The sequence below is a fragment of the Spirilliplanes yamanashiensis genome, assembly GCF_016863475.1.
Classification (GTDB): Bacteria; Actinomycetota; Actinomycetes; order Mycobacteriales; family Micromonosporaceae; genus Spirilliplanes; species Spirilliplanes yamanashiensis.
Genome location: NZ_BOOY01000038.1, coordinates 1 through 55,011, shown reverse-complemented (window position 1 = coordinate 55,011; position 55,011 = coordinate 1). Strand labels below are relative to the sequence as shown.

61 protein-coding genes, 1 pseudogene and 1 riboswitch (1 of these 63 only partly in view) are annotated in these 55,011 nt (G+C 74.6%); of the genes and pseudogenes, 25 read left to right on the top strand and 37 right to left on the bottom strand.

Annotated features, from left to right (window positions below):
- From Sya03_RS27220 to Sya03_RS27200, 5 genes are all read right to left on the bottom strand, one after another.
- Positions 1 to 1,511, bottom strand: partial view of a sugar ABC transporter ATP-binding protein gene (locus Sya03_RS27220; RefSeq protein WP_203941283.1) — the 5' portion only. The gene continues 19 nt to the left of window position 1, outside the view; the window shows 1,511 of its 1,530 coding nt (coding positions 1-1,511); its start codon is at positions 1,509 to 1,511; its stop codon lies beyond the left edge, outside the window.
- A complete protein-coding gene (locus Sya03_RS27215) occupies positions 1,508 to 2,710 on the bottom strand; it encodes an ROK family transcriptional regulator (RefSeq protein WP_203941282.1) in 1,203 nt (400 codons plus the stop codon). Before Sya03_RS27215 ends, Sya03_RS27220 begins: the two co-directional genes overlap by 4 nt.
- 208 nt (positions 2,711 to 2,918) lie before the next feature.
- Positions 2,919 to 4,031 carry a YihY/virulence factor BrkB family protein gene (locus tag Sya03_RS27210; RefSeq protein ID WP_203941281.1) on the bottom strand — a complete coding sequence of 371 codons (1,113 nt, stop codon included), beginning with the start codon at positions 4,029 to 4,031 and terminating at the stop codon, positions 2,919 to 2,921.
- 124 nt (positions 4,032 to 4,155) lie between these two features.
- Positions 4,156 to 4,965 carry an ABC transporter permease gene (locus tag Sya03_RS27205; RefSeq protein WP_203941280.1) on the bottom strand — a complete coding sequence of 270 codons (810 nt, stop codon included), beginning with the start codon at positions 4,963 to 4,965 and terminating at the stop codon, positions 4,156 to 4,158.
- A gap of 11 nt (positions 4,966 to 4,976) precedes the next feature.
- On the bottom strand, positions 4,977 to 5,738 hold the full coding sequence (locus Sya03_RS27200; protein ID WP_203941279.1) for an ABC transporter permease: 762 nt from the start codon (positions 5,736 to 5,738) through the stop codon (positions 4,977 to 4,979).
- Positions 5,739 to 5,831: 93 nt separating this feature from the next.
- On the opposite strand from Sya03_RS27200, the gene Sya03_RS27195 reads away from it, so the two are divergent.
- Positions 5,832 to 6,980, top strand: a complete 1,149-nt coding sequence (locus Sya03_RS27195; protein WP_203941278.1) for an MFS transporter — start codon at positions 5,832 to 5,834, stop codon at positions 6,978 to 6,980.
- Here Sya03_RS27195 and Sya03_RS27190 read toward each other — a convergent pair.
- The 6 genes from Sya03_RS27190 to Sya03_RS27165 are packed head-to-tail and all read right to left on the bottom strand — an operon-like array spanning position 6,977 to position 13,080.
- The gene (locus tag Sya03_RS27190) at positions 6,977 to 7,903 is read right to left on the bottom strand and encodes an ABC transporter ATP-binding protein (RefSeq protein ID WP_203941277.1); all 927 of its coding nucleotides are present in this window, start codon (positions 7,901 to 7,903) and stop codon (positions 6,977 to 6,979) included. The genes Sya03_RS27195 and Sya03_RS27190 overlap by 4 nt on opposite strands.
- A gap of 35 nt (positions 7,904 to 7,938) precedes the next feature.
- Positions 7,939 to 9,027: an ADP-ribosylglycohydrolase family protein gene (locus Sya03_RS27185; RefSeq protein ID WP_203941276.1), complete on the bottom strand. Its 1,089-nt coding sequence runs from the start codon at positions 9,025 to 9,027 to the stop codon at positions 7,939 to 7,941.
- Entirely contained in the window at positions 9,027 to 9,551 is a 525-nt protein-coding gene (locus Sya03_RS27180; protein WP_203941275.1) for a hypothetical protein, read from the bottom strand. Before Sya03_RS27180 ends, Sya03_RS27185 begins: the two co-directional genes overlap by 1 nt.
- Positions 9,552 to 11,453, bottom strand: coding sequence for a DNA primase (gene dnaG / locus Sya03_RS27175; protein WP_203941274.1), 1,902 nt, complete (start codon positions 11,451 to 11,453; stop codon positions 9,552 to 9,554).
- Positions 11,454 to 11,487: 34 nt separating this feature from the next.
- Entirely contained in the window at positions 11,488 to 12,693 is a 1,206-nt protein-coding gene (locus Sya03_RS27170) for a deoxyguanosinetriphosphate triphosphohydrolase (RefSeq protein ID WP_203941273.1), read from the bottom strand.
- A gap of 30 nt (positions 12,694 to 12,723) precedes the next feature.
- The gene (locus Sya03_RS27165) at positions 12,724 to 13,080 is read right to left on the bottom strand and encodes a VOC family protein (RefSeq protein ID WP_203941272.1); all 357 of its coding nucleotides are present in this window, start codon (positions 13,078 to 13,080) and stop codon (positions 12,724 to 12,726) included.
- 363 nt (positions 13,081 to 13,443) lie between these two features.
- Between Sya03_RS27165 and Sya03_RS27160 the strand changes: the two genes are divergently transcribed.
- The 5 genes from Sya03_RS27160 (at position 13,444) to Sya03_RS27140 (ending at position 16,870) form a co-directional block, all read left to right on the top strand.
- A complete protein-coding gene (locus Sya03_RS27160) occupies positions 13,444 to 14,310 on the top strand; it encodes a hypothetical protein (protein WP_203941271.1) in 867 nt (288 codons plus the stop codon).
- Between the two features lie 262 nt (positions 14,311 to 14,572).
- Positions 14,573 to 14,917 carry a hypothetical protein gene (locus tag Sya03_RS27155; protein ID WP_239107887.1) on the top strand — a complete coding sequence of 115 codons (345 nt, stop codon included), beginning with the start codon at positions 14,573 to 14,575 and terminating at the stop codon, positions 14,915 to 14,917.
- 20 nt (positions 14,918 to 14,937) lie between these two features.
- Positions 14,938 to 15,924, top strand: a complete 987-nt coding sequence (locus Sya03_RS27150) for a DUF4388 domain-containing protein (protein ID WP_203941269.1) — start codon at positions 14,938 to 14,940, stop codon at positions 15,922 to 15,924.
- A gap of 49 nt (positions 15,925 to 15,973) precedes the next feature.
- Complete coding sequence (locus Sya03_RS27145) at positions 15,974 to 16,465, top strand: roadblock/LC7 domain-containing protein (RefSeq protein ID WP_203941268.1); 492 nt, start codon at positions 15,974 to 15,976, stop codon at positions 16,463 to 16,465.
- 33 nt (positions 16,466 to 16,498) lie between these two features.
- A complete protein-coding gene (locus Sya03_RS27140; protein WP_203941267.1) occupies positions 16,499 to 16,870 on the top strand; it encodes a hypothetical protein in 372 nt (123 codons plus the stop codon).
- A gap of 53 nt (positions 16,871 to 16,923) precedes the next feature.
- On the opposite strand, the gene dusB is transcribed toward Sya03_RS27140, so the two are convergent.
- From dusB to Sya03_RS27120, 4 genes are all read right to left on the bottom strand, one after another.
- On the bottom strand, positions 16,924 to 18,072 hold the full coding sequence (dusB, locus tag Sya03_RS27135) for a tRNA dihydrouridine synthase DusB (protein ID WP_203941266.1): 1,149 nt from the start codon (positions 18,070 to 18,072) through the stop codon (positions 16,924 to 16,926).
- A gap of 178 nt (positions 18,073 to 18,250) precedes the next feature.
- Entirely contained in the window at positions 18,251 to 19,630 is a 1,380-nt protein-coding gene (locus tag Sya03_RS27130) for a glycine--tRNA ligase (protein ID WP_203941265.1), read from the bottom strand.
- Positions 19,631 to 19,740: 110 nt separating this feature from the next.
- Positions 19,741 to 20,244 (bottom strand): hypothetical protein, encoded by a 504-nt coding sequence (locus Sya03_RS27125; protein WP_203941264.1) that lies wholly within the window; start codon positions 20,242 to 20,244, stop codon positions 19,741 to 19,743.
- A gap of 9 nt (positions 20,245 to 20,253) precedes the next feature.
- The gene (locus tag Sya03_RS27120) at positions 20,254 to 20,625 is read right to left on the bottom strand and encodes an antibiotic biosynthesis monooxygenase family protein (protein WP_203941263.1); all 372 of its coding nucleotides are present in this window, start codon (positions 20,623 to 20,625) and stop codon (positions 20,254 to 20,256) included.
- Here Sya03_RS27120 and Sya03_RS27115 point away from each other — a divergent pair.
- From Sya03_RS27115 to Sya03_RS27080, 8 genes are read left to right on the top strand one after another with little or no spacing between them, the layout of a single operon-like run.
- Complete coding sequence (locus Sya03_RS27115; RefSeq protein WP_306891003.1) at positions 20,560 to 20,910, top strand: DUF6703 family protein; 351 nt, start codon at positions 20,560 to 20,562, stop codon at positions 20,908 to 20,910. The genes Sya03_RS27120 and Sya03_RS27115 overlap by 66 nt on opposite strands.
- Positions 20,911 to 20,962: 52 nt before the next feature.
- Positions 20,963 to 21,898, top strand: coding sequence for a metal ABC transporter substrate-binding protein (locus Sya03_RS27110; protein WP_203941261.1), 936 nt, complete (start codon positions 20,963 to 20,965; stop codon positions 21,896 to 21,898).
- On the top strand, positions 21,895 to 22,665 hold the full coding sequence (locus Sya03_RS27105; protein WP_203941260.1) for a metal ABC transporter ATP-binding protein: 771 nt from the start codon (positions 21,895 to 21,897) through the stop codon (positions 22,663 to 22,665). Before Sya03_RS27110 ends, Sya03_RS27105 begins: the two co-directional genes overlap by 4 nt.
- Positions 22,666 to 22,670: 5 nt before the next feature.
- Positions 22,671 to 23,531, top strand: coding sequence for a metal ABC transporter permease (locus Sya03_RS27100; protein WP_203941352.1), 861 nt, complete (start codon positions 22,671 to 22,673; stop codon positions 23,529 to 23,531).
- 23 nt (positions 23,532 to 23,554) lie between these two features.
- Positions 23,555 to 23,854, top strand: a complete 300-nt coding sequence (locus Sya03_RS27095) for an ArsR/SmtB family transcription factor (RefSeq protein ID WP_203941259.1) — start codon at positions 23,555 to 23,557, stop codon at positions 23,852 to 23,854.
- Positions 23,851 to 24,258, top strand: a complete 408-nt coding sequence (locus Sya03_RS27090; protein WP_203941258.1) for a Fur family transcriptional regulator — start codon at positions 23,851 to 23,853, stop codon at positions 24,256 to 24,258. The genes Sya03_RS27095 and Sya03_RS27090 overlap by 4 nt, the downstream gene beginning before the upstream one ends.
- A 21-nt stretch (positions 24,259 to 24,279) precedes the next feature.
- On the top strand, positions 24,280 to 24,888 hold the full coding sequence (locus Sya03_RS27085; protein ID WP_203941257.1) for a hypothetical protein: 609 nt from the start codon (positions 24,280 to 24,282) through the stop codon (positions 24,886 to 24,888).
- Positions 24,889 to 24,936: 48 nt separating this feature from the next.
- Positions 24,937 to 25,362 (top strand): ATP-binding protein, encoded by a 426-nt coding sequence (locus Sya03_RS27080; RefSeq protein ID WP_203941256.1) that lies wholly within the window; start codon positions 24,937 to 24,939, stop codon positions 25,360 to 25,362.
- Positions 25,363 to 25,366: 4 nt separating this feature from the next.
- Here the strand turns inward: Sya03_RS27080 and Sya03_RS27075 are convergent, their stop codons facing one another.
- From Sya03_RS27075 to Sya03_RS27055, 5 genes are all read right to left on the bottom strand, one after another.
- The gene (locus Sya03_RS27075) at positions 25,367 to 27,274 is read right to left on the bottom strand and encodes an acyl-CoA dehydrogenase family protein (protein ID WP_203941255.1); all 1,908 of its coding nucleotides are present in this window, start codon (positions 27,272 to 27,274) and stop codon (positions 25,367 to 25,369) included.
- A gap of 22 nt (positions 27,275 to 27,296) precedes the next feature.
- Positions 27,297 to 27,845, bottom strand: a complete 549-nt coding sequence (locus Sya03_RS27070) for a DUF6328 family protein (protein WP_203941351.1) — start codon at positions 27,843 to 27,845, stop codon at positions 27,297 to 27,299.
- Positions 27,846 to 27,907: 62 nt separating this feature from the next.
- Positions 27,908 to 28,711: an alpha/beta fold hydrolase gene (locus Sya03_RS27065; RefSeq protein ID WP_203941254.1), complete on the bottom strand. Its 804-nt coding sequence runs from the start codon at positions 28,709 to 28,711 to the stop codon at positions 27,908 to 27,910.
- A complete protein-coding gene (locus Sya03_RS27060) occupies positions 28,708 to 29,454 on the bottom strand; it encodes a TIGR03943 family putative permease subunit (RefSeq protein WP_203941253.1) in 747 nt (248 codons plus the stop codon). Before Sya03_RS27060 ends, Sya03_RS27065 begins: the two co-directional genes overlap by 4 nt.
- On the bottom strand, positions 29,451 to 30,494 hold the full coding sequence (locus Sya03_RS27055; RefSeq protein ID WP_203941252.1) for a permease: 1,044 nt from the start codon (positions 30,492 to 30,494) through the stop codon (positions 29,451 to 29,453). The genes Sya03_RS27060 and Sya03_RS27055 overlap by 4 nt, the downstream gene beginning before the upstream one ends.
- A gap of 95 nt (positions 30,495 to 30,589) precedes the next feature.
- Positions 30,590 to 30,694: riboswitch (TPP riboswitch) on the top strand.
- A 56-nt stretch (positions 30,695 to 30,750) separates the two neighbouring features.
- On the opposite strand from Sya03_RS27055, the gene Sya03_RS27050 reads away from it, so the two are divergent.
- The 5 genes from Sya03_RS27050 (at position 30,751) to Sya03_RS27030 (ending at position 35,750) form a co-directional block, all read left to right on the top strand.
- On the top strand, positions 30,751 to 31,335 hold the full coding sequence (locus Sya03_RS27050; protein WP_370872149.1) for an ECF transporter S component: 585 nt from the start codon (positions 30,751 to 30,753) through the stop codon (positions 31,333 to 31,335).
- Positions 31,335 to 32,726, top strand: a complete 1,392-nt coding sequence (locus Sya03_RS27045; protein ID WP_203941250.1) for an ABC transporter ATP-binding protein — start codon at positions 31,335 to 31,337, stop codon at positions 32,724 to 32,726. Before Sya03_RS27050 ends, Sya03_RS27045 begins: the two co-directional genes overlap by 1 nt.
- Positions 32,723 to 33,526 carry an energy-coupling factor transporter transmembrane component T family protein gene (locus Sya03_RS27040; RefSeq protein WP_203941249.1) on the top strand — a complete coding sequence of 268 codons (804 nt, stop codon included), beginning with the start codon at positions 32,723 to 32,725 and terminating at the stop codon, positions 33,524 to 33,526. Before Sya03_RS27045 ends, Sya03_RS27040 begins: the two co-directional genes overlap by 4 nt.
- 68 nt (positions 33,527 to 33,594) lie before the next feature.
- A complete protein-coding gene (locus tag Sya03_RS27035; RefSeq protein WP_203941248.1) occupies positions 33,595 to 35,283 on the top strand; it encodes a histidinol-phosphatase in 1,689 nt (562 codons plus the stop codon).
- On the top strand, positions 35,280 to 35,750 hold the full coding sequence (locus tag Sya03_RS27030; protein ID WP_239107886.1) for a hypothetical protein: 471 nt from the start codon (positions 35,280 to 35,282) through the stop codon (positions 35,748 to 35,750). The genes Sya03_RS27035 and Sya03_RS27030 overlap by 4 nt, the downstream gene beginning before the upstream one ends.
- Here Sya03_RS27030 and Sya03_RS27025 read toward each other — a convergent pair whose 3' ends face one another.
- Positions 35,751 to 36,176 (bottom strand): PIN domain nuclease, encoded by a 426-nt coding sequence (locus Sya03_RS27025; protein WP_203941246.1) that lies wholly within the window; start codon positions 36,174 to 36,176, stop codon positions 35,751 to 35,753.
- Positions 36,173 to 36,382, bottom strand: coding sequence for a type II toxin-antitoxin system VapB family antitoxin (locus tag Sya03_RS27020; protein WP_203941245.1), 210 nt, complete (start codon positions 36,380 to 36,382; stop codon positions 36,173 to 36,175). Before Sya03_RS27020 ends, Sya03_RS27025 begins: the two co-directional genes overlap by 4 nt.
- A gap of 56 nt (positions 36,383 to 36,438) precedes the next feature.
- Between Sya03_RS27020 and Sya03_RS27015 the strand changes: the two genes are divergently transcribed.
- Both Sya03_RS27015 and Sya03_RS27010 read left to right on the top strand, forming a co-directional pair.
- Positions 36,439 to 36,729, top strand: a complete 291-nt coding sequence (locus Sya03_RS27015; RefSeq protein ID WP_203941244.1) for an MTH1187 family thiamine-binding protein — start codon at positions 36,439 to 36,441, stop codon at positions 36,727 to 36,729.
- Complete coding sequence (locus Sya03_RS27010) at positions 36,726 to 37,415, top strand: HAD family hydrolase (RefSeq protein WP_239107885.1); 690 nt, start codon at positions 36,726 to 36,728, stop codon at positions 37,413 to 37,415. Before Sya03_RS27015 ends, Sya03_RS27010 begins: the two co-directional genes overlap by 4 nt.
- On the opposite strand, the gene Sya03_RS27005 is transcribed toward Sya03_RS27010, so the two are convergent.
- Both Sya03_RS27005 and recO read right to left on the bottom strand, forming a co-directional pair.
- Entirely contained in the window at positions 37,374 to 38,168 is a 795-nt protein-coding gene (locus Sya03_RS27005; RefSeq protein ID WP_203941243.1) for an isoprenyl transferase, read from the bottom strand. The genes Sya03_RS27010 and Sya03_RS27005 overlap by 42 nt on opposite strands.
- A gap of 46 nt (positions 38,169 to 38,214) precedes the next feature.
- The gene (gene recO / locus Sya03_RS27000; RefSeq protein ID WP_203941242.1) at positions 38,215 to 38,988 is read right to left on the bottom strand and encodes a DNA repair protein RecO; all 774 of its coding nucleotides are present in this window, start codon (positions 38,986 to 38,988) and stop codon (positions 38,215 to 38,217) included.
- Positions 38,989 to 39,086: 98 nt separating this feature from the next.
- Between recO and Sya03_RS26995 the strand changes: the two genes are divergently transcribed.
- On the top strand, positions 39,087 to 39,857 hold the full coding sequence (locus Sya03_RS26995; RefSeq protein ID WP_203941241.1) for a DUF4097 family beta strand repeat-containing protein: 771 nt from the start codon (positions 39,087 to 39,089) through the stop codon (positions 39,855 to 39,857).
- Positions 39,858 to 39,861: 4 nt separating this feature from the next.
- Here Sya03_RS26995 and Sya03_RS26990 read toward each other — a convergent pair whose 3' ends face one another.
- From Sya03_RS26990 to Sya03_RS26945, 10 genes and pseudogenes are all read right to left on the bottom strand, one after another.
- Positions 39,862 to 41,124 carry an MFS transporter gene (locus tag Sya03_RS26990; RefSeq protein WP_203941240.1) on the bottom strand — a complete coding sequence of 421 codons (1,263 nt, stop codon included), beginning with the start codon at positions 41,122 to 41,124 and terminating at the stop codon, positions 39,862 to 39,864.
- A 484-nt stretch (positions 41,125 to 41,608) separates the two neighbouring features.
- A pseudogene (locus Sya03_RS26985) lies at positions 41,609 to 42,718 on the bottom strand (acyltransferase family protein); the annotation flags it as partial.
- 48 nt (positions 42,719 to 42,766) lie between these two features.
- Positions 42,767 to 43,600 (bottom strand): NAD-dependent epimerase/dehydratase family protein, encoded by an 834-nt coding sequence (locus Sya03_RS26980; protein WP_203941238.1) that lies wholly within the window; start codon positions 43,598 to 43,600, stop codon positions 42,767 to 42,769.
- Between the two features lie 29 nt (positions 43,601 to 43,629).
- Positions 43,630 to 44,508, bottom strand: a complete 879-nt coding sequence (gene era / locus Sya03_RS26975) for a GTPase Era (RefSeq protein WP_203941237.1) — start codon at positions 44,506 to 44,508, stop codon at positions 43,630 to 43,632.
- The gene (locus Sya03_RS26970; RefSeq protein ID WP_203941236.1) at positions 44,505 to 44,870 is read right to left on the bottom strand and encodes a cytidine deaminase-like protein; all 366 of its coding nucleotides are present in this window, start codon (positions 44,868 to 44,870) and stop codon (positions 44,505 to 44,507) included. The genes era and Sya03_RS26970 overlap by 4 nt, the downstream gene beginning before the upstream one ends.
- Positions 44,863 to 46,215: a hemolysin family protein gene (locus Sya03_RS26965; RefSeq protein ID WP_203941349.1), complete on the bottom strand. Its 1,353-nt coding sequence runs from the start codon at positions 46,213 to 46,215 to the stop codon at positions 44,863 to 44,865. The genes Sya03_RS26970 and Sya03_RS26965 overlap by 8 nt, the downstream gene beginning before the upstream one ends.
- Positions 46,216 to 46,220: 5 nt before the next feature.
- Positions 46,221 to 46,691 (bottom strand): rRNA maturation RNase YbeY, encoded by a 471-nt coding sequence (gene ybeY, locus Sya03_RS26960; protein ID WP_203941235.1) that lies wholly within the window; start codon positions 46,689 to 46,691, stop codon positions 46,221 to 46,223.
- 23 nt (positions 46,692 to 46,714) lie between these two features.
- On the bottom strand, positions 46,715 to 47,770 hold the full coding sequence (locus Sya03_RS26955; RefSeq protein WP_203941234.1) for a PhoH family protein: 1,056 nt from the start codon (positions 47,768 to 47,770) through the stop codon (positions 46,715 to 46,717).
- A gap of 127 nt (positions 47,771 to 47,897) precedes the next feature.
- Complete coding sequence (locus Sya03_RS26950) at positions 47,898 to 49,271, bottom strand: serine hydrolase domain-containing protein (protein WP_203941233.1); 1,374 nt, start codon at positions 49,269 to 49,271, stop codon at positions 47,898 to 47,900.
- A complete protein-coding gene (locus Sya03_RS26945; protein ID WP_203941232.1) occupies positions 49,268 to 49,615 on the bottom strand; it encodes an HIT domain-containing protein in 348 nt (115 codons plus the stop codon). Before Sya03_RS26945 ends, Sya03_RS26950 begins: the two co-directional genes overlap by 4 nt.
- 52 nt (positions 49,616 to 49,667) lie before the next feature.
- On the opposite strand from Sya03_RS26945, the gene Sya03_RS26940 reads away from it, so the two are divergent.
- Both Sya03_RS26940 and Sya03_RS26935 read left to right on the top strand, forming a co-directional pair.
- Positions 49,668 to 50,414 (top strand): hypothetical protein, encoded by a 747-nt coding sequence (locus Sya03_RS26940; protein ID WP_203941231.1) that lies wholly within the window; start codon positions 49,668 to 49,670, stop codon positions 50,412 to 50,414.
- Complete coding sequence (locus Sya03_RS26935) at positions 50,411 to 51,169, top strand: SDR family NAD(P)-dependent oxidoreductase (protein WP_203941230.1); 759 nt, start codon at positions 50,411 to 50,413, stop codon at positions 51,167 to 51,169. Before Sya03_RS26940 ends, Sya03_RS26935 begins: the two co-directional genes overlap by 4 nt.
- Before the next feature lies 1 nt (position 51,170).
- Here the strand turns inward: Sya03_RS26935 and Sya03_RS26930 are convergent, their stop codons facing one another.
- The 3 genes from Sya03_RS26930 to hrcA are packed head-to-tail and all read right to left on the bottom strand — an operon-like array spanning position 51,171 to position 54,119.
- Positions 51,171 to 51,905 carry a 16S rRNA (uracil(1498)-N(3))-methyltransferase gene (locus tag Sya03_RS26930; protein WP_203941229.1) on the bottom strand — a complete coding sequence of 245 codons (735 nt, stop codon included), beginning with the start codon at positions 51,903 to 51,905 and terminating at the stop codon, positions 51,171 to 51,173.
- A 17-nt stretch (positions 51,906 to 51,922) separates the two neighbouring features.
- Complete coding sequence (gene dnaJ / locus Sya03_RS26925; protein WP_203941348.1) at positions 51,923 to 53,059, bottom strand: molecular chaperone DnaJ; 1,137 nt, start codon at positions 53,057 to 53,059, stop codon at positions 51,923 to 51,925.
- A 37-nt stretch (positions 53,060 to 53,096) separates the two neighbouring features.
- On the bottom strand, positions 53,097 to 54,119 hold the full coding sequence (gene hrcA / locus Sya03_RS26920) for a heat-inducible transcriptional repressor HrcA (protein WP_203941228.1): 1,023 nt from the start codon (positions 54,117 to 54,119) through the stop codon (positions 53,097 to 53,099).
- Positions 54,120 to 54,276: 157 nt separating this feature from the next.
- Between hrcA and Sya03_RS26915 the strand changes: the two genes are divergently transcribed.
- Entirely contained in the window at positions 54,277 to 54,987 is a 711-nt protein-coding gene (locus Sya03_RS26915; protein ID WP_203941227.1) for a DUF4870 domain-containing protein, read from the top strand.
- The last annotated feature ends 24 nt before the right edge of the window (positions 54,988 to 55,011 follow it).

Here is a 55,011-nt window from a genome sequence, read left to right as displayed (position 1 = left end):
TCGAGTAGCGACCCGGCCATCACCAGGTCGAGCACAGCCGATTCGTCCAGGTCGTCGGCGGCGGCCTCCCGCACGACGTGGCCCTCACGCATGACCAGCACCCGGTCGGCCAGCCCGAGCACCTCCGGCACCTCGCTGGAGACCAGCAGCACGCCGACGCCGCGCTCGGCGAGCCCGCGGATCAGCTGGTACAGCTCGGCCCGGGCGCCGACGTCCACGCCGCGGGTCGGCTCGTCGAGGAGCAGCAGTTTCGTGTCGCCCAGCAGCCACCGGCCGACCACGACCTTCTGCTGGTTGCCACCGGACAGCGTGCGCACCGCCCGGTTGACGTCGCGCGGGTGCAGGTGCAGCCGGTCGGCCGTCTCCTGCGCCTTGGCCCGCTCGGTGGCGACGTCGGTGAAGCCGCCGCGGGCGTAGCCGGTGAAGGTGCTCAGCGTCATGTTGCGGTGGATCGGCTCGCCCAGCAGCAGCGCCTGGCTCTTGCGCTCCTCCGGGGCCATGCCGAGCCCGGCCTTGACCGCGGCGATGACGTCGCCGGGGCGCAGCCGCTTGCCGCGCATCTCGACGGTGCCGGCGTCGGCGCGGCGCGCGCCGTAGATCGTCTCCAGCAGCTCCGAGCGGCCCGAGCCGACCAGGCCCGCGATGCCGACGATCTCGCCCTCGCGGACGGTCAGGTCGACGTTCGCGAACTCGCCGTCGCGGCTCAGGCCGCGCACGGCCAGCAGCTCCGGGCCCGGCTCCCGGCCGGCGCGCGGCGGGAAGACGTACTCGATGCTGCGGCCCGTCATGCGCGAGACCAGGTCCTTGGTGGGGGTGGTGCGGGCCGGCAGGTTCGCCGCGGTGGTCCGGCCGTCCTTGAGGACGGTGACCCGGTCGCCGATCTCACGGATCTCGTCGAGCCGGTGGCTGATGTAGACCACGGCGATGCCCTGCGCGGTCAGCTCCCGGATGATCCGGAACAGGTTGCCGACCTCGTCATGGGCGAGCACGGCGCTGGGCTCGTCCATGACGATCAGCCGGGCGTCGTGCGAGAGTGCACGGGCCATGCTGACGATCTGCTTGCCGGCGGCGGGCAGGCTGCGCACCAGCCGCCGGGGCGGGATCTCCGGGTGGCCGAGCCGGCCGAGGATCTCCCGGGTCCGCTGGGCGCTGTCGGCGCGCCGGACGAACCCGGCGCGGTGCGGCTCGTGGCCGAGGAATGCGTTCTCCGCCACCGACAGGTCGTCGACGAGGTCGAGCTCCTGGTAGATGGTGGCGATGCCGGCGCGCATCGCGGCCTGCGGGGTGGCCGGGTGGAAGTCCTCGCCGAGCCACGTGATGCTGCCCTCGTCGGGGCGGTGCACCCCGGCCAGCACCTTGATGAGCGTCGACTTGCCGGCGCCGTTCTGGCCGAGCAGGCAGTGCACCTCGCCGGCCCGCACCTCCAGCTCGACGCCGTCGAGGGCGCGCACGCCGGGGAACGTCTTGACCACGCCGCTGAGCGCGAGGACGACCTCGCCGGGGGCGGTCATGATCCGGCCTGCTCGAACGCGAGGTCGCTGGCCAGCACGGCCGCGCCGGTGACGCCGGCCCGGGAGCCCAGCTCGGACAGCACCACCGGCAGGTTGCCCGTGGCGAGCGGCAGCGAGCGCCGGTAGACGACGCTGCGGATCTCGGCCAGCAGGACGTGGCCGAGCTGGGCGAGCCCGCCGCCGATCACGATCATCGACGGGTTGGAGAAGCTGACCAGGGTCGCCAGGACGGAACCGACGCGGCGGCCGCCGTCGCGGATGAGCCGGATGCAGACCACGTCGCCCTCGGCGGCGCCCTCGCCGACGTCCCGGGCCGTGATCGGTGGGCTCTGGCCCGACCGGACCGCCGCCGCGAGGCGCTCGGCCAGGGCCGGACTGGCGCCGCTGCGGGCCGCGGACAGCGCGTCGCGGGCCAGCGCGCCGCCGCTGAACAGCGCCTCCAGGCAGCCGGTGTTGCCGCACGAGCAGACCGGGCCGTGCGCGTCGACCTGGATGTGGCCGATGTCGCCGGCGCAGCCGTCGACGCCGCGGTAGACGTCGCCGCCGAGGTGGATGCCGCAGCCGATGCCGGTGCCGACCTTGACGAACAGGAAGTCGTCGACGCTGTGCGCGACCCCGCCGTGCCGCTCCCCCACCGCCATGATGTTGACGTCGTTGTCGACGACGGCCGGGCAGCCGTGCTCGCGGGCCAGCAGCTCGCGCACCGGGTAGCGGTCCCAGCCGGGCATGATCGGCGGCGACACCGGCACCCCGTCGCGGAAGCTGACCGGGCCGGGCACGCCGATGCCGATCGCGTCGAGCCGGTCGAAGGCGCCGTCGGCGCGCGCCTTGGCGAGCAGCTCGTTGACGCGCTGCAGGGTGCTCTTGGGGCCGTTGCGGATGTCGGCCGGCTCGGCGTAGCGGGCGACCGGCTCCAGGCGGCCGTTCACCACCTCGATGTCGACGCTGCTGGCGCCGAGGTCGATGGCGGCGAACCGCAGCCGGGGATGCAGCTCGACGAGGGTGGACCGGCGGCCGCCGCGGGAGGCGGCGATGCCGGCCTCGGCGACGTTCTCCGCGGCGACCTGGCGGTCGAGCTCGGCGAGCAGCCGCGGGCGGGGCAGCTCCAGCCGGTCGGCCAGTTCGGCACGCGACAGGGGGCCCTCGTCCCGCAGCAGCCGCAGGAGCCGCACATGCGGGGCTTCGGTGTGCGCGCGCATCAGGGCGCCTCCGGGGGTCTGATCTGGTTCACGCAGCCGCAACAGTCGCGTGTTGTGCCCGTCACAGTAGGAGCCCCGGAGCACCCGTGTCCATAGCTTTGGTCGAGCCGTTACCAACTTTTGTTCGAGCCAGCAAAAGTGGCACACCGAAACGCGGCGACGGCCGCACCCCGCAGGGTACGGCCGTCGTCGGTCGGCAGTGGCGGCGTCAGGACCGCGACTTCGTCGGCTCCGGTTCGCTCAGCCCCTGCTCGCTGCCCTTCTTGATCTTGCGGTCGTCGCGGAGCTGCAGGAACGGCTCGTCGTTGGGGTCGTGGCCCGCGGCGATCGCCCGGCCCCGCTCCAGCTCGGCGTCCAGCTCGGCGCCCAGCATGATCGCCATGTTCGAGATCCACAGCCAGACCAGGAAGGCGATGACACCACCGAGCGTGCCGTACGTCTTGTTGTAGTTGGCGAAGTTCGCCAGGTAGATCGCGAACGCGGCCGACGCGAGCACCCACAGCAGCACCGCGAAGATGCCGCCCGGGCTGACCCAGCGGAAACCGCCGGTCTTGGCGTTCGGCGAGGCCCAGTACAGGATCGCGAACATCAGGCTGACCAGCATGATCAGCACCGGCCACTTGGCGATGTTCCAGACCAGCACGGCCGTGTCGCCCAGCCCGATCGCGTCGCCCACCACCTGGGCCAGGTCACCGGTGAAGACCACGATGACCGCCGACAGGATCAGCATGATGCCGATGACCGCGGTGACGCCCACCCGGATCGGCAGCGTCTTCCAGATCGGCCGGCCCTCCGGCACGTCGTAGATGGCGTTCGAGGCCCGCATGAAGGCGCCGATGTAGCCCGACGCCGACCAGAACGCGGCGAGCAGACCGAAGATCGCGGCGAAGCCGGCCGCGCCCGAGTCCTGCACCTGGTCCAGCACCTGGCCGACCAGGCTCTGCAGCTGCGGCGACGGCGCCACCTCGTTGAGGGTGTCGCGCACCGTGGCCTGGCCGTCCGCGCCCACCAGGCCCAGGATCGACACCAGCACCAGCACGCCGGGGAAGATCGACAGCACGCCGTAGTACGTCAGCGCCGCCGCCCAGTCGGAGACGTTGTCCTCGCCGAACTGCTTGAAGGTGCGCTTCAGCGCGCCCATGATGCCCTTGCCGCGCAGCTCCTTCGGGCTGTCCGGCCCGGCGTCCGGGCTCGGCGCCGACAGGTCGCCGTCGGTGGTGTCCGGCGTCTCGCCGGTGGCGACAGCATCGCGCTTCCTGGTGCGGAACTGCTCCTCCGTCGCGTCGCGGGCCGCATCTTCGGCCTTCTTGCGGCTGCTCATAGCCGAAACCTCCGGGGCACTCGCCGGTCGCTCACTGCCGGTGACGAGACTGTGAGTGCCCTGGACGCGGGGGCTCTAATCCCACCGAGTGCCGGTCCGTGCCGATCCCGGCACGGAGGGCGGTTCAGGGGCAGAGCAGGCGGCCCATCCGGCGGCCCGCCACCGTGATGCCGGCCGCCATCACGGCCAGCAGGTACAGCACGTCCAGCAGCTGCACCCAGCCCACCGTGCCCGTGGTGATGCCGCGGATCAGGTCGACCGACCGGTACAGCGGAGTCACCTCCACCAGCCAGCGCAGCACCGCCGGGTACGCCTGGGCCGGCACGAACGTGCCCGAGAACAGGAACAGCGTGAACTGCACCGAGGCCATCAGGTCGAAGTCCTGCCACGAGCGCATGAACGTCGACAGGCCCATGCCCAGCCCGCCGAACGCGAACCCGACCAGCACCGTCGCCGGCAACGCGGCCAGCGCCCGCAGCGGCGTGGTCAGGTCCATCGCGACCATCAGCACCAGGAACGCCGCCGCGTACAGGTTGCCGCGCGCCATCGCCCACGCCAGCTCGCCCAGCGCGATCTCCATCGGCTTCACCGGGGTGGCCAGGATGCCGTCGTAGAGCTTGACGAACTTCATCTTGCCGAAGAAGTTGAACGTCGTCTCCGACAGCGCCCCCGCCATGGCCGACGACGCCAGCATGGCCGGGGCCACGAACACCGCGTACTCGATGACCCGGCCGTCGGGCAGCGTCAGGTCGCCGATGAGGCCACCCACCCCGACGCCGATCGACAGCAGGTAGAGCACCGGCTCGACGAAGCCGGACAGCAGCACCAGCCAGTACGCCGACTTCAGCGCGGCGACGTTGCGCTCGGCGACCGAGGCGGACCGGCGCGCCGCGCCGCGCACCGCCAGCAGGCGCGGCAGGGCCAGGGTGACCATCGCTCTCCCCCTCAGATCACGAGCCGGCGGCGGAACCGGGCGTGCGCCAGCCAGCAGCCGCCCGCCGCCCACAGCGCCAGGTAGGCCAGGTGGCCGGCGGCGGACCACTGCGGGGCGACGCCGAGCGTGGCCGCGCGCGACAGGTCGACGCCGTGCCACAGCGGCAGCGCGTACGCCAGCGCCCGCAGCACCCCCGGCAGCGACTCGACCGGGAAGAACACCCCCGAGAACAGCGACATCGGCACCAGCGCGAAACGCATCAGCAGCGCCAGGTAGCTGTCGGTGGAGATCGACGCCGAGTAGGCGAACACCGGCGCCGCCACGGCCAGGCCCAGCAGGGCCGCCAGCGGCAGCGTGACCAGCGCCCACGCCGAGTGCAGGGCCCCGAACGCGGCCGCCACCAGCAGGAACGCCGCCGTGCTGAGCACCGCGCGGAACAGCACGAACGCCAGGTGCCCGGCCAGGATGTCGGCGACCCGCAGCGGCGCGGCGGCCTGGGCGAAGTAGACCTTCATCCACTCGAAGTTCGACAGCACCGGCCACGTGGAGTCGCCGAACGCCACCTGCAGCGCCGTGGACGCCAGCAGGCCGGGCACCACCCAGTCGAGGTAAGGCACCCCGCCCACCCCGCCCTCCACGTACGCCCCCACGCCGACGCCGAAGCCCAACATGGTGAGCAGCGGCAGCAGGAACGACGAGAACACGCTGCCGCGCCAGGTGCGGCGGTAGCCCACGAGGTTGTACTCGAGGACCGAGAGCGCCGGGGTCGTCACGGGAGCACCCTATGCCGGGGCCCCGACAAAACCGGTGTCCGCCCGGCGACCTCCGGGCCTAGCATCCGGGGCATGCGATGTTGACGCCCTTCGGTGTATCCGCCCGCGGCCCGGATCCTCGTCCGGCGCCTGCTCGCCTGGACCCTGCTGGCCCAGGCCGTGCCGCTGTACCCGCTGTACGCCCTGCTGTTCGCCGACGCCGGCATGTCGGCGGCGCAGATCTCCGCGCTGCTGGCCGTCTGGTCGGTGACCGGCATCGCGGCGGAGGTGCCGGCCGGCGCGCTCGCCGACCGCTGGTCGCGCCGCGGCTGCCTGGTCGCGTCCACCGTCCTGCAGGCCGCCGGCTACACGGTCTGGCTGCTGCTGCCCGGCTTCGCGGGCTTCGCCGCCGGCTTCGTGCTGTGGGGGCTCGGCGGCGCGCTGGCCTCGGGCGCGCAGGAGGCCCTGCTGTACGACGGCCTGGCCGCCGCCGGGGCGGGCGACCGCTACGCCCGCGCCCAGGGCCGGGTGACCGCCGCCGAGCAGCTCGCCCAGGCGCCCGGCGCGGTGGCCGCGGCGCTGCTGGTCGGCACGGGCGGCTACCCGCTGGTCGGCTGGGCCAGCGTGGCGGCCTGCCTGGCCGCCGCCGCGGTCGCCGCCCGCCTGCCCGAGCCGCCCCGCGCCTCCGGCGCCCCCGACGACCCCGGCGATGCCGACGCCGGGCCGCTGCGCGTGGCGCTGCGGGAGGTCGCCGCGGTGCCCGCCGTGCGCGGCGCCGCGCTCGCCGCCGCGCTGGTCGGCGGCGTCGACGCCATCGAGGAGTACGACGGGCTGCTCGCCGCCGACTGGGGGCTGCGGCCCGCCGCCGTGCCGCTCGCCGTGGTCGGCGTCGCGCTGGCCGGGGCGGCGGGCGCCGCGCTGGCCGGGCGGGCCGCCGCGCTCGGCGGGCGCGCCCAGGCCGCCCTGCTCGGCGCCGCCGTGGCCGCGCTCGCCGCGGCCGGGCTGCTGGCCGCCCCGCCCGCGCTGCTGCTGCTCGCCGGGTTCTACGGCACCTACCAGGCCGTGCTCGTCGCGGTGGACGCCCGGCTGCAGGACCGCATCACCGGCCGCGCCCGGGCCACCGTCACCTCGGTGGCGAGCCTCGGGGTGGAGGTGGCCGGGCTGGCCCTGTTCGCCGCGTGGGCGCTCGGCGGGCTGCCGCTGGTGACCGCGCTGATCGGCGTGCTGGCCGTGGCGCTGCCCCGGCTGCTGCGCGCGGCCTAGTCGACCAGGGTGCGGCCGGTGAGGTGCAGGAACACGTCCTCCAGGCTGCTGCGCCGGACCAGCACGCTGGCCGGCTGCAGCGCCCGGCGGCCGACCTCGGCGACCGCCTCGTCGCCGTCGGCCACGTAGAGCAGGACCCGGTCGGGCAGGACCTCGGTGCGCGAGCCGATGCCGGCCAGCTTCGACGCGAACGGCTCCTGCGACTCCGCGGCGAACCGCAGCTCGACCACCTCGCGCGTCGAGTACCGCTCGATCAGCTCGCGCGGCGAGCCCTCCGCGGCGATGCGGCCGCCGTCCATGACGACCAGCCGGTCGCACAGCTGCTCGGCCTCGTCCATGTAGTGCGTGGTCAGGACCAGGGTGACGCCCTGCTGCTTCAGCCGGAACAGCCGCTCCCACACCAGGTGCCTCGCCTGCGGGTCGAGCCCGGTGGTGGGCTCGTCGAGCAGCACCAGCTCCGGCTCGTTGACCAGGGCGCGGGCGATCGTCAGGCGGCGCTTCATGCCGCCCGACAGCGGCTCGACCTTGCTGTTGGCGCGCTCGGTGAGCTGCACGAAGTCCAGCAGCTCGTCGGCGCGCTCGCGGGCGACCCGGCGCGGGATGCCGAAGAACCGGGCGTACGTCGTCAGGTTCTCCCGGACGGTCAGCTCGGTGTCGAGGTTGTCCAGCTGCGGGCAGACGCCCAGCCGGGCGCGGATCGCCGGGCCGTCGCGCAGCGGGTCCATGCCCAGGATGCGCAGGTGGCCGCCGCTGGGCGGCGACACGCAGCCGATCATGCGCATGGTGGAGCTCTTGCCGGCGCCGTTGGGCCCCAGGAACCCGAAGCACTCGCCCGCGCCGGTCACCGAGACGTCGATGCCGTCGACCGCGGTGAAGTCGCCGAACCGCTTGACCAGGCCGCGGGCCTCGATGAGTGCGCTCACGCCGCGACCCTAGCCGGGCCCACCGACAAACGCGCTCAGCCGCCGGGGTAGCGGCGCTTCCAGCGGGTGTGCGGGCCCCAGTCGCCGTGCAGCTGGCCGCTCTGGGTGAACTCGGCCGCCAGGTCGTCCGCCACCTGCAGGATCACGCCCCGGCCCTCGATCTCCGCCACCCAGTCCGGCGGCAGCGCGGTCTCGCCGTGCTCCGCGCCGAGCAGATTGCCGCAGATCGAGCCCGTCGAGTCGCTGTCGCCCGAGTGGTTCACCGACAGCAGCAGCGCCGCCCGCGGCGGCGCCGCCAGCGCCGCGTACACGCCGATCGCCAGGGCCTCCTCCGCCACCCAGCCGCCGCCGAGCGCCTCCACCGCCTCCGCCGACGGCGGGCGCTCCGCCGCCGCCAGCGCGGCGCGCAGCGCGGCCGTCGTCTCCTCGTGGCCCGGGCGCGCGGCCAGCACCGGCAGCGTCGCCGCGACCGCGCCCGCCAGGTCGTGCCCGTCCAGCAGGAACCGCACGATCGCCGCGAACACGCCCGCCGCGAGATAACCCGTCGGGTGCCCGTGGGTCTGCACCGCGCACTCGGCCGCCAGGTCGAACGCCTGCTCCGGCGACCGCCACGGGATCAGCCCGAACGGCGCCGAGCGCATCACCGCCCCGCAGCCCTTCGAGTCCGGGTTCCGCGGCGCCTCCGGCGTGCCCATCGTCCCGCCCGCCAGCCCCGACAGGCAGGCGTTGCCGGGCGCGCGCCGCGCGTACAGGAACGCCTGGCCGGCCAGCCAGCCGCTCGGCTGCTCCGGCGGCCCGGGCAGCTCCTGCGTCGCCAGCCAGCGCAGGTACGCCTGGTGCACCACGGACGGCGGGTGGCAGATCCCCCGGTCCGCGCGCACCCCCGCCCGGATCAGGCCCTCCGCCGTGAACAGCGTCATCTGCGTGTCGTCCGTGACCACGGCGACGCCGTCCGCACCCGGGATCAGGTCCCGCACGCCGTCCGGGCCGTGCTCCGCCCGGATCGCGGCCAGCGACCGGAACTCGACCGGCGCGCCCAGGGCGTCGCCCACCGCGCCGCCCACCAGGCAGCCGCGCACCCGCGACCGGTACGCCTCCTGACCGGCCCGCCCCTCGACGCCCATCAGAGCGCCGGACTGGCCGCGGCGCGGGCCTGCGTCACCAGCTCGTCGGTGCGCCGCACCACCGCCGGCGCGTCCGGCGGCACGCCGCCGTCGTACCGCACCGCCCACGACAGGCCGTCGACGCCGGGCACCCGCCGGGCCACGACCCGCACGCCCGCGCCGCCCTGGGCGAGCGGGTGGTGCATCGTGTACGCCACCGAGCGCGTCACCCGGGTACGGACCTGGTTCGGCAGCTCACCGGGGTCGAGCAGCAGGCAGGTGAGGGCCGGCCGGTCGCCGACCACCTGGTAGCCGTCGCGCTCCTGCACCACCTCGGCGGCGGTCACCTGCAGCTCGCGCCCCGACCACGCCGCCTTGTGGATCTCGTGCCAGCCCAGCCGCTCCCGCCCGGGCAGGAACAGCCCGTGGTTGGTGGCGACGACGACCTGCTCGTCGGCGGCCTCCGCCCACGCCACCAGGCGCTCCTCGGGGCCGAGCGCGGGACGGCGGTTCGCCGGCAGCTTCGGCTTGCGGCGGAAGAACACTCAGAGACCTCCGACGGATTGTTCCTTCAGCGCCCGCGCGTGCTGCTCCAGGCTGAACAGCTCACCGGCCAGCGCCAGGTACTCGTCCTTGTTGGCGACCGGGTTGACCCGCTGCACCTTCGACTTCAGGTCGCGGATGCGGCTGGTCACCGCGCCCCACTGCAGCCGGGCCAGCGTCACCGACACGTACCGCGGGTCGGCCTCGCCGTCGATGCGCAACGGCTCCACCGCCAGCTCGCCGACCAGCGCGGCCGCCCCCAGGTCGTCGCACGCCCCGCGCACCGCCTCGATCCACACCGCTCCCCCGGTGGCCGACGCGGTGCCGCCGGCCGCCGCGATCGCGTGCCGCACCGCCACGTGCACCGGGTGGTGGTACGCGTCCGCGGCCAGCGCGTCGAACATCGGCCCCGCCAGCACCGGCACCTGCAACGCCAGCTTCAGCGCCTCCCGCTCCACCATGGACGTCGGGCTGTCCAGCACCGGCGGGCGCGGGCCGGGCGCCGGGGCGGCCGGGGCCCCCGCGGCGCCAGGACGCGCCGGGGCGGCGGACGCCTGCGCGGTGCGCGACGCGGCCAGCACCGCCTGCTGCACCGGCTCCATGTCCATGCCGAGGTCGCCGGCGAGCTTGCGGGCGTACTCGGGCCGCTTCTCCCGGTCCTTGATCTTCGCCACCAGCGGCGCCGCCTTGCGCATCGCGTCCACCCGGCCCTCGACCGTGTCCAGGTCGAAGCGCGACAGGATCTGCCGCAGCGCGAAGTCGACCAGCGGCTCCCGCCGGGCGACCAGGTCGCGCACCGCCAGGTCACCCTTGGCCAGCCGCAGGTCGCACGGGTCCATGTTGTCCGGGCTGACCGCGATGAACGTGCGCCCGACGAAGCGCTGGTCGTCCTCGAACGCGCGCAGCGCCGCCTTCTGCCCGGCCGCGTCCCCGTCGAACGTGAAGATGATCTCGCCCGCGATGTCGTCGGTGTCCATCAGCAACCGCCGCAGCACCCCGATGTGGTCGCCGCCGAACGCCGTGCCGCACGTCGCGACCGCGATCGGCACGCCCGCCTCGTGGCACGCCATCACGTCGGTGTACCCCTCGACGATGACCGCCCGGCCCTGCCGCGCGATCTCCTTCTTGGCGTGCTCGATCCCGTAGAGCACGTGCGACTTCTTGTAGATCGGCGTCTCGGGGGTGTTCAGGTACTTCGGCCCGTCGTCGTCCTCGAAGAGCCGCCGCGCGCCGAACCCGATCACGTCGTTCGTCAGGTCCCGGATCGGCCACATCAGCCGCCGCCGGAACCGGTCGATCAGCGACCCGGACCGGGCCGGCTTGGCGAGCCCCGCCGTGACGATCTCCGAGTCGGAGAACCCGCGCTGCCGCAGGAACTTCGTCAGGTGGTCCCAGCCGTCCGGGGCGAACCCGCAGCCGAACCGCTCCGCGGTGTCGCGCCCGAAGCCGCGCTGGGCGAGGAACTCCCGGGCCAGCCGCGCACCCGGCGTGGTGAGCTGGCCGGTGTAGAACTCGACGGCGGCGTGGTGCGCCTCGACGAGCCGCTTCTTCTGGCCGGCGGGCTGGCGCGGGACGGGCGCGGACCCGGTCTCCTTGTAGCGCAGCTGCACACCGGCCCGGCCGGCCAGCCGCTCGACCGACTCCAGGAACGTCAGGTGGTCGGCGTCCATGAGGAACTTGATCGCGTCGCCACCCGCCCCGCACCCGTGGCAGAAATACACATTTCGGGCAGGCGACACCGTGAACGACGGGGTCTTCTCGTCGTGGAACGGGCACAGGCCCTTCAGGTTGCCGCCGCCCGCCGACCGGAGCGTGACGTGCTCGTTGATGACGTCCGCGATTGCCGTCCGCTCCCGGACGAGGGCGATGTCCTCGTCGTAGATCCTGCCCGCCACGTCGTACATCCTGCCCCGCGCCGCCGGGTCGCGGCCACCAGGGTCAGGCGGTGGTGAGCCGGTGGTGCCAGCGCACCGCCGCCGGGTCGGTGAGGGACGCCACCTGGTCGACGACGACGCGCAGCCGGGCCGTGTCGTCGGCGGCCGTGCGCCACCAGGAGGCGAACACCGGGTCGAGGAAGTCGGGGGCGCGGCGGCACAGCAGCTCGACCAGCTCGGTGAGGATCTGGCGCTGGCGGGCGTACCAGTCCTCGGCGGCGCGGGGGCGCATCACGTAGCGCAGCGCCATGCCCTTGAGCAGGGCGCACTGGTGGCGTTCGCGGGCGGGCACGACCAGGTCGGCGTCGTAGCGGCGCACCGGCCGGCCGGCCTTCGTGGCGGCGACGGCGGCGGCGACGAAGCGGCCGGTCAGCGCGCTGGTCATGCGCTTGAGGGCGGCCTGGGCGCGGTGGCTGCCGTCGTAGCCGCAGGCCGGGGCGACGGCGTCGTCGGCGAGCAGGTGGGCCAGCGCCTCCTGGAGGACGTCGGCGGGCTGGTCGGAGTAGGTGCGGGCCACGTCGGCGCAGAGTTCGGCGCGCTCGTCGGCGTCGGCCAGCAGGGTCTCCAGCAGGATGTAGCCGCCGTGCACGCCGTCCTCGACGTCGTGCACCGAGTAGGCCACGTCGTCGGCCCAGTCCATGACCTGCGCCTCCAGGCAGGTGCGGCGCTCGCCCGGCGCGCCGCGGCGCAGCCACTCGAAGACGGGCAGGTCGTCGTCGTAGACGCCGAACTTGCGCTGCCCGGCGGTGCGCGGCCACGGGTACTTCGAGGCCGCGTCGAGGGAGGCGCGGGTCAGGTTGAGGCCCGCGCCGTCGACCTTGGCCTCCAGCCGGGTGAGGACGCGCAGGGTCTGCGCGTTGCCCTCGAAGCCGCCGCAGGCGCGGGCGGCCTCGTCGAGGGCGACCTCGCCGTTGTGCCCGAACGGGGGGTGGCCGAGGTCGTGCGCCAGCCCGGCCACGTCGACCACGTCGGGGTCGCAGCCGAGGCGGGCGCCCATCTCCCGGGAGATCTGGGCGACCTCCAGGGAGTGGGTGAGCCGGGTGCGCAGGAAGTCGTCGGAGCCCGCGGTGTGCACCTGCGTCTTGGCGGCGAGCCGGCGGAAACCGGCGGAGTGCAGGACGCGGGCGCGGTCGCGCTGGTAGGGGGTGCGGCCGTACCCGGTGTCCTTGGCGGGCTCGGGCACCCAGCGCTCGGCGTCGGATTCGATCACACCTGTGACCCTACGGCGGCCCCCCGACGATCAGGCGCGCTTCCGGTCGGCCAGCACGCAGAACTCGTTGCCCTCCGGGTCGGCGAGCACCACCCAGCTGACGTCGTGCTGGCCGACGTCGGTGTGGCGGGCGCCCATGTCGACCAGGCGTTCGACCTCGGCCTCCTGGTCGTCGGGGCGCAGGTCGATGTGGAGGCGGTTCTTCGTCGTCTTGTCGTCCTGCCCCGGCACGAAGACCAGGCCGGGCACCTCGTCGTCGGAGCGGCGGATCTCGATCTCGTCGGGCGCCTCCGCGACGACCTTCCAGCCGAGCGCCTCGGCCCACCAGCGGGCGAGGCGCGCGGGGTCGTGCGCGTCCACGACGACCTGCTCCCACGTGACAGCCATGCGGAAACCTCCCGAGGGGTACGACGGCGGGGCGGATGCCGTCGCGGGTGACGATCACCCTACGCGTTCACGCCCGCGCCGCCACCCGTTCGGCGGGCGGATGCGCGGGCGTCGCGGGGCCCGCCGCGTACACGCCGGGGGGTCATCGCCGGGCCGGCCTGTGCGGCGACGCACCCGCGGTGCGACAGCCCTGCGCAGACCGACGCAGGATGGCGAAAAGTGACGGGACGGTTATCGGGCGTCGACGAGCGGTCGACGCGCGGGCGTCCCTTCGGCCACACCGTCCATCCGCGACACCCCTCCCCCCGGGCCGTCCCCCCGGCCCCCGATCGAACCGCCCGATCGACCTTCCGAGGAGTAGCCGTGACCGCTGGCCCGCCGAATCCCGAACCGCTGCGCCCCGCCCTGACCCGCCTCACCGCCGAGCGCGCCACCGGCGCGCTGCGCGTGGGCGGCGCGACGGGCGGCACCATCTGGCTCGTCGACGGGACGATCCGGTACGCCGACACGCCGGTCATGCCCGGTGTGGGCGAGCGCCTGACCGCGTCCGGCCGGCTGACCGAGCGCACCTGGCAGCAGGCGTACCGCGACGCCCGGCACGGCGGGGACGTGACCGACGCCCTCGTCGGGGCCGGGCACCTGGCGCACGGCGAGCTGGCCGCCCGGGTGCTGGCCACCGTGTACGACGCCGCGTACCTGATGCTGGCCGACGAGGCGGCGCCCGCCCGCTTCCACCCGGGGCTGCGGCACTGGCTGGGCGACATCACCGCGGTGGGGGCGGCCGAGCTGGACGCCGAGCTGGACCGGCGCCGGGCGCTGCTGGCCGACGACCTGTCCGGCGGGACGGCGCCGCTCGTGCCGTCGGTGCCGCGGGCCGCCGCCCGCCCGGTGGCCGTGGCGTCGGCGGGCCCGGACGGCCCGGCCGTGCCGGTGGTGCCGGGCGACGGGGTGGACGCCGCGATCTCCGAGGCGGAGGAGATCACCTCGCCGACGGGACCGGTCACCGCCGTGTACGTGGTCGCCGGCGTCGCCGACGAGCCGACCGGCGAGCTGCCGATGGTGGGCAGCGGGACCGCACCGGCGCCGGCGCAGCAGCCGCCGGGCCGCAACGGGCGGGCCGCCCTGCCGAAGCGGCAGGCGGGGGCGGTGCGCGGCAACGCGGGCCAGAACGCGGGCCTGGACTACGCGACGCTGCGGCGCATCCGGATGGCGCTGAAGTCCATCACGTGACGCCGGCCCCCATACGGCATGCCAGGTCCGTCACAGTGCCCGACACGACGGACAGCACGTGCGACACCCCGGCCGAAGGTCACCGAATGATGGCAACCAGTGACGATGTGATTCGTCCTCGCAATGCTGCGGGGCGGGTCACCCTTGGTCGGCGTCCTGACGAACTGCCGCCCGGTCACCGCGTCCCGAGGCCGAAGTGGACGCGGTGAGGCCGGGCCGAGGAGTGGATGTGCCCGGTGTTGAGGCGTGCCTCGATCAAGCGATGGCGATCCCCGGTGCGATCGGGGCGAGCGTCGTGGACTGCACCACCGGCGTGGCGCTCGGCACCGCCGGGGCGGCGCCGGAGGACCACGAGGCCGCCGCGGCCGGAGCCGCCGAGGTCGTGACGGCGGTGACCGCCCGCGGGCCGTTCACCTCCGCCCTGCCGGAGGACGGCCTCGAGGACCTGATCATCACCACGGCAGGCGGCTACCACCTGATCCGCCGCCTGCCGACGGACTTCGACGGCCGGCTCGTGCTGTACCTGTGGCTCGACCGGGAGCGCGGCAACCTCGCCGTCGCCCGCCGGGGCCTGCAGGACCTCGGCGTCGACCTGCTCACCCACTGACCCCCCGTTGAAGGAGCACCGTGAAGCTGGGCGCCCCCGCGAAGCCGCGCCAGGTCCTCGAGGACCTGGCGGGCACCGAGGCGACCGGCGCGCTGCACATCGGCGGCGCGTCGCCCGGCCTGCTGCACCTCGTCGGCGGGCGGGTCGAGCACGCGTCGTCGGTGAAGGTGCCCGGCGTGGGTGACCTGCTGACGCTCAGCGGCCGGCTGCCCGACAGCGTGTGGCAGGCCGCGGTCGAGGAGGGCGGCAACGACGCCCGGGTGGGCGAGCTGCTCGTCGGGCAGGGCCACCTGACCGAGGGCGAGCTGCAGCTGTGCGTGCTGAGCGTGGTGCACGACGCCGCCTACTTCGTGCTCGGCGACGAGCCGGTGCAGGTGCGCTTCGAGTCCGACCGGCGGCACTGGCTCGGCCCGGTCGCCGCCGTCGACACCGGCACGGTGCTGACGGAGGTCGACCGGCGGGCCCGGCTGCTCGCCGAGATCGCCGACGAGCCGCGCCTGGACACCGGGCCGGTCACGCCGACGCCGCGGCTGCGCCGCGACCGGATCCGGCTGACCGCGCTGCAGTGGGAGCTGATCGTGCACGCGGACGGCCGGGCGACCCCCACCGACCTGGCCCGCCGGCTGGGCCGCGCCGGGTACGCCTGCCTGCAGGCCGTCCGCGGCCTGTTCGCCGACGGGCTGGTGCGGGTGCCCGGCACCGGCGCCGCCATCCGCACCGCGCCCGTCCCGCCGCCGGAGCCGCAGGTGGCCGTGGAGGCGCTGATCGCGGGCGGCGCCGTGCCGAAGGAGGTGCCCCGGTCGGTGCCGATCGTGGCGCCCCGCCCGCCGTCGGACCCGCCCGAGAAGACGGTGGAGCTGCCGCACGCCGGCGAGGCGTCGGCGTCGCGCGGGTTCCGGCTGCCGCGCCGAAAACCCGCCAAGCCCCGCGGGGACGCCGAGCCGGCCGTTCCCCCGGACGAGGCCCTGCTGCACCGGTTGCGCACCGCGCTGCGAGGCATGACGTGACCCGCGCCCCGCCGACCCCCTCCGGCCCGACGACGAGGAGTTCCTGACCGTGACAGACCACCCCTCGGTGCTCTCGGAGCTGACCCGGCTCCGGCAACGCCTGCCCGAGCTGTCCGGCACCGTCCTCGCCACCACCGACGGCCTCGTGGTCGCCCACGACGCGCACGGCCTGGAGCCCGAGATGCTGGCCGCGATGTCGGCGGCGCACCTGGGCCTGGCCCGCCGCTTCGCCGACGCCGTCGACCACGGCGCCCTGCAGGAGACCGTCGTCACCTGCGCCGGCGGGTACATCACCACGTACGCCGCGGGTGACGGCGCGCTCATGACGGTCGTCTGCGACCGCCGCGCCAACCTCGCCCGGGTGCACCTGGAGGCACGCAGAACCCTGACCCGGCTGGCCGACACGCTGCCCGCCGCGCTCGACCCGCCGGAACCACCGGCGACGCCGCACCAACCGTCCCCGACGGATCCGCCGGTTCTGGCCCGGCGGACCCCGATGGCGACGATCCCGCGCACCATGCGCCGGCGCCACGCCGGCTGATCCCACACACCCTCGCGAGACGGAGACAATCACATGGCCGACATGGACACCGCCATCAAGGAAATGATGCAGATCGACGGCGCCGTCGGCGTCGCCGTGGTCGACCACACCAGCGGCATGGCCCTGGGCACCGCCGGCGGCGGCAAGGAGCTCGACCTGACGGTCGCCGCGGCCGGCAACACCGACGTGGTCCGCGCGAAGCTGCGCACGATGGAGATGCTGAACCTCAACGAGGTGATCGAGGACATCCTCATCACGCTGGACACCCAGTACCACATCATCCGGCCGCTGACGGCGCGCTCGGGCAAGGGCCTGTTCCTGTACCTGGCGCTGCGCAAGGACCGCGCGAACCTCGCCATGGCCCGCCACCAGCTCAAGCGCATCGAGGGCGACCTGGAGGTCTGACCGGCGGCAGCGCGCGGCCGGGTCCCCTGCGCGGGGGCCCGGCCGCGCGCGGGTCAGCCGCCGGAGTCGGCGAGTTCGGCGCCCTCCGGCACCGACTCGTCGTCGCGGGTGTCGAGCCAGCCGTACGGCAGGGCGACCTTGCCGGGCGAGTTGGTGCGGCCGCGGGGCTGGCCCAGCGCGTCCTGCGGGAACGGCAGCGCGCCGTCCAGGACGGCCAGCTGGTCGTCCAGCTCGGCCAGCGACGACACCATCGCCAGGGCGCGGCGCACGTCGCCGCCCACCGGGAAGCCCTTCAGGTACCAGGCGACGTGCTTGCGGAAGTCGGTGCAGGCGTCGCGTTCGGTGGGGAACACGCCGCACAGCAGCTCCGCGTGCCGGCGCATCATCGCGGCCACCTCGCCCAGCGCGGGCAGGGTCGGCTCGGTGCCGCGGCCGGTCAGCGCCGCCTCCAGGTCGCGGAACAGCCACGGCCGGCCCAGGCAGCCGCGGCCCACCACGACGCCGTCGGCGCCCGTGTGGGCCAGCATCCGCAGCGCGTCCGCGCCCTCCCAGATGTCGCCGTTGCCGAGCACCGGCACGTCGAGGTGCTGCTTGAGGTCGGCGATGGCGTCCCAGTCGGCGGTGCCCGAGTACCGCTGCGCCGCGGTGCGCCCGTGCAGCGCCACCGCCGCCACGCCGGACTCCTGGGCGATGAGACCCGCCTCGCGGTAGGTGAGGTGGTCGTCGTCGATGCCCTTGCGCATCTTCACCGTCACCGGCACGTCGCCCGCCGCCGCCACCGCCTGCCGGACGATCTTCGCGAACAGCCGTCGCCGCCACGGCAGCGCCGACCCGCCGCCGCGCCGGGTCACCTTGGGCACCGGGCAGCCGAAGTTCAGGTCGATGTGGTCGGCGAGGTCCTTCTCGACGACGATGCGCACCGCCTTGGCGGTGACGTCCGGGTCGACGCCGTACAGCTGCAGGCTGCGCGGCCGCTCGTCGGGCCCGAACGCGATCATCTTGAGCGTCTTGGGGTTGCGCTCGACCAGCGCCACCGTGGTGATCATCTCGCACACGTACAGGCCGCCGCCCTGCTCCCGGCACAGCTGCCGGAACGCGGCGTTGGTGATGCCGGCCATCGGCGCGAGCACGACCGGCGGCCACACCTCGTACGGCCCCACGTGCAACGGCCGCACGGCAGCCTCGGTCGTCGTCGCGTTCACGTCAACGAGAATGACACGCCCTCCGTCCTGGCATGTAGGGGCCGCGACCAGAGTCGCATTTCGCCCGCCGATGAGCAGAGTGCCGAGAAGCACGAGGCGAAGCCGTGGTGCTTGTCGGTGCTCTGCTCATCGGCTCCCCGGGGCGAAATGCCGGCCGAGCTCCGCTCGGCCCACCAATTCAGCAACCGGGCAGACGCTCGATCAGATAGGTCTCGATCCGGTCGAGCCCCACCCGCTCCTGCTGCATGGTGTCGCGGTTGCGGACCGTGACCGCGTTGTCGTTCGGGGTGTCGAAGTCGACGGTGACGCAGAACGGGGTGCCGATCTCGTCCTGGCGCCGGTAGCGCTTGCCGATGGCCTGCGAGTCGTCGAACTCGACGTTCCAGCGCTTGCGCAGGTTGGTGGCGAGCTCCTTGGCCTTCGGCGACAGCTCCGGGTTGCGCGACAGCGGCAGCACGGCGACCTTGACCGGGGCGAGGCGCGGGTCGAAGCGCATGACGGTGCGCTTGTCCATGCCGCCCTTGGTGTTCGGGGCCTCGTCCTCGTCGTACGCCTCGAGCAGGAACGCGAGCACGGCGCGGGTGAGGCCGGCGGCGGGCTCGATGACGTACGGCGTCCAGCGCTCCTTCTTCTCCGGGTCGAAGAACGACAGCTCGGTGCCGGAGTGCTTGGAGTGGGTGCTCAGGTCGAAGTCGGTGCGGTTGGCGATGCCCTCCAGCTCGGCGAACTCGGTGCCGCCGAACTGGAACCGGTACTCGATGTCGACGGTGCGCTTCGAGTAGTGGGAGAGCTTCTCCTTGGGGTGCTCGTAGAAGCGCAGGTTGCTCTCGGTGAGGCCGAGGTCGGTGTACCAGTTCCAGCGCTGCTCGAGCCAGTACTCGTGCCACTGCTCGTCGCTGCCGGGCTCGACGAAGAACTCCATCTCCATCTGCTCGAACTCGCGGGTGCGGAAGATGAAGTTGCCGGGGGTGATCTCGTTGCGGAAGCTCTTGCCGACCTGGGCGATGCCGAACGGCGGCTTCTTGCGCGCCGAGGTGGCGACGTTGTTGTAGTTGACGAAGATGCCCTGGGCGGTCTCGGGGCGCAGGTAGTGCAGGCCCTCGGCGCTCTCGGTGGGGCCGAGGTAGGTCTTCATGAGGCCGTTGAACATCTTCGGCTCGGTGAAGGTGCCCTTGTTGCCACAGTTGGGGCAGTTGAGCTCCTGCAGCGAGGCGGGCGCCTGGCCGTGCTTGGCCTCCCACGCCTCTTCCAGGTGGTCGGCGCGGAACCGCTTGTGGCACGACTGGCACTCGGTCAGCGGGTCGACGAACGCGTCGAGGTGGCCGGAGGCGGCCCACACGTCGCGGGCGAGGATGACGGCGGAGTCGAGGCCGACGATGTCGTCGCGCTGCTGCACCATGGTGCGCCACCACTGGCGGCGGACGTTCTCCTTCAGCTCGACGCCGAGGGGGCCGTAGTCCCAGGCCGACCGCGTCCCTCCGTAGATCTCGCTGGAGGGGAAGACGAAGCCCCGGCGCTTGGCGAGGCTGACGACGGAATCGATGCGGTCGACTGGCATGGTGGTGTCCTCCTACGCCGGCTGGCGGTCGGCGTGAGTGTGTGCGGATGGGTCGAGCTCTCAACGGCCCGTCCGGCGCCCCGGTTACCCGCGGTGCCGAAGCCAGGACATTACCCCTCGACGCCGCAGACCAAGAAGTCGCCCGTCGAGGGGTCCTGGTCGAGGCGGACGTCGAGGGTGGCGGTGGTGCCGTCGGCGCGCACCACCTCGACGGGCACCATCAGCTCCTCGGCGGTGAGCGGGATGGAGCCCACCTCGTACGAGCGGATGGGTGCGTCCTCGGCGACGCGGGCGGCGAACTCGGCGGGCGACTCGGCGTCCTGCGCCTCGTCGCAGAGCAGCCCGTACGCCTCGCCCCAGCGCTCGTCGCGGACGGCGTCGAAGTAGTCGCCGACGTTGGCGTCGAGGCGTTCCTGGATGGCGGCCTGGGAGCTGGCGACGAGGCCGACGGCGGCGACGGTGCCGCCGCCGCAGCACAGCAGGGCGACGAGCGCGCCGATGCCGAGCCCGGCCCAGAGCCGCACGCTGCGGCCCTCGGTGGGCGGCGCGGGGAACGGCGGGACCACGCCGGGGCCGGCCGGCACCTCGCGCGTGGGCGCGGCGTGATCGCTCATGGTTCCAGCCTAGTGCGGGTCCGCCGCCGCGATGTGCCCCTGCTCCCACGGGGCCGGGGCGCGGTCGCTGGCGGTCACGACGACCGCACCGCCGGGCGCGGCCTCGGCGAGGGTCTCGAACGCGGACGGCTCGTCGAGGCACTGGGCGAGCAGCGGGGTGGCGTGCACCTTGACGTCGAAGGCGCCGAGCGCCCGGCGGTAGGTGCCGACGGACTCCCACTCGGTGACGAGGGTCCAGGCGGTCGGCTCGTCGAGCGCGCGGGTGAGCCGCCCGGACCGGTAGCCGGGCCGCGCGGCCAGGGCGGTGAGGGCGGCGTGGGCGCGCTCGACGAAACTGTCGGCCGCATCCGGTTGAATGGCGAAGCGGTTGAGCACCAGCATGGGCTCAGCCTACGGACGACGGGAGTTGACGCTGTGAGTGCACCGTTGCCGGAGCGGCTGGCGCGGGTGAAGCCGCTGGCGGCGTTCGTCGCGGCCCTGGTGCTGGTGCTGGCGGGCCTGTTCCTGCCGGGCATCGTGGGCGCGGCGGTGCTGTTGCTGCTGGTCGGCGGCCTGGCCTACGTGTCGTCGCTCACCTGGCGGGTGCAGCCGGCGCGCACCCGGGTGCTGCGGGTGGCGATCCTGGCGCTGCTGGCGGCGGTCGCGGTGGCCAAGATCGTCGGCTGATGCACTCATGCGCTTTTGACAATCATTCTCAACTCGGCGGAGAGTGGGCGGCATGCTGAAGCGTTGCACCGCCCTCCTGGCCGCGGCCGGTCTCGCCCTGACCACCACCGCCTGCGGCGGCAGCGAGCCCGCCCGGGCCGACGACAAGCTCGCCGTCGTGGCCGCGTTCTACCCCCTGGAGTACCTCGCAAAGCGCATCGGCGGTGACGCCGTCACGGTCACCGGCCTGGCCAAGCCCGGCGCCGAGCCGCACGACCTCGAACTGACGCTCAACCAGGTCTCCCAGGTCGCCGACGCCGACCTGGTGGTCTACCTGCGCGGCTTCCAGCCCGCGGTCGACGAGGCCGTCGAGGGCCAGGCGGCCGACCACGCGTTCGACGCCGCCGCCGTCGCCCCGCTGCTCGACGCGGCCGCCGGCGGCCACGAGCACGAGGGCGAGGCCGCGGGCGAGGAGGCGCACGCCGAGGAGGAGGCCGGCCCCGACCCGCACCTCTGGCTCGACCCGGCCCGGCTCGCCGACGTCGGCGACGCCCTGGCCAAGCGGCTCGCCGAGGTCGACGGCAGCCAGGACTTCGCCGGCCGCGCCCGCGCGCTGCGCGCCGACCTGACCACGCTCGACGGCGAGTTCACCGCCGGGCTGAAGACCTGCGAGCGGCGCGAGATCGTCACCAGCCACGCCGCGTTCGGCTACCTCGCCGCCCGCTACCAGCTGGAGCAGGTCGCCATCACGGGCCTGTCGCCGGAGTCCGAGCCGTCGATCCAGCGCCTCACCACGGTCGCCGGGGAGGCGCGCGAGCACGGCGCCACCACGATCTTCTTCGAGACGCTCGTCAGCCCCGACGTCGCGAAGACCATCGCCGACAAGGTCGGCGCCCGGACGGCCGTGCTCGACCCGCTGGAGGGTCTGCAGCCCGGTGCGGCGGGCGACTACCTTTCGGTGATGCGCACCAACCTGTCCACCCTGAAGTCCGCGTTGGGATGTTCGTGACAGTTCCCGTCGTACGAGTCCGCTCGGCCCACGTCGCGTACGAGGGCCGGGCGGTGCTGCAGGGCGTCGACCTCCCCGTGGACGCGGGCGAGGTCGTCGCCATCCTCGGCGCCAACGGCTCCGGCAAGTCCACCCTGGTGCGTGCCGTCCTCGGCCTGGTGCCGCTCGCCGCGGGCAGCGTCGAGCTGTTCGGCGAGCCGCTGCGCCGGTTCCGGCAGTGGCAGCGCATCGGCTACGTGCCGCAGCGCCTCGGCGCCGGCAGCGGCGTGCCCGCCACGGTCGCCGAGGTGGTCGCCGCCGGCCGGCTCGCCCGCCGCGGCCCGTTCCGGCCGCCGCGCGCCGCCGACCGCGCCGCCGTCGCCGCCGCGATCGCCGCCGTCGGGCTCGCCGACCGGGCCGGCGACCCGGTCACCACCCTGTCCGGCGGCCAGCAGCAGCGCGCCCTGATCGCCCGCGCGCTGGCCGGGCAGCCCGACCTGCTCGTCCTCGACGAGCCCACCGCCGGGGTCGACGCCGCCAGCCAGGACGCCTTCGCCGACGCGCTGCGCGGCTTCGTCGCCGGCGGCGGCACCGTCCTGCTGGTCGCGCACGAGCTGGGCCCGCTGCGCCCGGTCATCACCCGCGCCATCGTCGTGCACCACGGCGGCATCGCCCACGACGGCGCCTGCCCCGAACCGGCCGGCTTCCACGCCGACCCGGGCCACGACCACGTCCACCCGCACGCCGCCGAGCCGCTGGGCACGCCGCTGGGGATGTGGCAGTCGTGACCGACCTGTTCGCCAGCGACATCTTCCTGCGCGCCCTCGCCGGCGCCGTCGTCATCGGCCTCGCCGCGCCCACGCTCGGCACGTACCTGGTGCAGCGCCGGCTGGCCCTGATCGGCGACGGCATCGGCCACGTGGCGCTCACCGGCGTCGGCGTCGGGCTGCTGTTCGACCAGTCGCCGGTGCTGACCGCCGTCGTCGTCGCCGCGCTCGGCGCGGTCGGCGTCGAGCTGGTCCGCGAGCGCGGCCGCACCTCCGGCGACCTGGCGCTGGCCCTGCTGTTCTACGGCGGCATCGCCGGCGGCGTGCTGCTGGTCAACCTGTCCGGCGGCACCGGCACCAACCTGCTGCAGTTCCTGTTCGGCTCGCTGAGCACCACCTCGTCGGACGACCTGGCGGTCATCGCCGTGCTGGGCGCGGTCGTCGTCGCGGCGATGCTGGCGCTGCGGCCGGCGCTGTTCGCGATCTGCCACGACGAGGAGTACGCGCGGGTCTCCGGCCTGCCGGTGCGCGCGCTCAACGTCCTGCTCGCCGTCACCACCGCCGTCACCGTCACCATCGCCATGCGCACCGTCGGCCTGCTGCTGGTCAGCGCGCTCATGGTGGTGCCCGTGGCGGCCGCCCAGCAGGTCACCCGCGGCTTCCGCAGCACCATGCACGCGGCCATGGCCATCGGCGTGCTCGCCGCCGGCGCGGGCGTCGTCGTGGCCGCCGAGGCCGACACCGCACCGGGCGCCACCATCGTCATGGTGGCCATCGCCGTCTTCCTCGGCATCACCGTCGCGGCGGCGCTGCGCCGGGCCACCCGGCGCCGCCCGCGCGCCGACAGCCCCCAGCCCGAACCGCCCGAGGTGGTGCTGCAGCGCTGATCCGCGGCGGTACGGTGGCACCCGTGACGACGACCGGCTACGAGGCGTACGAGGCGGCCGGCGAGCTGCTGCGCGCCCTGTCCGCGCCGATCCGCGTCGCCATCGTCGCGGAGCTCGGCGCCGGCGAGCGCTGCGTGCACGAGCTCGTCGAAAAGCTCGGCGCCCCGCAGCCGCTCGTCTCCCAGCACCTGCGCGTCCTGCGCGGGGCGGGCGTCGTGCGCGGCGCGCGGCGGGGCCGGGAGATCGCGTACACGCTGGTCGACGAGCACGTGGCGCACATCGTCGCCGACGCGGTCAGCCACGCCCGGGAGGCCCGCCCATGACGTCCGAGTCCGACACCGCCGTCCGCACCACGCGGCAGCGCACCGCGGTCAGCGCCCTGCTGGCCAGCACCGAGGGCTTCCACAGCGCCCAGGAGCTGCACGCCATGCTGCGCGACCGCGGCGAGCGCGTCGGCCTGACCACCGTCTACCGGACGCTGCAGGGCCTCGCCGACGCGGGCGAGATCGACGTCATGCGCCCGCCCGGCGGCGAGCACCTCTACCGCCGGTGCAGCCAGGGCCACCACCACCATCTCGTGTGCCGCTCGTGCGGCAACACCGTCGAGGTGGAGGGCCCGGCCGTCGAGTCGTGGGCGGAGAAGGTCGCCGCCCGGCACGGCTACGCCGACGTGTCGCACACCATGGAGATCTTCGGCACCTGCCCGTCCTGCGCGGCGAAGCGGTAGCCCACCTGGCACGCTGGCGCGGTGAGGATCTATGCCGATCGGCTGCCCACCGTCCTGCGCCAAGTCGCCACCGACCTGTTCATGATCCTGTGGGTGTACGCGTGGGTCCGCGTCGCCCTGTACCTGCACGACCTGGTGGAGAAGCTGGCCGTGCCGGGGCAGAAGCTGGAGGGCGCGGGCACGGGCATCGCCGACGGGCTCGCCGACGCCGGCGGCAAGGTCGGCCGGGTGCCGCTGGTCGGCGACGAGCTGACCGCGCCGTTCACCCGCGCCGCCGACGCCGCCCGCTCACTGGCGGGCGCCGGCCGCGACCAGCAGGAGTTCGTGGCCGACCTGGCGATCGCGGTGGCGGTGGGCCTGGTGGCGTTCCCGATCGGCCTGGTGCTGTTCGGCTGGCTGCCGCGGCGCCTGCGCTGGATGCGCCGCGCCGCCGTCGCGTCGGCCGTCGCCACCCGGCCCGCCGGCACCGACCTGCTGGCGCTGCGCGCCCTCGCCACCCGGCCGCTCGACCAGCTGGCCCGGCTCGGCCCGGACGTGGCCGAGTCGTGGCGCCGCGGCGACCCGGCCACCGTCACGGCCCTGGCCGACCTGGAGCTGCGCGACCTCGGGCTGCGCGCCACCCGACGGTGACCGGCGGCGACGGTTCACGGCGGCGATGATCGGGCAAGGGAGTCCGGCATGGACACCATGCGCTCCGCTCCGCTGCCCGACGGCTGCACCGTGCTGGACGAGTGGACGCTGGACAGTTCGGCGCAATTGACCACCCTCCGGGCGGCCCTGCACCGGTCCATCACCGGCGGGGCCGGGCAGGAGGCCCAGCTGGACGAGGTGCCGGAGAAGGTCGCCGTCGTCGCCACCGAACTGGCCACCAACGCCCTGCGGCACGGCCTGCCGCCGACCGTGGTGCGGCTGCTGCGCGACGGCGACCGCTTCATCCTCGACGTCACCGACCACGACCCGGGCAACCCGCCGGACTTCGCCGAGGGGCGGGCGCCCGGCCAGGGCGGCCTGGGCCTGCTGTTCGCCCGCGAGCTGTCGCTCGACGTCGCCTGGTACGCGGCCGCCGAGGTCAAGCACGTCTGGGCGACGTTCCCCGCCCCGTGAGCCGTCAGCCCGGCGGCGGGGGCACCCGGCGCCGGACGTCCTCGGCCGTCGAGGGGCCCGGCTGCCACGCGGCGACCCAGGCGCCCTCCGTCGGCGGCGGCACGATGCCCTCCTCCAGGAAGGCGTAGCGGCCGGCGAGGATCCGCTTGGCGGCCGCGCCGTCGACCCGGTCGGTGTTCTCCCACAGGGCGCGGAACAGCTCCTCGCACCGCCGCACGGCCTGCCGGCAGTACAGGTCGGCCAGCTCGACGCCCTCGGGGCGGTGCTCGGTGTGGGCGCGGACGCAGACGGCGCTCATGGCGAACAGCTCGGCGCCGATGTCGACGACCCGGCCGAGGAAGGCCTGCTTGCGCTCCATCTTCGCCTGCCACCGGGACATGGCGTAGAACGTCGAGCGGGCCAGCTTGCGCGACGCGCGCTCGACGTAGCGCAGGTGCGCGGCCAGCGGGCCGTAGTCGCCGAACGCGACCGGGTTCTGGCCCTGGCCGACGGTGAGGGTGGGCAGCCAGCGGGCGTAGAACGCGGAGGCGGCCGCGCCGGCGCGGGCCTTGGCGGCGAGGGTGGCGTCCGGGTCGATGATGTCGCCGGCGACGGACAGGTGGGCGTCCACGGCCTCGCGGGCGATGAGCAGGTGCATGATCTCGGTCGAGCCCTCGAAGATGCGGTTGATGCGCAGGTCGCGCAGCACCTGCTCGACGCCGATCGGCCGCTCGCCGCGGGCCTCGAGGCTGTCGGCGGTCTCGTAGCCGCGGCCGCCGCGGATCTGGACCAGCTCGTCGGCGATCTGCCAGGCCATCTCGCTGGCGTGCAGCTTGACGAGGGCGGCCTCGATGCGGATGTCGTTGCGCTCGTCGTCGGCGAGCCGGCAGCACAGGTCGAGCATGGTCTCCATCGCGTACGTGGTGGCGGCGATGAACGACAGCTTCTTGGCGACGGCCTCGTGGCCGCCGACGGGCCGGCCCCACTGCTCGCGCTCGGCGGCCCACTCGCGGGCGACGCGCAGCGACCACTTGCCGGCCGAGACGCACAGCGCGGGCAGCGACAGCCGGCCGGTGTTGAGCGTGGTGAGGGCGATCTTGAGGCCGCGCCCCTCGCCGCCGATGACGTTGTCGGCGGGGACGAACACGTCGGTGAACCGGGTGACGCTGTTCTCCAGGCCGCGCAGGCCGATGAAGCTGTTGCGCCGCTCGACGGTGATGCCGGGCGAGTCGCCCTCGACCACGAAGGCGGTGATGCCGCCCCGGCGGCCCTCGGCGGCGGGCACCCGCGCCATGACCACGAGCAGCGTCGCGATGGTGCCGTTGGTGGCCCACAGCTTGACGCCGTTGAGCCGGTAGCCGCCCTCGACCGGCTCGGCGGTGGTGCCGAGGCGGGCCGGGTCGCTGCCGACGTCGGGCTCGGTGAGCAGGAAGGCGCTGATCTCGCCCGCGGCGAGCCGGGGCAGGAACGCGGCCTTCTGCGCCTCGCTGCCGAACGACTTCAGCGGCTGCGGGACGCCGATCGACTGATGGGCGCTGAGCAGCGCGCCGAGGGCCGGGCTGACGGAGCCGACCAGGCCGAGGGCGCGGCAGTAGTCCAGGTTGGACAGGCCGAGGCCGCCGTACTTCCGGTCGATCTTCATGCCGAACGCGCCCAGCGCGGCGAGGCCCTGGAGCACCTCGTCGGGGATGCGGGCGTCCCGCTCGATCTGCCGGCCGTCCACGTGGGAGACCAGGAAGGCGCGCAGCTCGGCGAGCCACGGGTGGGGTGGGGTGTCGGTCCACGCCTCGACCAGGTCGAGGCGCAGCCGGCCGAGGAACATTTCCTTGCCGAAGCTGGGCTTGCCCCAGTCCTGCTCGCGGGCCGCCTCGGCGACCTGGCGGGACTCGCGCTCGCCGACGGCGCCGGCCTCCTTGGGCAGCATCGTGGTCATGTGACCACGTTACTACCGCTGGTTACCGATCGGTAGCCTGCGCGGGGACGCTGACCTGACGCGCGTACTCCTTGTTCTCCGCGGCCTCGTCGCGGTCCTCCTCGTCGTCGTCCTCGCCGTCGGTCCAGTTGCGCCGGGCCCACGGCAGGAAGGCCCAGAACGTGAGGAACCACAGGCCGGTGACGGCGGTGAGGATGATCGCGACGGTGGTCGGCAGCAGGAAGTCGGTGATCAGCAGCACCGAGCTGACCATGCTGATCAGCATGAACGCCAGGCCGCCCGTGGCCATCTTGTGCGCGAAGCGCACCAGCTCGGGCTTCCGGCCCTGGCGGAACAGCGCCCGGTGGAACGCGACGGGCGAGATGATCATCGCGGTGGCGAACGCCGCGGCGACCAGGGCCAGGACGTAGATGTCGCGCTGAAACGCGCTGGCGTTCGGGAACTGCGCGCTGAAGGGAAGCGTCAGCAGGAACGCGAACAGGATCTGCACACCGGTCTGCGCGACCCGCAGCTCCTGCAACAGGTCCGCGAAGTTGCGGTCCCAGCGCTGCTTCTCGGTCTCCTTCTTCACCACGGTGTGCACCCTCCCCGGCGCTCGGATCGTGGCCGCAGCTTGCCCCTCCGGGCGGAAGATCAAACGTCGTCGACGGCCCGGGCCACGATCGCCTCGGCCACGGCGTCCGGCGCCTCCTCCGGCTGCCAGTGGCCGACGCCGGGCAGCACGACCAGCCGGTAGTCCGCCCGCACGCAGCGGGTGGTCGCCGCCACCGAGGCCCGGCTCACCACGTCGCCGGTCCCCCACACGTACGTGGTGGGCACCCGCACCGGCGGCAGCAGGGCGGCGTCGAGGCCGTTCGCCCGGTACCAGTTCAGCGTGGCGGTGAGGCGGCCCGGGTCGCCCGCCATCGCGTCGGCGTACAGCTCGCCGCGGCCGGTGGGGCGCAGCATCGCCCGCAGCACCGCCCGGCCCAGGACCCGCTCGCCCAGCCGGGACCGGAACAGCGGCACGTACGCCAGCTTCAGCCGCTGCGACCAGCCGCGCATCCCCGCCGCGAGGGCGGCCGGGTGCGGGACGGACAGCGCGGTCAGGGTGCGGACCCGCTCGGGGTGCCGGGCCGCGAGGACCCAGGCCACCTGGGCGCCCCAGTCGTGGCCGACCACGTGCGCCGTGGCGACGCCCAGCTCGTCCAGCACCGCCAGGGCGTCCACGGCGGCCTCCGCGACCGTGTAGTCGGCGACGGCGGCCGGGCGGGCGCCGGGCGAATAGCCGCGCTGGTCCAGCCCGTACGTGCGCAGGCCGGCGGCGTGCAGCCGCGGGACGACCGCGTCCCACTCGCGGCTGTCCTGCGGGAAGCCGTGCAGCAGCAGGACGGGCGCCCCGCCCGCCGGGCCGCCCGCGACGACGTCGAACGTGAGGCCCCGCGCGGTGACCTTCACTCGTACTGCTGCTTCGGTGCCGGGACCTGCTTCCACGATCCGACCTCCAGGTAGGGCAGGGTGGCGTCGTTGACCGGGTCCTTGGCGGTCTGCGGGCTGTACGTGCCCACCACCTCGACCCACGTGTCGGTCGCGACCGCCGGGACGTCGCCGCTGAGCCCCACCTTGATCGGGCGGCCGTCCGCGGCGCAGCACGACAGGATGATGCGGGCCAGCATCGGCTTGCCGTCGGGCCCCGTGGCGATGAACCCGGTGAGCTGCACGCGCCGGTCGCCGAGCGACTTGCCCTCGTCGAAGACGGCGCGCGAGGCGTACTCCAGGACCGTGATCTTCGCCGGGTCGCCCTCGGGCAACGGGCGGAAGTCCGAGTCCTGCTGGGTGCTGGCCAGGATCGAGCCGGACTGGTCGGCGGAGAACGCCCCCAGCGCGGGCGGCGCCACCAGCAGCAGGCCGAGCACCGGCAGGATGAGCAGCCAGCCGACGCGCGGCTCGTGGTGGCCGTGGCCGTCGTCGTCATTGGGGGTGTCGTGCCCGTGGTCGTGGCCGTGCGCGCCGTCGTGGCCGCGGTGGCGCAGGTCGTACCACAGCGTCATGACCGCGGCGGCGACCAGCAGCACCCCGGCGGCGATGAGGAACGGCCGCAGCCCCTCCTTGACGTAGCGCAGGTACATGTCGGTGAACGACGCCCGCAGCACCGCCCCGCCGAGCAGCAGCATCACGACCGCCTGCGCCTGCCTGCTCACAGGAATGCCACCCCCACCCCGGTGCCGATGAGGACCGCCGCGACGAACGTGGCCGGGGCGAACCGGGACGCGAACCGGCGCCCGAACACGCCGGTCTGCATCGAGATGAGCTTCAGGTCGACCATCGGGCCCACCACCAGGAACACCAGCCGGGACGTCAGCGAGAACTGCGACAGCGACGCGGCGACGAACGCGTCGGCCTCGCTGCAGATGGACAGCAGCACGGCCAGGACGGCCAGCGCGATGATCGACAGGACGGCGTTGTCGGCGAGGGTCTGCAGCCACGCCTCCGGCACCACCACGTTGATGGTGGCGGCGGCCATCGCGCCGAGCACCAGGAAGCCGCCCGCGTGCACGATGTCGTGCCGGCAGGCCGCCCAGAACGCCCGCCCGCGGGACAGGTCGTCGAGGTCGGGCCGGTACGGCAGCTTGATCCAGTCGGCACGGCCGAGGCGCAGCCACAGCCAGCCCATCAGCACCGCGACGGCGAGGCTGGCCAGCGCCCGCGCCCACACCATCTCCGGGTTGTCCGGGAACGCAACCGCCGTCGCGGCCAGCACGATCGGGTTGATCGCGGGCGCGGCCAGCAGGAACGTCAGCGCGGCGGCGGGCGTGACGCCGCGGCGGATCAGCGACCCGGCGATCGGCACCGACCCGCACTCGCAGCCGGGCAGGATGACCCCCGACACGCCCGCCACCGGCACCGCCAGGGCCGGGTGCCGCGGCAGCGCCCTCGCCCAGAACGAGCGCGGCACGAACACCGCGATCACCGCCGACAGCACCACCCCGAACACCAGGAACGGCACGGCCTGCACCATCACGGAGACGAACACGGTGACCCAGGTGGTGAGCCGGGCGCCGGAGATGAGGTCGGCCAGCGGGTTGCGGAAGACCACCAGCAGCACCAGCAGCACCGCCAGCACCTCGACGGACCCGACCGGGGCCCGGCGCGGGCGGCGGCGGTGCGACGACGGCGCGGGCGGCGCCGGCGAGGCCCAGTCCGCCTCGTCCTGCTGGAAGGCGCGGTCGAGGTCGGTCACGCGACCAGGCTAGCCGAGCACGTGCCGGTGCCCACACCACCGGGCCGGGCGGTGTCCGTCGAGGCCAGGCGGTGTTAGCGTCTGCGAAACAACTACACATCCGACAGGGGAGCGCACAGCGCTGAGAGTGCGGCCGCGGCCGCAGACCCTCGAACCTGATCTGGGTAATGCCAGCGCAGGGAGTTCGGTCAGTTCTCATGCCGCGTCGTGTCCGGGACCGTTCCCGGGGACGGCGTGCGTCCTCTCCCGGTCCGAGCTGGGAGTCACCATGAACAACCGCTGGCGCACGATCGACATCGTCGTGGCCTCCGTCATCGCCGTCGCCTTCGGCGTCATCTTCTGGGCCTGGGGCCTGCTGTGGAACGGCCCCGCCGACGCCATCCCGCTGCCGTTCCGTGCCGTGCTGTACGGCGTCTGGCTGGTGCCCGCCGTCCTCGGCGGCCTGGTCGTCCGCAAGCCGGGCGCCGCGTTCTACACCCTCACGCTGGCCGCGCTGGTCTCCGTCGCCCTCGGCACCAGCTGGGGCTGGACGCTGGTGCTGCAGGGCCCGATCGAGGCGCTGGCCGCCGAGCTGGCCTTCGCCGCGTTCGCGTACCGCGCCTGGAACCTGCCGGTGGCGCTGCTCGCCGGCGCCCTGGCCGGGGTCGCGGCGGCCGTGTACGACGCGTTCGTCTGGTACGGCGGCACGTCGTGGGCCACCATGCGGCTGCCGTACATCGCGATCACGGCGCTCAGCGCGCTGGTCGTGGCCGGCCTCGGCAGCGTGTACCTGACCCGCGCGCTGGCCCAGACCGGCGTGCTCGACCGCTTCCCGTCGGGCCGCGAGCGGGCCGCCGTCTAGTGGCGGAGGTGACCCTCCGCGGGTTCGGGTGGCGGCACGCGGGGCGCAGGGCGTGGGCGGTACGCGGGGTCGACCTGCGGATCGCCCACGGCGAGCGGGTGCTGCTGCTCGGGCCCTCGGGCGCCGGCAAGTCCACGCTGCTGGCCGCGCTCGCCGGCCTGCTGGCCGAGGACTCCGGCGAGGCGGAGGGCACCGTCGAGATCGACGGGCTGGATCCGCGCAAGGCCCGCGAGCGGGTCGGCGTGCTGTTCCAGGACCCGGAGACGCAGCTGGTCATGTCGCGCTGCGGCGACGACGTGGCGTTCGGGCTGGAGAACCGCGGCGTCCCGGCGGCCGAGATCTGGCCCCGGGTCGACGAGGCGCTGGCCCGGGTCGGTTTCGGCCACGGCCGGGACCGGCTCACCGCCGCCCTGTCCGGCGGCGAGCAGCAGCGGCTGGCGCTCGCCGGGGTGCTGGCGCTGCGGCCCGGCCTGCTGCTGCTCGACGAGCCCACCGCCAACCTCGACCCGGCGGGCGCCGCGCTGGTCCGCGGCGCCGTCGCCCGGGCCCTCGACGCCGACACCACGCTGCTGCTGGTCGAGCACCGGGTCGCCGACGCGCTGCCGCTGGTCGACCGGGTCGTCGTGCTGGAACCCGGCGGCGGGGTCGCCGCCGACGGGCCGCCGGGCGCGGTCTTCGCCGCGCACGGCGCCGCCCTCGCCGAGGCCGGGGTGTGGATCCCCGGCCACCCGGTCGCGCCGCGCCGGGCCGCCGCCGGTCCCGGCGAGGTGCTGGTACGCGCCGCCGGGGCCGCCGTCGCCGGGCGGCTGCGCCCGGCCGACCTCACCGCGCACGCGGGCGAGGTGCTCGCCGTGACCGGCCCCAACGGCGCCGGCAAGTCCACCCTGGCGCTGCTGCTCGGCGGCCTGATGCGACCCACGTCCGGCGCCGTCGAGGCGGCGCCCGCCGGCGCGCCGCACCGGTGGCGGGCCGCCGCGCTGACCACCCGGATCGGCTCGGTGTTCCAGGACCCCGAGCACCAGTTCGTCACCCACCGGGTCGCCGACGAGCTGGCCCTCGGCCCGCGCCGGCTGGGCCGCCCCGCCGCCGAGGTCGACCGGGTCGTCGCCGGGCTGCTCGACCGGCTGCGGCTGACCCGGCTGGCCGGCGCCAACCCGTACACCCTGTCGGGCGGCGAGGCCCGGCGCCTCAGCGTGGCGACGGCCCTGGCCACCGCGCCGCGGCTGCTCGTGCTCGACGAGCCCACCTTCGGCCAGGACCGGCGCACCTGGATCGAGCTCGTCGACCTGCTCGCCGGGCTGCGCGACGACGGCCACGGCGTCGTCGCCGTCACCCACGACGCCGACTTCGTCGCCGCCCTCGCCGACCGCGAACACCGGCTGGCCCGATGACCGCCCTGCTGCCGACGTTCCAGGCGAGCACCGCGCCGCTCGGCCGCCGCAACCCCGTCGCCAAGCTGGCCGCCGCCGTGCTGTTCACCGCGCCGCTCATCGCCACCCTCGACCCGCTCACCCCCGCCGTCGCGCTCGCCGTCGAGCTGGCCGCGCTGCCCCTGTTCGGGCTGCGCCCCGCCGAGCTGGCCCGGCGGGCCTGGCCGCTGCTCGTGGCCGCCGCCGGCATCGTCGTCACGCTGGTGCTGTTCGCCGCCGAACGCACCGGCGCGCTCGTCGTCGCGCTCGGGCCGTTCGACGTCACCACCGGCGTGCTGTGGCTCGCCCTCGGCATGGCGCTGCGGATCGTCGCGATCGCCCTGCCCGGCGTCATGGTCTTCGCCACCACCGACCCCACCGACCTGGCCGACGCGCTGGTGCAGAATGCCCGGGTGCCCGCCCGGTTCGCGCTCGGGGCGCTGGCCGCGTTCCGGCTCGTGCCGCTGCTCGGCCAGGAGTGGCAGCTGCTGGCCATGGCCCGGCGCGCCCGCGGCCTCGACGCCGGGCGCAACCCCGCGGCCCGGCTGCGGCTGTTCGCGTCGACCGCGTTCGCGCTGCTCGTCGGCGCCATCCGGCGCGGCACCCGGCTCGCCGTCGCGATGGACGCCCGCGGCTTCGACGCCGGCACGCCCCGCACCGTCGCCCGGCGGCAGCGCTTCACGGCCGCCGACACCGCTCTCGTCGTGGCCGCCCCGGCGCTGTCCGCCGTCATCGTGGCCGTCAGCGTGGTCACCGGGGTGTTCCGGCCGCTCATCGGCTGAGCGTTGTTCGCGCCGCCGCCTCTGGCGCGACACCCGGCGTTCGCCCGCCACCGCCAGATTCACCACCCATGGGCCACGGACACCACCACCACGACGAGCCACTCGCCGCCGCCGCGGACGTACCCCCGGCACTGGACCTCTCGGTTCCCGACAGCGAACTGTCGCCGTCGGACGTCTCCCGCCGCGGCTTCCTGCGCGGCGCCGGACTGCTCGGCGCCGGCGCGGCCGCGTCGGTCCTCGCCACCGGCACCCCGGCGCACGCCCACCCGCCCACCGGCGGCGGCCGCGTTAAGGGCGGGTTCCGCTGGCTCGCCGGCGACCACCACATCCACACCCAGTACAGCTCCGACGGCCAGTACCGGGTCATCGACCAGGCCAAGTACGGCGCCGCGTACGGCCTCGACTGGCTGGTCATCACCGACCACGGCAGCAACGCCCACGCCAAGATCGGCGTCGAGAAGGTCAACCCCGACATCCTCGCCACCCGCAAGGAGCTGCCGGAGCTGCTGACCTTCCAGGGTCTGGAGTGGAACATCCCGGCCGCCGAGCACGCCACCGTCTTCGTGCACCCCGGCCGCCACGAGGTCGACGTCCTCAAGCGCTTCGAGCAGGCGTACGACGGCTCGCAGCTGCCCGCCACCAACACCGAGGCGCAGAACGAGGCGATGGCGATCGCCGGCATCAAGTTCCTCGGCGAGCAGGTCCGCCGCCGCAAGGTCGAGGGCGCCCTGTTCCTCGCCAACCACCCCGCCCGCCGGGGCATCGACTCCCCGCACGAGATCCGCAACTGGCGCGACGCCGACCCCACCGTCGCCGTCGGCTTCGAGGGCGCGCCCGGCCACCAGGCCGCCGGCATCCCCGCCCCGAACGGGCGCGGCGGCGCCCGCGGCTTCTACGACAACAACCCGTCCGCGGCGTCGTTCCCCGGCTACCCGGCCGAGTCGTACCGCACGTGGGGCGGCTTCGACTGGATGACCTCCACCGTCGGCGGCCTGTGGGACAGCCTGCTCGCCGAGGGCAAGGCGTGGTGGATCACCGTCAACTCCGACAGCCACGTCAACTACCTCGACCTGTCGCAGCGCGGGCCCGGCTCGAACTTCGAGGCCGACGGCAAGTACAACGACCCGGTGTACGCGGGCAAGGCCAACACCACCGCCGGCGACTTCTGGCCCGGCTTCTACGGCCGCACCAACGTGGGCGCCTCGTCGTTCTCGTACCGGGCCGTCATGGACGGGCTGCGCGCCGGCCGCGTCTGGGTCGACCACGGCCGGCTCATCAAGGGCCTCGACGCCCGCGTCCGGCTCCAGGGCGACCGGCGGGCGTCGTCGGGCACCCCGCTCGGCGGCGTCCTGCGCGTGCGCCGCGGCACCGCCACCGAGCTGACCGTCGACATCGACCTGCAGGACGTGCCCAACTGGGCCGGCTTCGTCCCGCAGCTCAAGCGCGTCGACGTCATCCTCGGCACCGTCACCGGCCCGGTCGCCGACCGGGACACCTTTACCGCCCCCACCGCCCGGGTCGCCAAGTCGTACGAGGTGAGCGCCGGCGCGAAGCGGCTGTCCGTCACGCTCCCCCTCGGCCGCCTCGATCAGCCGTTCTACCTGCGCCTGCGCGGCACCGACGGCAACCGCACCCAGCCCGGCCTGCGCGGCGCGGCGGTCGACCCGCACGGCCCGGCGCTCGACGTCATCGGCTCCGCCGACCCGTGGGGCGACCTGTGGTTCTACACGAACCCGATCTGGGTCCTGCCCCGGTGACTCCCACCGGCCTCACCCTCGGGCACCGGGAGCCGGCAGACGCGGACCACTGGATCCGCGCGCTGGCCCCGGCGCCCGAGGTCGCCTGCACCCACCTGCTGCGCACCCCGCAGCCGCACGTGGCGATCAGCCTCTCCCCCGCCACCGACGCGCTGCCGCCGGGCGCGACGGCGTCCCCGGCGGCGGCCGCCGCCCACGGCCTGTCCGGCCGCGCCGTGGTCTTCCCCGGCTGGGCCGGCCTGGTCGGCACGGTCACGGCGCACACGGTGCTGACCACGTCGGCCATCGAGGAGATCGCGGTGCTCGGCGGCGGCACCCTGGACCCCGACGACGAGATCGACACCCGCGACCACGTCCGCCCCGTCTACCTCGACGGGGTGCTCACCCTGCAGGTGACGCCGGTGGCGGGCGGGCGCTGGGCCCCGTTCGAGGTGCCGGACCCGACCCCCTGCTGCGCGGGCCACTGATCAGGCGATCGACCCGGGCTCCGCGAGCCACCGCGTCCGCTGGCCGGTGACCACGGCGACGGCGTCGAAGTCGGCGTCGTAGTGCAGCAGGGTCAGGTCCAGCAGCTCCGCGCACGCGGCCACCAGCAGGTCGACCGGACCGGCCGACCGATGGGTGCCCCGATCCGTCATGGCCGCCTGCACGTCGGCGGCCCGCTCCCAGACCCGGTCCGGCACCAGCACGCCCGTGAAGGCCTCACGCAGGAGGGTCCGCAGCTCGTCCCGGTGCGCCGGCGAGCGCGCGCTGTAGAGGATCTCCAGCTCCGTGACCGGGCAGACGGCCAACAGGCCGGCGGTCAGCTGCCGCCCCCACATCTCGATGGCGGTGTCGTCGCGGGTCAGCCGCACCAGGGCGCTCGCGTCGACGAGGAACTGCTCCTGCCTCATCGGCGGCGGGCGCTCTTGTCCAGCAGCTCGTCGAAGTCGCCCGCCTTGCCCATCTCGACGAGCCGGTCGAACGCCTTGGCCCGGCGCAGGCGGTCCGCCGTCTCGCGCAGGGCGGTGTTCACCGTGTCCTTCTTCGTCTTCGTGCCGAGCAGCCGGGCGGCCTCGGCGAGGGCGTCGTCGTCCACGTCCACCAGGATCTTGGTCACCGGACCTCCCCGTATATGCGAAACCGACGCCGAGTATATCCTGCAAGGATGGCGGGATGCTCGTCGCCTTCTCCGTCACGCCGCTCGGCGCCGGTGACTCCGTCGGCGACCTGGTGGCCGAGGCCGTCCGGGTCGTCCGCGAGTCCGGGCTGCCGCACCGCACCGACGCCATGTTCACCACCGTCGAGGGCGAGTGGGACGAGGTGATGGCGGTCGTCAAGCGGGCCGTCGACGCCGTCGCCGCCGGCGCCCCGCGGGTCAGCGTCACCCTCAAGGCCGACGTGCGGCCCGGCGTGACCGGCGCACTGGAGGCCAAGGTCCGGCGGATCGAGGACGCGCTCTCGTGAGGCGGCTCGTGATGTGGGACATCGACTACACGCTGCTGCGCGGCGGCGGCGTGGCCGGCAACGCGTGGAAGGCGGCGTTCACGGCGGTGACCGGGCAGCAGTGGCGGCACATGCCGATCCTGGGCGGGCGCACCGACCTGGACATCTGCGCGGAGGTGTTCGACGTGCACGGGGTCACCGACTGCACGCCCGAGCGCTTCTTCGCCACCTACGCCGAGCGGGTGCACGCCGACCGGCACCTGTTCGCCGAGCACGGCAGCCTGATGCCGGGCGTGCGCGACGTCCTGGCCGGGCTGGCCGCGCACCCGCACGTGGTGCAGACCCTGGTGACCGGCAACATCGCGCCGGTGGCGCGGCTGAAGGTGGCCGCGTTCGGGCTGGGCGGGGTGTTCGACGCCGAGGTGGGCGGCTACGGCACCGAGGACCACGTGCGCGCCACCCTGGTGCGGCGCAGCCGGGAGCGGGCCGAGGCGAAGTACGGCGAGCCGTTCGAGGCGGTCGTGGTCGGCGACACGGTGGCGGACGTGGCCGGCGCGCTGGCCAACGACGCCGTCGCGGTGGGCGTGGCGACGGGCAGCACGCGCGCCGGCGACCTGCGGGCGGCCGGGGCGCACCACGTGCTCACCGACCTGTCCGACACGTCCTCAGTGGTGCGGCTGCTGGGCGGGCTTGACCGGGTTGGGTAGCGCGCCGCCGAAGCGCCGGTCGCGGCCCGCGTACAGCTCGCAGGCGTACCAGAGGTGCCGGCGGTCGAAGTCGGGCCACAGCGTGTCGAGGTAGACCATCTCGGCGTACGCGGACTGCCAGAGCAGGAAGTTCGACGTGCGCTGCTCACCCGACGGCCGCAGGAACAGGTCCACCTCGGGCACCTCGGGGTGGTAGAGGTAGCGGGCGAACACCTTCTCGGTGATCTTGTCGGGGTTGACCTTGCCGGCGGCGACGTCGCGGGCCAGGGCGGCCGCCGCGTCGGCGACCTCGGCGCGGCCGCCGTAGTTGACGCAGAACTGCAGGGTCAGCGTCGAGTTGTGCTGCGACATCTGCTCGGCGGTCTGCAGCTCGCCGATGACGCTCTTCCACAGCCGGCCCGGCCGGCCCGACCAGACGACCCGCACGCCCAGGTCGACGAGCTGGTCGCGGCGGCGGCGGATGACGTCGCGGTTGAAGCCCATCAGGAAGCGCACCTCGTCCGGCGAGCGCTTCCAGTTCTCGGTGGAGAACGCGTACGCCGACAGGTACGGGATGCCCAGCTCGATGGCGCCCTCGATGGTGTCGAACAGCGAGAACTCGCCCTGCTCGTGGCCGCGGGTGCGGGGCAGGCCGCGTTCCTTGGCCCACCGCCCGTTGCCGTCCATGACGAGCGCGACGTGCTTCGGCAGGCTCGCCTTCGGCAGCTCGGGCGGGCGCACCCCGGACGGGTGCGGCGTGGGCGGTTTCGGCATGGTGGCGTCTCCCCGTGGTGTGGCGCGTGCGGCCGTCATCGTCGCATCAGGGGCCGGTGCGGCGGTCCACCAGGGGCAGGGAGCGCAGCGCCTTTTCGAGGTGCCACTGCAGGTGGGCCGCGACCAGGCCGCTGCACTCGCGCCGGACCGGGCCCTCGGCGGCGTCGGCGACCGACCAGTCGCCGCTGGTGAGCGCCGACATGAGCCCGAGCGTGGCCGGGGCGGGGTGGGCGGCGCCGGGCGGCCGGCAGTCGGGGCAGACCGACCCGCCCGCGGGCACCGAGAACGCGCCGTGCCGGCCGGGGGTGCCGCACACCGCGCACTCGGCCAGGGCGGGCGCCCAGCCGGCGTAGGACATGCCGCGCAGCAGGTAGGCGTCGAGGACGAGGCTGCTGTCGTGCTCGCGGGCGGCCAGGGCGCGCAGCGCGCCGAGGGTGAGCTGGAAGATGCGCAGCGACGGCTCGCGCTCGATGGGGGTGAGCCGCTCGGCCGTCTCGGCGATCGCGCTGGCGGCCGTGTAGCGCGGATAGTCGGCGAGGAACGTGCCGCCGTACAGGTCGATCGCCTCGACCTGGCTGACTGAGTGCAGTGCGCTGCCGACGCCCTCGGGCGAGCCGGCGAGCTGCAGGTCGACGTGGCCGAACGGTTCGAGCCGGGCCCCGAACTTGCTGGTGGTGCGCCGGACGCCGCGGGCGACGGCGCGCAGGCGGCCGTGGTGGCGGGTCAGCAGGGTGATGATGCGGTCGCTCTCGCCCAGCTTCTGCACGCGCAGCACCACCGCGTCGTCGCGGTAGAGCTGTCGGCGGTATCCGGGCGGCACCCCCACATCTTGCACCCCACCCCCGACATCTCCTCTCAGGGTCGAGTCAGGGGATCCGACGGATGTCCCGGCACGCCCCCGGCCGTAGGTTTCGGGGCATGAACCTCACGCGTGCGCTCGGCGTCGCCGCCCTGGCCGGGACCCTCTCGCTGACCGGGTGCTTCGCGACCCCGCAGGCCCAGCTCGAGTTCTCCGACACGGAGACCGCCAAGATCACGGAGATCCGGCTGTCGGGCGGCGCGGGCGACGTGCTGGTGCGCTCGTCGTCGCGGGCGGACACGGCGGTCAACCGGGTGGTGCGCTACCGGGGCGCGGAGCCGGAGCGCACGTACCGGATCGAGGGGTCGGTGCTGACGATCGACACCCGGTGCGGCAACGACTGCTTCGTCACCTACGACATCGAGGCCCCGGCCGGGGTGGCGGTGACGGGGTCGCTGGGCTCCGGCGACATCCGGCTCACCCGGGTCGGCAAGGTCGACGTCGAGCTGCAGTCGGGCGACGTGACGGTCGACGGCGCCACCGGCACGGTCGCCGTGCGCACCACGTCCGGCGACATCGTGGCCAGCGGCGTCAAGGGCGCCGTCGAGCTCACCGCGACCTCGGGCGACGTGGAGGCCCGCGGGATCGCCGGCGCGGTCACGGCCGAGACCACCTCCGGCAACGTCGAGCTGCGGCTGGCCGAGGCGGTGGCGGTGCGGGCCCGGGCGAGCAACGGCGACGTCACCGTGGCGGTGCCGCAGGGCGCGTACCGCGTGCAGGTCGCCACCGGCAACGGCGACCAGGAGGTGTCCGTGCCGGACGTCGCGTCGGCCGCCCACCTGCTCGACGTGGTCACCGACAACGGCGACGTGTACGTGCGGTTCGGCTGACCGCTCAGGCCTGGGGCAGCGCCGGGGCCGGCCGGGTGGCCGTGTCGGCCGGCGCGCCCTGCCGCCGCGACAGCGCCACGAACGGCAGCGCGAGCAGCGACAGCGCCCCCGACATCAGGTACGTGGCCGGGTAGCCCCACACGTCGGCGGCGCGCCCGAGCCCGGGCTGCAGCACCACGCCGCCCGTCGAGCTCATCAGCGAGTCGAACGACAGGATCGTGGCCCGCTGCCGCGACGGGATGAGCCCGTTCAGGTACGCCTGGCGCAGCGGCAGCGCCGCCGACCCGAGCAGCCCCCACACGACGATCAGCCCCAGCACCGCCCAGAAGTTCGTCACCACGCCGATGAGCAGCACGGCGACGCTGCCCGCGCCGATCGCGAACAGCAGGCCGGAGGTGCGCCGCCGGAACACCCGGCGCAGCTGCGGAGCCACCAGCCCGCCGGCGATCTGCGCGCCGGCCGTGATCGCGGCGACCAGCCCCGCGATGCCGTACGCCGCCGGGTCGCCCCACAGGTCGAGCAGGTGCGGCTGCAGGGCGTAGAAGACGTAGATGCTGACCCCGCCGGTGAACGGGGCCGCCAGCATGAGGTGGCGCACCGCCGGGACGCGCCAGCCGTACTCGACGGAGTTGGCGGCGATGTGCCGCACCTCGCCGAGGGGGCCGCGGCTGCGGTCGGGCGTGAAGCCCAGGTCGCGCATGAGCACGGCGGCCAGCACGAACATCACCACGAGGATGCCGGCGCGCAGCACGAACGGGGCGCCGAGCCCCGCGAACTGGGCGAGGTAGCCGCCGCCGACCGAGCCGGCCAGGGTGCCGACGCCGGTGAACACCTGGCCCCGGGCGAACACGGCCTCGACCTCGCCGTCGTAGCCGGTGGCCGTCAGCGCGTCGACCAGCCACGCCTCGGTGGCGCCGGAGAAGAAGGTGAACCCGAGGCCGATGAACACGCTGACCAGCGCCCACCACCAGAACCCCGCGCCGACCTGCCAGAGCAGCACGTACAGCGCGGTGGACACGGCCAGGGTGAGCGTGCCCAGCAGGAACGACGGGCGGCGCCCCCAGGTGTCGGCGACCACCCCGGTCGGCACCTCGAACAGCACCATGCCGGCGGTGAAGAACGCGTTGGCGGCGAACGCCTCCAGGTTCGACAGGCCCGCGTCGAGCAGGAAGATCGTGTTGATGCCCCAGATGAGCGACGCGGCGAGGGCGTTGCCCAGCCCAAGCAGGTAGTAGGTGCGCCGCACCGCCACCGAGGTCATCCGCATCGCCCGATCATGCCCCGGCGGGCGGCGCGGGTCAGGACGAGGTGCGGCGGCGCGCCGGGCGCCGGCCGGCCCGGGCCGGTTCGGCGCGGCGGGCCGGGCGGCCGTCGGCGGGCTTGCGGTGGGCCGCCAGGTCGATCAGCACCGGCAGCGCCAGGGCGGGCACCGCGGGCAGCGCCGGGTCGTGGCCGCCGGCGGCGTGCACCAGGTGCTCGCCGGTGCCGACGTGCGCGTGCAGCACCGCGCCGGCCGGCGCCGGGCCGGCCGGGACGGGCTCGGGCCCGTCGGGCGCCGGGGCGGCCGGCTCCGGCTCGGTCACCGGTTCGGGTGCCGGCTCGCGCCACGGGTCCGGCGCGCCGGGCGCCGGGGACACCGGCACGGGAGCCGGGTCGTCCGGGAACGGGTCGGGGGCGCCCGGCGCGGGCGACACCGGGATCGGCACCGGGGAGATCGGGATCGGCACCGGGTCGTCCGGGAACGGGTCCGGCGGCATCGGCAGCGTCTCCGGGTCGGCCGGGATCGGGTTGCCCGGGGCGGGCGACACCGGGATCGGCGCGGGCGAGACGGGCACCGACGACGCGGCCGGCCGCGCCGCGGCCCGGCGGCGGCCGGGCAGCAGGACGGGGCGGCGCCGGCCGGCGACGTCCTCGACCCAGCCGACCAGCGCGACGACCACGACGAGGGCCACCGCCACGACGGCGAGCCGCCAGCCGGAGCCGGCCGCGCCGAGCACGGGCCAGCCGCGGTCGAGGGCGAAGAGGGTGACGCCGACGATGATCGGCACGTGCCACAGGTAGATCGTCAGAGCTCTGGCGTTCAGCACGGTGACCACTCTCTCCCATCGCGCGCTCAGCCGCAGCCTCGCCTCGGCGCGGTCGGCGAAGCCGAGCGCCACCAGGATGAACGCGCCGGACCACAGCGCGTTGCCGACGGGGATGTCGTTGAGGTCGTAGCCGCGCGGCCCCGGGTGGGTCAGCGTCCAGGCCAGCCCGGCCGCGGCGAGGACGCCCGCGAGGGCCAGCAGCCGGCGCGGCGCCAGGCGGCGCAGCAGGCCGTCGTGGTGGGCGAAGCCGAGCATCCACGCGCCGAAGTACAGGCCGATGTCGCGGACCACGACCGGCGGCGCCCACCCGGCGAACTCGCAGGCCAGCAGGATGGCGTACGGGACGGCCAGCGTCGGCCACGGGGCGCGCCGGAACAGCCACAGCGCGGCCGGCGACAGCAGCACGAACCACAGGAAGTCACGCAGGTACCAGTTGGCGCTCAGCGCCTGGGCGCCCCAGCCGTTCGCGGGCGGGTCCTGCAGCGGCAGCAGCCACAGCAGCACCCTCGGCTCCCACGCCAGGCCGGTGAGCAGCATGGCGGGTACGAACACGGCGGCGAACACCCACAGCGACGGCAGCAGCCGGCGCAGGCGCCGGCCGACGGCGCCCAGCCCGGACCGGTCGGCCGAGGCCGCCATGAGCGAGCCCGCCAGCGCGAACATCACCGGCATGGCGGGGATCAGCACGGTGAGCAGGGACAGGCCCGTGACGTGGTAGACGACGACGCGGACGATCGCGACGGCGCGCAGCAGGTCCAGGTACCGGTTCCGCATGAGACTCCGCCCGTTGGCGACAGGGGCCGACGCGAGCGGCGGACCGGCTCAGCGGCGGCGCTCGCCGAGCGGCGCGACCGCCGACCGCCCACCGGCGAGCCCGAGCGTCGTTGCCCGGTCGCCGTGCGCGGCAGCGATCGCGCCGGCGTACTCCTCCGCGTCATCGGCGGGGTGGTAACCGATCCGCTCGCCCTCGGTCAACGACCACCAGCGGCGCGCGTTGCGGCTGATCCCCCAGACGACCTGATAACCGATCAAGGCGGAGCTCAAACACGCCTCCACGAGGCGCGCCGCGTCGCCCGGCGACAGCCACGAGTGCAGCGCCCACTCCCCCGGCGGCTCCGGTGCGCAGTCGCCCAGCCGCAGCGCGTACACGGCCAGACCGAACCGGTCGGCGTACAGGCTGCCCAGCGCCTCGGCGGCGGCCTTGCTGACCCCGTACAGGGTGTCGGGGCGCGCCGGGGCGTCCGCGGGCAGCGGGTCGGCCGGGCCGGTGACGCCGCGCGGGCGCGGGATCGCGCCGGGCCGCCGGTAGAAGCCCGCCACGTGCGCGGACGAGGCCAGCAGCACGCGCGGCACCCCGGCCAGCCGGGCGGCCTCCAGCACGGTCCGGGTGCCCTCCACGTTCACCTCGGCCAGCGCCGCCCAGGGCGCCTCACCGGGCAGGCCGCCCAGGTGCAGGATCGCGTCGCACCCGGCCGCCGCCCGCGCCATCAGCGCCGCGTCGGTGACCGAGCCGGTGAACACGACCTCGCCCGGCTCGGCGGTGAGTTCCGCGGGGTCGAGCAGGCGCAGCGTGCGCCCCGGACGGGCGAGCCGGCAGCGCAGCATCCGGGCCACCCGGCCCCCCGCGCCGGTGATGAGGATCGTCTCCCGCCGCATGCCTGCGCCTCCCTGCTCGCTCCCGTCGTCTAGAACCCCAGCTTCCGCAGCTGTCTCGGGTCCCGCTGCCACTCCTTGGCGACGCGGACGTGCAGGTTCAGGTAGACCTTCGTGCCGAGCAGGCCCTCGATCGCCGCCCGGGCCCGGGTGCCGACGTCCTTCAGCCGGCTGGCCTGCGCCCCGATGACGATCGCCTTCTGGCTGGACCGCTCGACGTAGATGTCGGCGAAGATCTTGGTGACGCCGTTCTCGACGAACATCTCCTCGACCAGCACCGCGATGGAGTGCGGCAGCTCGTCGCGGACGCCCTCGAGCGCCGCCTCGCGCACCAGCTCGCCGATGAGCACCTGCTCGGGCTCGTCGGTGAGCATGTCGTCCGGGTACAGCTGCGGGCTCTCCGGCAGGTACTTCGCCATCACGTCGGTGAGCAGGCCCACCTGGTCGCCGGAGACGGCGCTGACCGGCACGATCTCGGCGAAGTCGGCGAGCCGGCTGACCGCCAGCAGCTGCTCGGCCAGCGTCCGCTTGTCGACCAGGTCGGTCTTCGTCACCACGGCCAGCACGGTGGCCTTGAGCTGCGACAGCTCGCCGGTGATGAACTTGTCGCCCTTGCCGACCGGCTCGTCGGCCGGCACGCACAGGCCGATCACGTCGACCTCGCTCCACGTCTCGCGGACCAGGTCGTTGAGGCGCTCGCCGAGCAGCGTCTTGGGCCGGTGCAGGCCCGGCGTGTCGACGAGCACGATCTGGCCGTCGGGCCGGTGCAGGACGGCGCGGATGACGTGCCGGGTGGTCTGCGGCTTGCTGGACGTGATCGCGATCTTCTGCCCGATGATCGCGTTGGTCAGCGTGGACTTGCCGGCGTTCGGCCGCCCGACGAAACACGCGAACCCGGCGCGGTACGTCACGAGGTCACCGTGCCGATCAGGGTGCCGTCAGGGGCCGCCACGTGGATCGGCGCGCTCGGGGCCAGGTCGCGCACGGCGGCGTGGCCGGCGCCGTCGAGGTTGGAGCCCTCCGTCACCACGGCGGCCGCCTCCAGCAGGGTCGCGCCCGCCGCGGCGGCCTGGGCCACCGCGAGCTGCAGGGCGGTCAGCGCCAGCGACGGCAGCCCGACCGTGGCGGCCGCGTACGTGCGGCCGTCCTGGTCGCGCACGGCGGCGCCCTCGACCGCGCCCACCCGGCCCCGGGCGCCGCGCGCCAGGGTCACGAGCTTCGCGTCCTCCGCGTCCAGCTGGGCGGGCGCGGTCTCGATCAGGGGGTCAGGCATCGGCGGGTTGCCTCTCTGCTCCGGTGTCGTCGGCGGTCTCCTCGACCGGCGGGATCGGCGTGACCAGCACCGTGTCGATGCGGTTGCGGCGCCCGACGACGCCCTCCGCGACGAGGTGCAGGCCGTCGATGTCCACGCTCGCGCCGGGGATGGGCACCCGGCCGAGAAGCTGTGCGAGCAGGCCGCCGACGGTCTCGACCTCGTCGGCGGGCAGGTCCTTGCCGTAGATCTCGCCCAGGTCCTCGATCGGCAGGCGGGCGGCGACGCGCACCGCGCCGTCGTCCAGGTGCTCGACCGGCGGGCGCTCGACGTCGTACTCGTCGGTGATCTCGCCGACGATCTCCTCGAGGATGTCCTCGATGGTGACCAGGCCGGCCGTGCCGCCGTACTCGTCGACGACGATGGCCAGGTGGGTGCGGGCGGCCTGCATCTCCGACAGCAGGTCGTCGACCGGCTTGGACTCGGGCACGAACGTGGCCTCGCGCATCAGCTCGGCCACCGGCGTCGCGTCCGCGGCCGGGTCGCCGCTCTGGGTGCGCCGGATGACGTCCTTCAGGTAGAGCACGCCGAGCACGTCGTCGACGCTGTCGCCGATGACGGGGATGCGGGAGAAGCCCGAGCGCAGGAACAGCACGAGCGCCTGCCGCAGCGACTTCGGCCGCTCGATCCACACCATGTCGGTGCGCGGCACCATCACCTCGCGGGCGATGGTGTCGCCGAGCGCGAACACCGAGTGGATCATCTGGCGCTCGCCGTGCTCGACCACGCCGCGCTGCTCGGCGAGGTCGACCAGCTCGCGCAGCTCGACCTGGCTGCCGAACGGGCCCTCGGGGAAGCCCTTGCCGGGCGTCACGGCGTTGCCGATGAGGATGAGCAGCGAGGCGAGCGGGTTCAGCGCCCGGCCCAGGCCGCGCACCAGCGGCGCGGTGGCCTTGCCGACGGCGTACGCGTGCTGGCGGCCGACCGTGCGCGGCCCGACGCCGACGACGACGAAGCTGACCAGCGTCATCGCCCCGGCGGTGACCAGCGCGGCCGTCCAGCCGGCGCCCCACGTCTCGACGGCGACCAGCGCGACCAGGGTGGTGGCGGTCAGCTCGCAGACGAGCCGCAGCAGGAGCAGCAGGTTGAGGTGGCGCACCGCGTCGGACGCGACGGCCTGCAGCGCGGCGGCGCCCCGCTCGCCCTCGCGGGCCTGCTCGGCGGCGCGGGCGGGCGACACGGCGCCCAGCGCGGCGTCGGTCATCGACGCCAGGCCGGCCAGCACCACCAGGGCGGCGGCCAGCACGATCAGCTGGGCGTCGGGCAGCCCGGTGGCGGCGGCCGGGGCTTGGGCCAACGGCACCACCGTGCTCAGCCCGCCTTGCGGGTGGACCGCCACGCCTCGAGCAGGCGGGCCTGGAGCGCGAACATCTCGCGCTCCTCCTCCGGCTCGGCGTGGTCGTAGCCGAGCAGGTGCAGCACCCCGTGCACGGTGAGCAGGTGCAGCTCGTCGGCGGGGCTGTGCCCGGCCGGTCCGGCCTGCTTCGCGGCGACCTCGGGGCACAGGACGATGTCGCCGAGCAGCGCGGGCTCGCCGGTGCCGGCCTCGCCCGGGCCGTGGTCGACGCTGCCCTCGTCCATCGGGAACGCCAGCACGTCCGTCGGGCCGTCGGAGCCCATCCAGCGGTGGTTGAGCTCGGTCATGTAGTCGATGTCGACGAGCAGCACGGACAGCTCGGCGAGCGGGTTGACGCCCATCTCGTCGAGGGCGTAGCGGGCGGCCGCCAGAATCGCGTCGGTGTCGACGTCGACACCGGACTCGTTGGCGATCTCGATGGACACGAGGCTTCGATCTCCAGTTGTGGTTAGCGGCGGCGGCCGGCGCGGCGGCCGCCCGGACCGACCTGGACGGCCTGGCCGGCCTGCTGGCCGGCCTCCTGCTCCGCGTCGAAGCGGGCGTACGCGTCGACGATCTCGCCGACGAGCCGGTGCCGCACGACGTCGGCGCTGCCGAGCTGCGCGAAGTGCACGTCCTCGACGCCCTGCAGGATCTCCCGCACCACCCGCAGGCCGCTGGTGGTGCCGCCGGGCAGGTCGACCTGGGTGACGTCGCCGGTGACGACGATCTTCGAGCCGAAACCGAGGCGGGTCAGGAACATCTTCATCTGCTCGGGCGTGGTGTTCTGCGCCTCGTCGAGGATGATGAACGCGTCGTTGAGCGTGCGGCCGCGCATGTACGCCAGCGGCGCCACCTCGATCGTGCCCGCCTGCATGAGCCGCGGGATCGACTCGGGGTCGAGCATGTCGTGCAGCGCGTCGTACAGCGGGCGCAGGTAGGGGTCGATCTTCTCGTTCAGGGTGCCCGGCAGGAAGCCCAGCCGCTCGCCCGCCTCGACCGCCGGCCGGGTCAGGATGATGCGGTTGACCTGCTTCGCCGTGAGCGCCTGGACGGCCTTGGCCATCGCCAGGTACGTCTTGCCGGTGCCGGCGGGGCCGATGCCGAAGACGATCGTGTTCTCGTCGATCGAGTCGACGTAGCGCTTCTGGCCGAGCGTCTTGGGGCGGATGGTGCGCCCGCGCCGGGACAGGATGTTGAGTGTGAGGACCTCGGCGGGCCGCTCGGTCGTGCCCTGCTCGAGCATGCCGACGGTGCGCCGGACGGCATCGGTGGTCAGTGTCTCGCCCTTCTCGATGAGCTCGAGCAGTTCCGTGAAGACGCGCTCGGCGAGCGCGTTGTCGGCGGCGGCGCCGGTGATCGTGATCTCGTTGCCGCGGACGTGGACGTCGGAGGCGACCGAGCGCTCCACGAGGCGCAGGATCTCGTCGCCGGTGCCGAGCAGGTTCACCATGATCCGGGGGTCAGAGACGGTGATCTTGGTCTGCACCCGAGTCTGCCCCGTGGGAGGAGTCGCTGCGGTCATAGCGCGGCCGATACGGCCTAGCCCACCTGCTTCCGGTCCGGCCACGCCCCCACGGGCACGGCTCACCCCGCCATCGTATCGGTTCAACGCCGCGGAGCCCGAGAGCATTTCCGCCCGATACGGACCGTCAGGGCGCCGACACGTTCTCGCCCGTGAACGTCTCCTGCGTGCGGGTGAACCGGTACGTCGCCCAGTGCATCCGCACCACCGCCCCGGCCGCGTCCCGGGTGAGCCGCAGCAGCTCGCCCGCCTCCCGCCCGCGGACGGTGCGCAGCACGTCGGGCCGGTCGGGCAGCGGCTCGAACACCGCCGGCGGGCGGTTCGCGGGCGCGCCGGCCACCCGGGCCTGCAACGCCCCGTCGTGCCAGGAGAAGACGTGCTCGAAGCCCTCGCTCCACCAGCGGCCCAGCACGCTCGTGTACGCCGCCGGCGCGGGCGCCCCGATCGACCACGGCGCGACGTCGGCCGGGTCGTGCTCGACCGACAGCGTGAGCAGGTCGTGCACCAGGTCGGGGGCGGCGACGGCGGTGCCGGACGAGGCGAGCACGGCCGCGCCCAGCCCGGGCGGGGCGTCACCGCCGCGCCGGCCGTAGACGCCGGCCAGGAAGCCGGGCATGGCGCCGTCGTGGCCGACGTGGACGACCCGGTCGCCCTGCGGCGCCAGGATCAGGCCCAGCCCGAAGCCCAGCGACCAGACCGTCTCGTCGTTCGTCGTGGCGGGCCAGCGGGCCTCGTCGAGGGTGGCCGGGGCGAGCACGGCGCCGGCCGGGTCGACGGCGGCCGGGTCGGCCAGGAACGCCGCCCACCGGGCCATGTCGCCCGCCGTGCCCCACAGCTGCGCGGCCGGGCCGACCGCGCCCAGGTCGAGCCGCGGCTCGGGGCGGGCCGCGTCGGAGTAGGTGTCGACCAGCCAGCCCTGCACGGCGTCCGGGCCGGGGTCGGGCGTGGTGGCGGTGAGCCCCAGCGGCGTCAGCACCCGCTCGGCGAGCACCTCGGCCCACGTGCCGCCGCGCAGCTGCGCCGCGAGCCGGCCGAGCAGCGCGAACCCGAGGTTCGAGTAGTGGAAGCGGCGGCCGTTGGGCAGCACCCGCTCGACCCGGGCCAGGTCGGCCAGCAGCGTGTCCGCGTCGGGGGCGACCAGCGTGTCCCACACGTCGCCGTGCGGCTCGCGCTGCAGGCCGGCGGTGTGCGACAGCAGCCGGCGCACGGTCAGCTCGCCCAGCGCGGGCACGGCGAGGTGCGCGTCGAGCCGGTCGTCCAGGTCGAGCAGGCCGTCGTCGCGGCACTGCAGCACCAGCACCGCCGTGAACGTCTTGGTCACCGAGCCGATCCGGAACACGCTGCCCGGCCCGAGCGGCGCGCCGTCGGTGCCGGACGCGCCGACCGTGAGCGTCCACGGCTCGCGGTCGCCGCGGTGCACGGCCACCGACAGGGCGGGCACCCGGGCGTCGGCCTGCACCCGGCGCGCGGCGCGTTCGAGGTGCGGCGCGGCGGCCGTCACCGGCACAGCATGGGCCCGAGCGGGGCGCCGCCCAGCACGTGCGCGTGCACGTGGGCGACCTCCTGGCCGCCGTGCCCCCCGGTGTTGAACAGCAGCCGGAAGCCGTCGCCGCGCAGGCCCTCGGCCTCGGCCACGGCGGCGGCCGCCGCCAGCAGCTCCCCCGCGAGGCCCGCGTCGGCCAGGGCCAGCGACGCGACGTCGGCGTGGTGGTCCTTCGGGATCACCAGCACGTGTACGGGGGCCTTCGGGTCGATGTCCCGGAACGCCAGGATGGCCGGGGTCTCGTGCACCGTCGTCGCGGGGATCTCGCCGGCGACGATCCGGCAGAACAGGCAGTCGTCCACAGGGCGATCCTAGGGGCAGCGCGGGCGGGCGGGCTCGGCCATACTCGGCGCCGTGCGGGGGACGAGAGTGATCGTGGTGGCGGCGGTGCTGGCGGTGCTCGCCGGGGCGGGCCTGCTCGCCGGCCGGTGGCTGAGCCCCGGGTCGCCGCGCGACCAGGCGCTCGACCGGGCGCGCGCGGCGGCGCTGGAGCGCGCCGGACGCGCCGCCGACCGGGTCGAGGAGGGCGACGCCCGCGAGGCCGCCCAGTACGTGCACGACGCCGCGCAGGCCGACGGCATCGAGGTGATGGCGGTGCGCGGCGCCGACCGCGACCGCGGCGACGGGGTGACGCTGGTGGTCCGGGCCGAGGGGTCCGCCGGGGTCGCCGGGGCAGGCGGCGGCGAGGTGGCCGGGCGCTGGTGCTTCGAGCTGCTGTTCGACGGCACGACCAACGACCTGGTCCAGGACGAGGTCGACTGCCCCGCCGGGCCGCCGGTGACCGTGGCGACGGATCCGGAGCTGCCGCCCGGCGTCGGCGACGAGCTGGCGCGGGCGCTGCCGGCCGGCGAGCCGGTCACCGAACGGTCGCTGCGCCGGGCGGTGGCCGGCCTGCGGCTCGACCCGCGCGTCGGCCGGGAGGTCGGCACCTTCGACGGTGGCGTGGTGGCGGGTGTGCTGCGCGCGACCCGCTACCGGTGTCTGATGATGCGTGTGACCAGCGACGGTGAACTGCAGACCTGGGTGCCGAGCCGGATCTCGGTGGCCCCCGGCGAGTCCGACTGCACGGCGGGCTCCGCGGCGGGCGGGACGGGCCGGTGAGCGGCCGCGCGGTCCTGGTGACCGGGGCGTCGCGGGGCGTGGGGCGGGCCGTGGCGGCGCGCTTCGCGGCGGGCGGCGACCGGGTGGCGGTGCACCACCGCGACTCCGCCGGCCTGGCCGAGGCGCTGGTGGCCGAGCTGCCCGGCGACGGCCACGTGATCGTGCGCGGCGACCTGGCCGACCCGGCCGCCGTGCGCTCCTTCGTGGACGCCGCCGCCGACGGCCTCGGCGGGCTCGACGTGCTGGTCAACAACGCCGGCGTCTTCCTCGGCGCCGGCCGGCCGCACCCCGTCTTCGGCACCGGCTACGACGAGTGGCTGGCCGCCTGGCGCGGCATGATCGACGTCAACCTGCTCGGCGCCGCCAACGCCGCCTGGTGCGCCGCCCAGCACATGCGCGGGCGCGGCGGCCGGATCGTCAACGTGTCGTCGCGCGGCGCCTACCGCGGCGAGCCCGACCAGCCCGCGTACGGCGCCAGCAAGGCCGCGCTGAACGCGATGGGCCAGTCCCTGGCGGTGGCGCTCGCCCCGTACGGCATCGCCGTGGCCGGCGTCGCCCCCGGCTTCGTCGAGACCGACATGACCAACGAGCACCTCAAGGCGGAACGGGGCGCGGCGATCCGGGCGCAGAGCCCGTTCGGCCGGGTGGCCCGCCCCGACGAGGTGGCCGCCGCCGTGCACTGGCTGGCGTCGGCGGAGGCGGAGTGGGCCTCGGGCGCGGTGCTCGACCTGAACGGCGCGTCCTACCTGCGCTGACCTACCAGCGGCCCAGCCGCACCGACAGGGCGCTGAGCGCCGCCACGCCCGCCGTCGACGTGCGCAGCACCTCGCCGCCCAGCCGCACCGCCGCGGCGCCCGCCGACACGAACGCGCCCAGCTCCGCGTCCGTGATGCCGCCCTCGGGGCCCACCACCAGCAGAATGTCGCCGGACGCGGGCAGGTCCACCGCGGACAGCCGGTCGGTGGCCTCCTCGTGCAGCACGAACGCGGCCGCCGCCCCGCCGATCCGGGCGGCCACCCGCTTCGTCGAACAGTCCGGGTCGCCCGCGATCACCGGCAGCCACGCCCGGCGGGCCTGCTTGGCGGCCTCCCGGGCGGTCGACACCCACTTGCCGCGGGCCTTGTCGCCGCGCTCGCCGCGCCACTGCGCCACCGCCCGCGCCGCCGCCCACGGCACGATCTCGTCGACGCCGACCTCGGTCATCGCCTGGACGGCCAGCTCGCCCCGGTCGCCCTTCGCGATGCCCTGCACGACCACCAGGCGCGGGTCGGGCGCCGGGGCCTGCGAGCGGGCGCCGACGCGCACGTCGAGACCGCTGCGGCCCACGGCCGTGACCTCGGCCGCCGCCGAGCCGCCGCGCCCGTCGGCCAGCACCAGCCGCTCGCCCACGCGCAGGCGCTGCACCGCCGCCGCGTGGTGCCCCTCGGGCCCCTCCAGGGTGAAGCGGTCACCGGTGGGCAGGGCGTCGACGAGGAACAGCGGAGCGGACACCCCAGGGACGTTACAACTCAGTGACCGTTGAAGGCGTCACGCATGCGGGAGAAGAAGCCGCCCTGCTTGGAGAGTTCCGCCACGTCCTCGCCGCGGGTCTTGGCGAAGTCGCGCAGCATCTGCTCCTGCGCCGCGGTGAGCCGGGTCGGCGTGCGCACGTCCAGGTGGACGAACAGGTCGCCGCGGCCCTGGCCGCGCAGGTGCGGCACGCCCTTGCCGCGCACCCGCAGCGTCGCGCCCGGCTGGGTGCCCTGCTTGACCTCGATCTGCTCCTCGGAGTCGAGGGTCTTGATCGTCATGCGGGTGCCCAGCGCCGCCGCCGTCATCGGCAGCGTCACGCGGCAGTGCAGGTCGTCGCCCTTGCGGGAGTAGACGTCGTGCGGGCGCTCGGAGATCTCCACGTACAGGTCGCCGGCCGTGCCGCCGCCCGGTCCCACCTCGCCCTGCTGAGCCAGGCGGATGCGCATGCCGTCCTCGACACCGGCCGGGATCTTGACCGTCAGCGAGCGGCGGGTGCGGATGCGGCCGTCGCCGGCGCAGGTCGGGCAGGGGGTCGGGATGACCGTGCCGTAGCCCTGGCACACCGTGCACGGGCGCGACGAGACCACCTGGCCGAGGAACGTGCGCTGCACCGACTGCACCTCGCCGCGGCCGCCGCACGTCTCGCAGGTGGCGACGTGGGTGCCCGGGGCGGTGCCCGCGCCGGTGCACTGCGTGCACACCACCGCGGTGTCGACGGTGATCGGCGCCTCGACGCCGAACGCAGTCTCGTTCAGGTCCAGCTCGAGGCGGAGGATCGCGTCGGCGCCGGGCCGCGTGCGCGGCCGCGGGCCACGGGCGCCGCCGGCCGCCTGGCCGAAGAACGCGTCCATGATGTCCTGGAACCCGACGAACGGGCCGCCCGCGCCGGGGCCGCCGCCCGGGCCGCCGCCGCCCGGCGACAGCGGGTCGCCGCCCAGGTCGACGATCTGCCGCTTCTTGTCGTCGCTGAGGACCTCGTACGCCGCGTTGATGTCCTTGAACTTCTCGTGCGCCTCCGGGTCCGGATTGACGTCCGGGTGGTACTGGCGGGCCAGCTTCCGGTAGGCGCGCTTGATCTCGTCGTCGGTGGCCTCCCGGCTGACGCCCAGGATCCCGTAGTAGTCCTTCGCCACAGCGTTCTGATTCCTCATGTCTGCCGTCTCGGAGCGATCAGTTCTGTGCCAGCAGGTCGCCGACGTAGCGTGCCACGGCGCGCACGGTCGCGATGGTGCCGGGGTAATCCATCCTCGTCGGGCCGAGCACGCCCAGCCCCCCGAGGATCGTGACACCCGGCCCGTAACCGGTGCTCACCACCGAGGCCGACCGCAGGTTGTCGATCTCGTTCTCGTCGCCGATGCGCACCCGGGTGGTGCTGGGCTCGACCGCATCGATCAGCTTCAGGAGGATGACCTCCTCCTCCAGCGCCTCCAGCACGGGCCGCAGCGTGCCCTGGAAGTCCAGCACACCGCCGCGGGTCAGGTTGGCGGTGCCCGCCAGCGCGACCCGCTCCTCCGTGCGCTCCACCAGCGTCTCCAGCAGCACCGAGGCGAGCGACGCCACCATCAGGCGCTGGGCGGGCGCGCTCTCGTCGACCAACGACTGCACCAGCGGCGGGGTGTCGGCGAGGCGCTGGCCGGCCAGCTTCTCGTTGATGCGCCGGCGCAGCTCCAGCACGTCGTCGGCGCTGGTGGGGCCGGGCAGCTCGACCAGGCGCTGCTCGACGCGGCCGGTGTCGGCGATCATCACCAGCATGAGCCGGGTCGTCGAGATCGGCACCAGCTCGAGGTGGCGCACCGAGGAGCGCTGCAGTGACGGGTACTGCACGACGGCGACCTGCCGGGTGAGCTGGGCCAGCAGCCGCACCGTCTTGTGCACGACGTCGTCCAGGTCGACCGCGCCCACCAGGAAGCGCTCGATCGCCCGGCGCTCGGCCGGGGTGAGCGGCTTGACCCGGGACAGCCGGTCGACGAACAGCCGGTAGCCGCGGTCGGTGGGCACCCGGCCGGCACTGGTGTGCGGCTGCCGGATGTAGCCCTCCTCCTCCAGCACGGCCATGTCGTTGCGCACCGTCGCGGGCGACACGCCGAGCTGGTGGCGCTCGACGAGCGCCTTGCTGCCGACGGGCTCCTGGGTGGCGACGTAGTCCTCGACGATGGCGCGCAGGACCTCGAGCTTGCGGTCGTCCAGGCTCATGCCCCTCCCTCCACCGGTCGGCGTGCGGCGTCTGGCACTCGACTGTACTGAGTGCCAGTCTACGTCGCACCTGGGCGCCACGCGATGATCTGCGGCCGCCCGGAGATCGTCCGGTGTGGCGCTGGTCCGGCTGGACCGGCGGCCCTACGGTGTGCGCATGAGCGAACCACCGCGCCCGCCCGGCTCGCCGGGCCCGGGCGACCACGCCGACGACCCCACCCGTTACGTCCCGCCGAGCGACCCGACGGCCCCGCCGCCGCCCCCGCCGCCGACCTCCGGCGCGGGTGGCTACGCCCCGCCGCCGACCTCCGGCCCGCCCGGCGGCTACGCTCCCCCGCCCACGTCGGGCCCGCCCGGCGGCTACCCGCCGCCCACGTCCGGCCCGCCCGGCGCCGGCCCCTACCCGCCGCAGGGCGGCCACCCCGGCTACGGCGCTCCCGGCTACGGCGCCCCCGGCGCCCCGGGCTACGGCGCCCCCGGCGCCCCCGGCGGTCCCGGCTACGGCGCCCCGGGCTACGGCCCGGGCGCGAACGAGGACAAGACCTGGATCCTCGTCGCCCACTTCGGCGGGGCGGCCGGCGCGTTCTTCGGCGGCGGCTGCGCCGGCTGGATCGCGCCCCTGGTCGCACTCATCGCCCGCGGCAACCAGTCGCCCGTCGTGCGCGCGCACGCCGTGCAGGCGCTGAACTTCCAGATCCTCTGGTCGATCATCGCCCTGGTCGGCTGGATCCTGACCTGCATCATCATCGGCGCCTTCGTGGCGATCGCCGCGATGATCGTCGGCATCGTCTTCGGCGTCATCGCCGGCTCCAAGGCCAGCAACGGCGAGATGTACAACTACCCGATGAGCGTCAGCTTCATCAAGTGACACCGCGGCGGGCGGGCCCGGCAG

What these genes read in the sequence shown, in the direction of transcription:
- Sya03_RS27075 (WP_203941255.1), bottom strand. Translation starts at nt 27,274, where the DNA reads ATGACCACGATGCTGCCCAAGGAGGCCGGCGCCGTCGGCGAGCGCGAG.
- Sya03_RS26990 (WP_203941240.1), bottom strand. Translation starts at nt 41,124, where the DNA reads ATGCGGATGACCTCGGTGGCGGTGCGGCGCACCTACTACCTGCTTGGG.
- Sya03_RS27210 (WP_203941281.1), bottom strand. Translation starts at nt 4,031, where the DNA reads ATGAGCAGCCGCAAGAAGGCCGAAGATGCGGCCCGCGACGCGACGGAG.
- Sya03_RS27040 (WP_203941249.1), top strand. Translation starts at nt 32,723, where the DNA reads ATGACCGCCCTGCTGCCGACGTTCCAGGCGAGCACCGCGCCGCTCGGC.
- Sya03_RS27140 (WP_203941267.1), top strand. Translation starts at nt 16,499, where the DNA reads ATGGCCGACATGGACACCGCCATCAAGGAAATGATGCAGATCGACGGC.
- Sya03_RS27165 (WP_203941272.1), bottom strand. Translation starts at nt 13,080, where the DNA reads ATGGCTGTCACGTGGGAGCAGGTCGTCGTGGACGCGCACGACCCCGCG.
- Sya03_RS27080 (WP_203941256.1), top strand. Translation starts at nt 24,937, where the DNA reads ATGGACACCATGCGCTCCGCTCCGCTGCCCGACGGCTGCACCGTGCTG.
- Sya03_RS27120 (WP_203941263.1), bottom strand. Translation starts at nt 20,625, where the DNA reads ATGCTGGTGCTCAACCGCTTCGCCATTCAACCGGATGCGGCCGACAGT.
- Sya03_RS27110 (WP_203941261.1), top strand. Translation starts at nt 20,963, where the DNA reads ATGCTGAAGCGTTGCACCGCCCTCCTGGCCGCGGCCGGTCTCGCCCTG.
- Sya03_RS27205 (WP_203941280.1), bottom strand. Translation starts at nt 4,965, where the DNA reads ATGGTCACCCTGGCCCTGCCGCGCCTGCTGGCGGTGCGCGGCGCGGCG.
- dnaG (WP_203941274.1), bottom strand. Translation starts at nt 11,453, where the DNA reads ATGTACGACGTGGCGGGCAGGATCTACGACGAGGACATCGCCCTCGTC.
- Sya03_RS27215 (WP_203941282.1), bottom strand. Translation starts at nt 2,710, where the DNA reads ATGCGCGCGCACACCGAAGCCCCGCATGTGCGGCTCCTGCGGCTGCTG.
- Sya03_RS26995 (WP_203941241.1), top strand. Translation starts at nt 39,087, where the DNA reads ATGAACCTCACGCGTGCGCTCGGCGTCGCCGCCCTGGCCGGGACCCTC.
- Sya03_RS27025 (WP_203941246.1), bottom strand. Translation starts at nt 36,176, where the DNA reads ATGAGGCAGGAGCAGTTCCTCGTCGACGCGAGCGCCCTGGTGCGGCTG.
- Sya03_RS26915 (WP_203941227.1), top strand. Translation starts at nt 54,277, where the DNA reads ATGAGCGAACCACCGCGCCCGCCCGGCTCGCCGGGCCCGGGCGACCAC.
- Sya03_RS26970 (WP_203941236.1), bottom strand. Translation starts at nt 44,870, where the DNA reads ATGCCTGACCCCCTGATCGAGACCGCGCCCGCCCAGCTGGACGCGGAG.
- Sya03_RS27125 (WP_203941264.1), bottom strand. Translation starts at nt 20,244, where the DNA reads ATGAGCGATCACGCCGCGCCCACGCGCGAGGTGCCGGCCGGCCCCGGC.
- Sya03_RS27015 (WP_203941244.1), top strand. Translation starts at nt 36,439, where the DNA reads ATGCTCGTCGCCTTCTCCGTCACGCCGCTCGGCGCCGGTGACTCCGTC.
- Sya03_RS26955 (WP_203941234.1), bottom strand. Translation starts at nt 47,770, where the DNA reads ATGACCGCAGCGACTCCTCCCACGGGGCAGACTCGGGTGCAGACCAAG.
- Sya03_RS27185 (WP_203941276.1), bottom strand. Translation starts at nt 9,027, where the DNA reads ATGGGCGTCGAGGGGCGGGCCGGTCAGGAGGCGTACCGGTCGCGGGTG.
- Sya03_RS27005 (WP_203941243.1), bottom strand. Translation starts at nt 38,168, where the DNA reads ATGCCGAAACCGCCCACGCCGCACCCGTCCGGGGTGCGCCCGCCCGAG.
- Sya03_RS27035 (WP_203941248.1), top strand. Translation starts at nt 33,595, where the DNA reads ATGGGCCACGGACACCACCACCACGACGAGCCACTCGCCGCCGCCGCG.
- hrcA (WP_203941228.1), bottom strand. Translation starts at nt 54,119, where the DNA reads ATGAGCCTGGACGACCGCAAGCTCGAGGTCCTGCGCGCCATCGTCGAG.
- Sya03_RS26980 (WP_203941238.1), bottom strand. Translation starts at nt 43,600, where the DNA reads ATGCGGCGGGAGACGATCCTCATCACCGGCGCGGGGGGCCGGGTGGCC.
- Sya03_RS27130 (WP_203941265.1), bottom strand. Translation starts at nt 19,630, where the DNA reads ATGCCAGTCGACCGCATCGATTCCGTCGTCAGCCTCGCCAAGCGCCGG.
- Sya03_RS27155 (WP_239107887.1), top strand. Translation starts at nt 14,573, where the DNA reads ATGGCGATCCCCGGTGCGATCGGGGCGAGCGTCGTGGACTGCACCACC.
- Sya03_RS27090 (WP_203941258.1), top strand. Translation starts at nt 23,851, where the DNA reads ATGACGTCCGAGTCCGACACCGCCGTCCGCACCACGCGGCAGCGCACC.